Below are 56,681 nucleotides of genomic sequence, written 5' to 3' on the forward strand. Positions count from 1 at the left end.
CGGCCCCCTTGCACCGGACCGGCGGCGGCCTCGGCGGCGGCCGCGGCCGACTACGGTGCGGTCAGCGGGCCGTAGGCCTCCGGACGGCGGTCCCGGTAGAACTGCCAGCGGTCGCGGACCGCGCGCAGCTTCGCCATGTCGAGGTCGCGGACGACGAGTTCGGGCTCCTTGTCGCTGGCCACCTCCCCGACGAACTGGGCCTCCGGGTCCACGAAGTACGAGGTCCCGTAGAAGTCGTTCTCGCCGAGTTCCTCGACGCCGACCCGGTTGATCGCGCCGACGAAGTACTCGTTGGCGACGGCGGCCGCAGGCTGTTCCAGCTGCCACAGGTACGCGGACAGGCCGCGGGAGGTCGCCGACGGGTTGAAGACGATCTCGGCGCCCTCGAGTCCCAGTGCGCGCCAGCCCTCGGGGAAGTGGCGGTCGTAGCAGATGTAGACGCCGATCTTCCCGACGGCCGTCTCGAAGACCGGCCAGCCGACGTTCCCGGGGCGGAAGTAGAACTTCTCCCAGAAGCCCTTCACCTGCGGGATGTGGTGCTTGCGGTACTTGCCGAGGTAGGAACCGTCCGCGTCGATCACGGCGGCGGTGTTGTAGAGGACGCCGGGCTGCTCCTCCTCGTACATCGGCAGCACCAGGACGATGCCGTGCTCCCTGGCCAGCGCCTGGAAGCGCTGGACGATCGGGCCGTCGGGGATCTGCTCGGCGTACTCGTAGAACTGCGGGTCCTGGACCTGGCAGAAGTACGGTCCGTAGAACAGCTCCTGGAAACACAGGACCTGAGCACCCTGGGCGGCCGCGTCGCGGACCGCCTGCTCGTGCACCTGGATCATCGATTCCTTGTCGCCGGTCCAGGCCGTCTGGAAGACGGCGGCACGGATCACTCTGCTCATCGGGACCTCCGGTCGCTCGGTGTACGAGGAGCCTAGGAAGCCGGCCGGCCCGCTTTGAGTTGCACGGTGTCACGCCTGAGCGCGTCCGGCGTGTCACCGTGTCACGTCTTCCCGGACCCATGTTTCACCACCGTTTTCCCAGGTCGTTCCATGTTTCTCAGCTGTTTCCCGTGCACCGGCCGCGCGCGGTCAGCCCTGCTGCGCGTCGTGCGCGAGGAGCGCGATGTGCACCGAGGCGGCCTGTTCGAAGTCGTCGAGGTCCACGCCCAGCCGGCCCTCTATCGCCTCCAGGCGGCGGTACAGCGCCGGCCGGGAGACGTGGTGGAGCTGGGCGGTGCGGGACTTGTTGCGGCCGGTGGCCAGATACGTCCGCAGGACGGCGAGCAGGTCGTCCCCGGCCGCGCACAGCAGTCCGTCCAGCTCGCGCTCGGCGAACGACTGCACGTGCGGGTCGTCCCGCAGCAGGCGGATCAGTCCGCGCAGGTGGACGTCCTTGAGGCGGACGACGAGCGGCAGGTCGAGGACGGCGGCAGAGTCGGCCACGGCGTCCGCCACGTGCTGGGCCTCACGCAGCCCGGCGGGCACCTCGTCCCAGAGGGTCCGCGGGTCGGCCGCCGCGACGACCGTGCGGGCCTGGCCCGCCTCGGTGCGCAGCCTGGTCGCGAAGTGGGCGGCGAGCGCCTCGGCGTCCTGGTCGCGGGCGAGGCTGAGCAGCACCGCCGTCGCCCCGTCCGCGAGTTCCGCGACCAGTCCCGCGAGCCCCAGCAAGCGCAGTACCCGTTCGAGCCGGTCGAGGGCGACGTCCCGCACGACGAGCGGCACGAAGGTGCGCCGGTTGACCGGGAGGCCGGCCGCCCGGGCCCGGGGCAGCAGCTGGCGCGCCGGGACGACGCCGGAGACCAGATCCGTGAGCAGGCTCTGCGCGGACTGCTCCTCCCACGTGTGGGCGGAGGCGCCGCCGAGCATGCGGTGCAGCACGAGCGCCTCGGCGGCCCGGTCGGCGAGCAGCCGTCCGCCTGCGGTGTCGCCGCGGTGCCCGCAGAGCATGATCTGCCCCCAGCGTTCACCGCGGCCGCCGAGTTCGGCGCGGATCCAGCCGTCTCCCTCGGTGCCGCCGGCCTGGCGGGCGATGCGTTCCCAGTCCCGCAGCACGTCGTCGACCGCCGGCCGCTCCCCCGCCGTGGCCAGCACCCGGTGGGCGAGGTTGGTGACGACGACGGGACAGGCCGCGTGCTGGGCGATCTCGTCGAGCAGCAGCTGCAGGGGGGCTCCCGCGGTGATCAGCGCGGTGAGCGCGGTCCGCACGGCCTCCGAGAGGCTGACGGCGGCGAACTTGCGCCGTACCAGCCGGGACTGCACCTCCTCCGTCAACTCGGCGAAGGGGAAGGGGCGATGGAGCACGATCATCGGCAGCCCGCACCGCTCGGCGGCCCGCCGCATCGCGTCGGGCGTGGTCGGGAACGCCCGTCCGAGGCCCAGCACCACGGCCGCCGCCTCGGCACGGTGCAGGGAGTGGACGTACTCGGTCTGCGCGCTCTCGTCGCCGGCGAGCAGCACCCCGGTGGTGAGGACCATCTCGCCGCCGGTCAGCATCACGCCGACGTCGGCGGCCTCGGCGACGTGCACCCAGCGCACCGGCCGGTCGAGCCGGCCGGCGCCCGCCACCACTTCGGGTTCTCCGGCCAGGACCCTTTCCAGGGCCAGGACCTGACGGACCGACAGGGCGGGCTCCAGCGGCTCCACGGGCCCCCAGGGCTCCAGGGCAATGGTCATGCGATGTGTTCCCTTGGCTCAGACCTGCGCTATCGCGTGCTCCTCAGCGCGCTTTCGAGGATCGCGGCGCCCTCTTCGGCCTCCGCCACGGTCAGGGACAGCGGAGGAGCGACGCGCAGGGCGCTGGTGTCGTGGCCGCCGCCCTTGCCGATCAGCAGCCCGTCGGCGCGGGCCGCCTCCAGTACGGCGGACGCCCGGTCCGGGTCGGCCAGTCCGGTGCCGGGGCGGGTCAGCTCGACGCCGATCATGAGGCCGCGTCCGCGCACCTCCCGCACGCCCGGATCCTGGGCGGCGGCGGCCCGCAGCCGCTCGATGAGCAGGCCGCCGACCCGCCGGGCGTTGCCCTGGAGGTCGTGTTCCAGCAGGTAGGAGAGGTTGGCGAGTGCGGCAGCCATGGTGATCTGGGTGCCGCCGAAGGTGGAGATGCTGTTGGCGTCCAGGCAGTTCATGATCTCGGAGCGGGCGATGACACCGCCGACGGACATGCCGTTGCCGATGCCCTTGGCGAAGGTGACGATGTCCGGCGGACCGTTGCGGCCGTGTGCCTGCCAGCCCCAGAAGTGCTCGCCGGTACGGCCCCAGCCGGTCTGCACCTCGTCGGCGATCCACAGGATGCCGTGTTCGTCCAGCACCTCGCGGAAGGCCGCGTACAGGCCGTCGGGCGGCGAGGTGAACCCGCCGACGCCCTGGATGGGCTCGGCGATCAGGGCGGCGGGCGCACGGGTGTGCCCGAGCAGGTCCTTCAGGTCGGCGACGCAGGCGTCGACGAAGGCGGCGTCGTCGAGGCCGGCGAACGGTCCTCGGCCGCGGACCCCTCCGTGCACGTACAGGGTCTGCAGCGGTGACAGCGAGGTCGGGGACCAGCCGCGGTTGCCGGTGATGCCGACCGCGCTGAAGGAACGGCCGTGGTAACTGTTGCGCATCGCCAGCACGGTGTTGCTGCGCCGGTGGGTGGTGGCGAGCAGCAGCGCGGTGTCGTTGGCCTCGGTGCCCGAGGTGGTGAAGAAGACCCGGGCGTCGGGGATGCCGCTGATGTGGGCGATGCGCTCGGCGAGCTCGACCATGGGCCGGTTGAGGTAGAGCGTCGAGGAGTGGACGATCCGCCCGGCCTGCTCGGCGACCGCCTTCGTGACCTCGGGCAGCGCGTGCGCGGTCATGGTGGTGAGGATGCCGCCGAAGAAGTCGAGGTACTTGTTTCCCTCGGAGTCCCAGACGTGCCGGCCCTCGCCGTGGGTGATCTCCAGCGGCTCCTCGTAGTAGAGGGCGAGCCAGTCCGGCAGGACGCCCCGGTGCCGGGCGTAGAGGTCGCTCACGGCTGCACCAGCCCTTCATAGGCGTCGGGGCGGCGGTCGCGGTAGAAGGCCCACTGCTGCCGGACCTCCTCGACCAGGTCGAAGTCGAGGTCGCGGACGACGAGTTCCTCGTCCCGGTCACTCGCCACGTCGCCGACGAACTTGCCGCGCGGGTCGACGAAGTACGACGTCCCGTAGAAGTCGTTGTCCCCGTACTCCTCGACGCCGACCCGGTTGATCGCGGCGACGAAGTACTCGTTGGCGACGGCCGCCGCCGGCTGCTCCAGCTGCCACAGATGGGCGGAGAGGCCGCGGTGGGTGGCGGACGGGTTGTAGACCAGCTGGGCGCCCCCCAGGCCCAGCTGCCGCCAGCCCTCGGGGAAGTGGCGGTCGTAGCAGATGTACACGCCGACCCGGCCGACGGCCGTGTCGAACACCGGCCAGCCGATGTTTCCCGGCCGGAAGTAGTACTTCTCCCAGAACCCCTTCACCTGGGGGATGTGGTGCTTGCGGTACTTGCCGAGGTAGGAGCCGTCGGCGTCGATCACGGCGGCGGTGTTGTAGTAGAACCCGGACTGCTCGACCTCGAAGACCGGCACGACGATCACCATGCCCGTCTCGCGGGCGAGGTCCTGCATGCGGCGCACGGTCGGCCCGTCCGGGACCGGCTCCGCCCAGCGGTAGTGCTCCGGCTCCTGGACCTGACAGAAGTAGGGAGCGTTGAACACCTCCTGGAACCCGATGATCTTCGCGCCCCGGCGGGCCGCCTCCCGGGCGTGCTCCTCGTGTTTCGCCACCATGGACTCGGTGTCGCCGGTCCAGGTGGCCTGGACCAGTGCGGCACGTACGACGTTGGCCATGAGCTGCTCCTTCGACGGGACGTCAGAGCCTCTACGCCCGTAGACGAAGGTCGTAGAGGGACGAACGTAAGCCTCCTGGACGGGCTTGCCAAGACCATCGTCGTCAACCCGCGGAGTCGATCGCGTTTCACACCCCTGTGGGTGAGTCACGGTGCGTTCGGCGCACCGGGTGCGGCGCCGGTCAGGCGGTGAAACCGGCCACCCGCAGGGCGTGCACCAGGTCCCGGTGGCGTTCCTCCGAGGCGGCCTTGGCGGCCTCGAGCAGCAGCGGGACCAGGGTCTGCGGGTCCGGGGCGGCGCTGCGGGCGGCCTCCTCGGGGGTGCGGACCCGGACGTAGGCGTCGAGCAGCGCGCGGGCCTCGCGCCGCCGGCCCTCCCGGACCAGGCCGAGGACGCCCTGCCCGATCTCCTCGGCCGGCCGGGCCACCCCCTGCCGCAGGATCTGCTGCCCGTCGGCGGTGCGCCCCACCGCGACGAGCGCGTCGGCCGCGGCGACGAGCCGGTCGGCGGGGAGGGAGGCGGCCTCCCAGAGCAGGGTCGTCCAGTCCGCGGTGAGTCCGGCGCGCTGGAGCTCGGCGGCGAGCAGCGGAATGCGCGCGGCGGGCAGCGCGGCGAGCTCGGCGAGCAGGGCGTGCGCCTCGCCGCTGCGTCCCTCGGCACGCAGTCGCACCAGATGCCGGACCGCGTCGACGGTCTCCTGCCGGGCCGTCGCGTCCAGCGGCTCGCGCTGCGGCTCGGCCGACCGCGCGGCCGGCGTCTCGGCCGCTCCGGCGAAGCGGGCGCCTCGCAGGATGCGGCGGGCCGGCGCGGCGGCCGCGGGCGCGGCCGGCCCGGGGGCGGGGACGGAAGCGGGCGGAACGGCGAGGGGGGCGACGTCGGCCTCCTCGGCCAGGCCGGCGAACCGGGCGCTGCCGCGACGGCGCTTGCGCTGTTTGGGCACGGGGTCGGGATCGGGGGCAGGGGTGGACTCAGGCGCGGGCTCCGGGTCGGGGGCCGGGTCGGACGTGGCTCGCGCCTCGAACGCTCCGGCGGCGCGCGTCTCGTATGCCGTCCGCGTCTCGTATGCCGCTCGCGCGTCGTACGCCGTCCGCGCGTCGTATGCGATCCGGGCGTCGTCGGCGTGGCCCGCCTCGTGCCCGTGTCCCGCCTCGTGCCCGCGGCCCGCCCGGTGCGGGGGCTGGGTGTCGTGAGCGTCGGCCGTGGGACCGGCCCGGCGCGGGGGCGCTCCGGCTGCCGGGAGGCGGTCCGCCTCGGCCATCCGGTGACGGAGTTCGGCGCACCGGGCGGTGGCCCGTTCATGGTCGTCGCGGGCCCAGGCGAGGTCCAGCCGGACGGCGTCGGCCTGCTCCCGGGTGGCCGCCGAGGCGAGCCGACGTCCCAGGTCGGCCTGGCGTTCGGCGGCGTAGCGCTGTTCGCGGAGCATGACGTCGAGGCGGTCCCCGAGGGCGTCACGGCCGCCGGGACGGGCGTCGTGGGCGGCGAGCGCGGCGGCGTGCAGGGACCGGGCCCGCGACGTCTCCTGCCCGGCGGCCGCGGCGCCGTAGGCGGCGGCGAGATCCTGGAGCACCGCCTCCACGACGTCCCAGGGCGGCACCTCGTGGCCGTCGAGGCAGGCCCGCATGCCGTCGGGGTCGCGCTGCCAGAAAACCGCGCACCAGCCGGCGCCCTGGTCGAGGCGCGCCAGCAGCACACCCAGGTAGCTCGCGAACTCCCGCACCCTGCCCGGGAGTTGTTCCACAGCCATCGTTCGTCTCCCGCCCGACCGGAACACTCCGGTTCGTAGAAAACACCAGCCGTGTTACAGCGCGGCTACGGCCAGTTTTCAAAGCGGACGCGGCGGCGACATGGCGCAATCTTGACCCCGGGCCTCGGGTGCGGAACAGGCCGGGCCCCGCGACGGCCCCCGCGGATCACACGGGAGCCGGCGAGCACAGCCCGGCCAGCTCGTCCATGGACAGGCCGAGCACGCGGGCGAGCGCGGCGACGGTGAAGAACGCCGGGGTGGGCGCGCGACCGGTCTCGATCTTGCGGAGGGTCTCGGCGGAGATTCCGGCGCTCGCCGCGATCTCGGCCATGCTCCGGCCGCCACGCGCCTCGCGCAGCAGCAGGCCGAGCCGCTCGCCGCGCTCGCGCTCTTCCGGGGTGAGGGGGGTACGCACCATGCCGCCATTCTAATACCGGTATAGTAATTGGAATGGTGGAACTGAAGACGGACACATCGATCGACGCCATGTACGAGGCGGGCCAGGTGGTCGCCCGGGCCCTGACGACCGTGCGGGAGGCCGCCGACGTGGGCGTCTCCCTGCTGGAGCTGGACGAGCTGGCCCACGACGTGCTGCGGGCCGCGGGCGCCACGTCGCCGTTCCTCGGCTACCGCCCCGAGTTCGCGCCCACGCCCTTCCCGGCGGTGCTCTGCGCGTCGGTGAACGAGGCGATCGTGCACGGCATCCCCACCCGCTACCGGCTGCGCGACGGCGACCTGGTCTCGCTCGACTTCGGCGCCCAGCTGGGCGGCTGGGCGGGCGACTCGGCCGTCAGCTTCACCGTGGGCAGGGCGCGCCCTGAGGACGTCCGGCTGATCGAGACGGCCGAGCGGGCCCTGGCGGCGGGCATCGAGGCGGCGGTCGTCGGCAACCGCATCGGCGACATCGCGCACGCCATCGGCACGGTGTGCCGGGCGGCGGGCTACGGCATCCCGGACGGCTTCGGGGGCCACGGGATCGGCCGCCACATGCACGAGGACCCGGCGGTCCCCAACGAGGGCCGCCCCGGCCGCGGTCTGCCGCTCCGCCACGGCATGGTCATCGCCATCGAGCCGATGCTGATCGCGGGCGGCACGGACGGCTACCACGCGGCCCCCGACGGCTGGACCCTGCGCACGAACGACGGCTCGCGCGCGGCCCACGCGGAGCACACGGTGGCGATCACGGCCGGCGGACCGAGGGTGTTGACCGAACGCCGGTAGCCGCACGACGGGGTCACCGGCGCGGTCGGTCCACGGCTGGAAAGCAGAGTCACAGGCACGACCGGCCCGCGGCTCGGACACGGGGCGTGGGCGGGGGCGTGGACGGATTCGACCAGGCCGCTGCCGTGGGACTGCGTCGGCCCCGGTCCGGTGGGGGTTTCCTGCGCGTGCCCACGGTCGGCGAGCGTGCGAAGGTGGGGGGTAAGGCCCCAGCCGAGGGCACCCGGCACCGCATCGCACGTCGATCGAACGGAACGCCATGACCAGCGGCTTCAACGGCCCGGAGGGCTACGGCGACCCCTTCGGCGAGTTCCTGGCCCGCTTCTTCGGCGGGCCTCGCCCCGGCCCCCGCCAGATCAACATCGGCCAGCTCCTCAGCAAGCCCGCGCGCGAGCTCGTCCGCGGCGCCGCCCAGTACGCCGCCGAGCACGGCAGCCGCGACCTGGACACCGAGCACCTGCTGCGGGCGGCCCTTTCCGCGGAGCCCACGCGCTCGCTGCTCAGCCGGGCGGGCGCCGACCCCGACTCCCTCGCGACGCAGATCGACGAGCGGTCGGGACCGGTGCAGCATCCGCCGGGCGAGGTGCCGCCGCCCACCTCGCTGTCCCTGACGCCCGCGGCCAAGCGCGCCCTGCTGGACGCGCACGATCTGGCCCGCAGCCGCGGCGCGGGCCACATCGGCCCGGAGCACGTGCTCGGCGCCCTCGCCGCCAACCCGGACTCGGCGGCCGGGCACATCCTCAACGCGGCCCGCTTCGCCGCCGCCGGCCTGCCGTCCGACGCCACGGACGCCGCCGGGCCGGCCCACGCCGCGGACGGGCAGCGGCCCACGGCCACGCCCACCCTGGACAAGTACGGCCGCGACCTCACCGAGCTGGCCCGGCAGGGGCGCATCGACCCGGTGATCGGCCGGGACGACGAGATCGAGCAGACCATCGAGGTCCTCTCCCGGCGCGGCAAGAACAACCCGGTGCTGATCGGCGACGCAGGCGTCGGCAAGACCGCCGTCGTGGAGGGACTCGCCCAGCGGATCGCCGAGGGGGACGTGCCGGACGTGCTCGCCTCCCGGCGCGTGATCGCCCTCGACCTGAGCGGCGTGGTCGCGGGCACCCGCTACCGCGGCGACTTCGAGGAGCGGCTGAACACCATCGTCGACGAGATCCGCGCGCACTCCGAACGGCTGATCGTCTTCATCGACGAGCTGCACACCGTCGTCGGTGCGGGCGGGGGCGGCGAGAGCGGCGCGATGGACGCCGCCAACATCCTCAAGCCGCCCCTGGCCCGCGGCGAGCTGCACATCGTGGGCGCCACGACGCTGGAGGAGTTCCGGCGCGTCGAGAAGGACGCGGCGCTCGCCCGCCGCTTCCAGCCGATCCTCGTCCCGGAGCCGTCCTTCGCGGACGCGCTGGAGATCCTGCGCGGACTGCGCGACCGCTACGAGGCCCACCACCAGGTCCGTTACGCCGACGAGGCGCTGGTCGCGGCCGTGGAGCTGGCCGACCGCCACCTCACCGACCGCCGGCTCCCCGACAAGGCCATCGATCTCATCGACCAGGCCGGCGCCCGGGTGCGGCTCGGCTCCCGCACCAAGGGCACCGACGTGCGGGCGATGGAGCGCGAGATCGAGGATCTCGCCCGCGACAAGGAGCGGGCGGTCGCGGACGAACAGTACGAGGAGGCCACCCGGCTGCGGGACCGCATCGTCGAGCTGAGGCAGCGCGTCGCGGACACCGGCGGCGAGGACGCCTCCGACGACGGCCGGCATCTGGAGGTCACCGCGGAGGCCGTCGCCGAGGTCGTGTCCCGGCAGACGGGCATTCCCGTCTCCCGCCTCACCCAGGAGGAGAAGGACCGGCTGCTCGCCCTCGAGGAGCATCTGCACGAACGGGTGGTCGGCCAGGAGGAGGCCGTGCGGGTCGTCTCCGACGCGGTGCTGCGCTCCCGCGCCGGCCTCGCGAGCCCCGCCCGGCCGATCGGCAGCTTCCTGTTCCTCGGACCGACCGGCGTCGGCAAGACGGAGCTGGCCCGCGCGCTCGCCGAGGCGCTGTTCGGCAGCGAGGAGCGGATGGTCCGGCTCGACATGAGCGAGTACCAGGAACGGCACACCGTGAGTCGGCTGGTGGGCGCCCCGCCCGGCTACGTCGGCCATGAGGAGGCCGGGCAGCTCACCGAGGTGGTGCGCCGGCACCCGTACTCCCTGCTGCTGCTCGACGAGGTGGAGAAGGCCCACCCGGACGTCTTCAACGTCCTGTTGCAGGTCCTGGACGACGGCCGCCTCACCGACTCCCAGGGCCGCACGGTCGACTTCACCCACACCGTCATCGTGATGACCAGCAACCTGGGCTCGGAGGAGATCACCCGCCGGGGCGCCGGCATCGGCTTCGGGCCGGGCGGCGGCGAGGCGGACGAGGAGGCGCGGCGGGAGCGTGTTCTGCGGCCGCTGCGCGAGCACTTCCGGCCGGAGTTCCTGAACCGGATCGACGAGGTCGTCGTCTTCCGGCAGCTCACCGACGGGCAACTGCGGCAGATCACCGATCTGCTGCTGGAGGACACGCGCCGGCTGGCGCGGGCGCAGGGCGTCACGGTCGAGTTCGCCGCCGGGGCCGTCGACTGGCTGGCCGAGCGCGGCTACCAGCCCGAGTACGGCGCCCGCCCGCTGCGCCGCACCATCCAGCGCGAGGTCGACAACCGGCTCTCGCGGCTGCTGCTCGACGGCGGGGTCGGGCAGGGCGACCTGGTGCGGGTGGAGGTCGAGGACGGGCGGCTGGCGTTCCGCACCCCACCGCCCGTCCCGGCCGCCGAGTTGTGACCCCTACCGTGCGGGGTGCACCACCTGGGCCGACCCGCCGCCGCGCCGAACGGTCTCGGCGGCGGCCAGCCACCTGCCGTCGGGCAGCCGCTGCACGGCCGTCGCCGCCCCGATCTCGGGGTTGAGCTTGAACGAGTGGCCGATGGCCTCGAGCCGGGCCCGCAGGCCGCCCGGGGAGGTGTCGTCGTAGAGGGCGGGCTCCAGCTCCGTCTGGGGGGCGTTGCGCTGGCTGGCGCGCGGCGCCGCGATCGCGTCGACGAGCGGCAGCCGGCGGTCGAGGAACTCGGTCAGGGTCTGCAGCACGGTGGTGATGATGGTCGCGCCGCCGGGCGACCCCAGTGCCACGACCGGCCTGTCGTGCTTGTCCAGGACGATCGTCGGCGAGATCGACGAACGCGGCCGCTTGCCGGGGCCGGGCAGGTTCGGGTCGTGCACGGCCGGGTTGGCCGGGGCGAAGGAGAAGTCGGTCAGCTCGTTGTTGAGGAGGAAGCCGCGGCCGGGGACGGTGATGCCGCTGCCGCCGGTCTGCTCGATGGTGAGCGTGTAGGAGACGACGTTGCCCCACTTGTCGGCGACGGTGAGGTGGGTGGTGTTCTCGCCCTCGTACGTCGTCGGGGCCGCCGGGCCGCCGGTGGCGCAGGCGGCGGGGTTGCGCGGGTCGCCGGGCGCGAGGGGGCTGGTGAGGACGGCGTCGTCCTTGATGAGGCAGGCGCGCGAGTCGGCGTACCGCTGCGACAGCAGCTGCTTGGTCGGGACGTCCTCGAAGGCGGGGTCGCCGACCCAGCGCCCGCGGTCCGCGAACGCGATCCTGCCGGCCTCGATGTAGTGGTGCAGGTACTGCACCTCGCTCGCCTTCGACAGGTTCGTCCGCTCCAGGATGTTGAGGGCCTCGCCGACGGTCGTGCCGCCCGAGGAGGAGGGGGCGATGGAGTAGACGCCGAGGCCGCGGTACGAGGTCCTGGTGGGCGCCTGCAGCTTGGCCCGGTAGGCCGCGAGGTCCCTGACGGACAGGGCGCCCGGCCGTGCCTTCCAGCCGGAGGCCGGGTCCACGGGCGGGTGGTTCACCGTGGAGACGATGTCCTCGCCGAGATCGCCGCGGTAGATCGCGTCGACGCCCTTCCTGCCCAACTCCCGGTAGGTGCGCGCGAGATCGGGGTTCTTGAACGTCGAGCCGACGACCGGCAGCCGTCCGCCGGGCAGGAACAGCTCTGCGGTGTCCGGGAAGTAGCGGAAGCGCGCCTCGTTCGCCGCGGTCTGGGAGCGGAAGGTGTCGTCGACGGTGAAGCCGTCGCGGGCCAGGCGCTCGGCGGGCTTGAGGACCGTGCCGAGCCGTTCGCTGCCCCAGCGGGAGAGGGCGGTCGCCCAGGTGGCGGGCGTGCCCGGCGTGCCGACGCCGAGGCCGCTGGTGACGGCGTCGGCGAAGGCGAGCGGTTTGCCGTTCTCCAGGAAGAGGCCGGAGTCCGCGGTCAGCGGAGCCGTCTCGCGGCCGTCGATGGTGTGCACGGCACGGGACTTGGCGTCGTAGTAGACGAAGTAGCCTCCTCCGCCGACACCGGACGAGTAGGGCTCGGTGACGCCGAGGGCGGCGGCGGTGGCGACGGCCGCGTCGACGGCGTTGCCGCCCTTGCGCAGCACCTCGATACCGGCCGCCGAGGCGTCCACGTCCACGCTGGCGACGGCTCCGCCGTAGCCGACGGCGACCGGGACCTTGGCGACGGGGGTTCTCTGAGGGGCGGGTGGCGCGGCGGCCCCCACCGTGACCACGGCGGCCGAGACCGCCAGGACCGACAGTTTCCGCGCGACAGGGCGACGCATCCGTACCTCCAGTGCGGGACCGTCCGCGCAGCGTAACCACATTCGCGGTGCCCCGACAGGCACCTTCAGGGCACTGTCATACGACTGCCACACCTCGAACACGGGTACGTCTCGTACGTGTCGGCCCGCTAGCATGCGCGCCCATGAACGACGACGTGCGCAACATCGTCCTGGGCGTCATCGCGGCGGGCGTCAGCGCCGCGCTCGGCTGGGTCGCCCGAACCTATCTGTGGCGCCGCAGACTCCGCCGCAAGCAGGCGTTCTTCGGGCTGCCCGAGAACTCGGAGTGCCTGCTCGTCGTCAACCGCGACGCGGGCAGCGCCGACCTCGCGGTGCACCGGCACGACGTGTTCGCACTCCTGGAACTCGCCGCGCTCATCAAGGACTGCGGCGCGGGCGCCGAGGTGGTCACCCAGGACGCGGCCCGGCAGGGTTTCGGGGAGCGAACGGAGTTCTGCGTCGGCGGCCCGGGCTCCAACCGGCGTACCGCGGCCCATATCCAGGCCATGCTGCCGGGGGTGCGGATCAACACCGACCGGGAACCGGGCCCGGACCGGCTGGCGTTCCAGATCGGCGGGGAGCACTACCGGATGGAGTCGGGGGTCACCGAGTTCGTCCTGCTGGCGCGGCTCACCGCGGGGCGGCGGCGCGGGGCCCGGCCGGTGTTCCTGTTCTGCGGCCAACGGGCCATCAACAACCAGGCCGCCACCCGCTATCTCGTCCGACATCACGAGCGGCTGGCCCGTAAGTACGGGGACGGCTCCTTCGTCCTGCTGCTGAAGGTGGTCAGCTCCCATGCCTACGGGCCCGACGTGGTCGAGCTGGTGGACGACGTGACGCGCCTGGCCCAGGCTCCCCTGCCGGAGGCGACAATCGTTACTGCCACGTAACTTACCGGCGGGTTACCTCCGGTAGGAGATGCGGTTACCGTCGGGTCACTTTGCAATGCGGCAAGTTGAGGAGTGAACCGTGGGACAGCACCGCAGGGCCCTGCGCACGACCGCCGTGGGCGCCGTCTCCGTTTCGCTGATGGCCGGCACCGTCCTCGCCCTGGCCCCCTCGGCGCAGGCCGCCGGGACCGCCGTCCGGTACGTCGACATCGCAGGCAACGGCGGAACCGTCCTCAAGGCGAACGTCGTCACCCCCGCGGGTTCGGACGGCACGCGCCGCTACCCGCTGATCGTGCTCCCCACGAGCTGGGGTTTCCCGCAGGTCGAGTACCTGGCCCAGGCCCGGAGTCTCGCCGACTCCGGTTACGTCGTGGTCAGTTACAACGTGCGGGGCTTCTGGCAGTCCGGCGGGGAGATCGACGTGGCGGGCCCGCGCGACGTCGCCGACGCCTCCGCGGTCATCGACTGGGCGCTCGCCGCCACCCCGGCCGACGCAGCGCACATCGGCATGGCGGGCGTCTCCTACGGCGCCGGGATCAGCGTCCTGGCGGCCGCCCACGATCCCCGCGTCAAGGCCGTCGCCTCGCTCAGCGGCTGGGGCGACCTGATCGACTCGATCTACTCCGGCCGCACCCAGCACCTCCAGGCCGCGGCCGTGCTGGACACCGTGGGCACGGTCACCGGCCGGCAGAGCACCGAGTCACGCGAGGTCTTCTCCGCCTTCTACTCCGGCGACCTGTCGAAGGAGAAGGCCCTCGTCGCCTGGGGGAAGAAACGTTCCCCCTCGACCTACGCCGACCAGCTCAACCGCAACGGCGCCGCGGTGATGCTGGCCGGCTCCTGGGGAGACACCATCTTCCCGCCCAACCAGTCCGCCGCCCTCTACGAGCAGCTGACCGGCCCCAAGCGGATGGAGTTCCGCCCGGGCGACCACGCCACCGCCGAGCTGACCGGCCTGTTCGGGCTGCCCAACGACGTGTGGACGGACACCCGGCGCTGGTTCGACCACTACCTGCGGGGCGCGGACAACGGCGTCGACCGGGAACAGCCCGTGCGGCTCAAGTCCCGTACCGGGGGCGGCTACGAGGGCTACCCGGACTGGAAGTCGGTGAACGCGACGCGCAGAAAGCTGGCCCTGGCCGGCTCCACCACGATCCACACGAACGTGGACTCCGGCGCCGACGGCGGGATCGTCTTCCTCTCCAGCATCCTCGACCAGGTCGCACAGCTGCCCCCGGTCGCCTCGATCCCCCTGCTCCCCCGCCGCTGGGCCGCCGTGTGGCAGTCGGAGAAGTACGCCACGACTCAGCGGGTGCGCGGTACGGCCCTGCTGCACACCACGGTGACCCCGACCGCAGAGAGCGGCACCTTCGTCGCCTACCTCTACGACGTGGGACCGCTCGGCCTCGGCAAGCTGGTCGGCAACGCGCCGTACACCTTCCACGGGCGCACGCCCGGAAGGCCGTTCGCCCTCGACCTGGAGCTGGGCTCCACGGCCTACGACGTCCCGGCAGGACACCGGCTCGCCCTGGTCGTCGACACCGTCGACCCGCTCTACCTGGAGCACAACCCGTCCGGCGCACGGCTGACCTTCTCCTCACCGGCGGACGACCCGTCGTACGTGTCGGTCCCGCTGCGCGAGCAGTGATCTCCGGCCGCTGCCGGGGCGGGTGTGCTCGGTGGCTGCCGCCGTCCGGACTCAGTGCTTGAGGATCTTGGAGAGGAAGTCCTTGGCGCGGTCGCTGCGCGGGGCGGTGAAGAACTCCTCCGGAGTGCGGTCCTCCACGATGCGGCCGTCCGCCATGAAGACCACGCGGTTGGCGGCCGAGCGCGCGAACCCCATCTCGTGGGTGACGACGACCATGGTCATCCCCTCCTGCGCCAGCTGCCGCATCACCTCGAGGACCTCGTTGATCATCTCGGGGTCGAGGGCGGAGGTGGGCTCGTCGAAGAGGAGCGCCTTGGGGTCCATGGCCAGGGCGCGGGCGATGGCCACGCGCTGCTGCTGGCCCCCGGAGAGCTGCGCCGGGAACTTGTCGGCCTGGTCGGCGAGGCCCACGCGGTCGAGCAGTTCGCGCGAGCGCCGGTCGGCGTCGTCCTTCTTGCGGCGGCGGACCTTCACCTGACCCAGCGAGATGTTCTGCAGGACCGTCTTGTGGGCGAAGAGGTTGAACGACTGGAACACCATGCCGACCTCGGAACGCAGGCGGGCCAGCCCCTTGCCCTCCTCGGGCAGCGGCTGACCGTCGAGCGTGATCGAGCCCGACCGGATCGGCTCCAGCCGGTTGATCGCGCGGCACAGTGTCGACTTCCCCGACCCCGAAGGGCCGATCACCACGACCACCTCCCCCCTGCCGACCGTGAGGTTGACGTCCTGCAGGACATGCAGCTCCCCGAAGTACTTGTTGACGTCACGCAGCTCGATCAACGGATCGACGGCCATGCGCAGCCCTACTCACTTTCAGCTGTGTCGTGGTCGCCGCAAACTATCCACAGATGGGCGGGGGGAAGAAGCGACACGCACCTTCCGGGCATTAGCCGTATTTACATCGCCTGCCACCCGTACGCAGCTCGGCGGCGCGGTCAGTTCTCGGCCACCTCGCCGTACAGCTGGGACAGCTCGGGCGTCCCGCTCACCGCCCACTCCCGGCCGGCCGCGACCACGTCGACCTCCCGGCCCGACGACAGCCGGACGACCACCTCCCCGCCGGGCCGGATCGCCCAGGCCGCGCCCGGCACGGAGCGCACGACGACCGTCCCCAGGTAGAGCCCCGCGTCATGGCCGAACCAGGGCAGGTTCTCCTCGTCGTCGCGCCAGCGGGGCGGCAGCTGGTCGAGCGCCTCCAGCGAGCCCGGCGTGTCGTCCAGTCCGATCCCCTGCCGGGCCGCGTGCGAGCGCAACAGCTCGCACTCGGCGAGGAGTTCGGCGATCCCTTCGGGGTCCTCGGCCAGGACCGCCGCACGGTACTTCTTGCTCCTGTTGCCCAGGAAAGGGATGTTCATAGACCCAGCGTGACATTCGCACCGGCGTGCACACCACAGGGCGCGCTGGCCCGCGCGGCCCGGCGGCCGGACGGGCCCTACACCTCGAGGTCGACCACGACGGGCGCGTGGTCCGAGGCGCCCTTGCCCTTGCGCTCCTCGCGGTCGACGTAGGAGTCCTTGACCGCCTTGGCGAACGGCTCGTTGCCGTAGACCAGGTCGATGCGCATGCCGCGGTTCTTGGGGAAGGCGAGCTGACGGTAGTCCCAGTAGGTGAACGGGTGGTCGTACTTCAGGGGGCGCGGGACGACGTCCGACAGCCCGGCCTCGCGCAGGGACGCCAGGGCGGCCCGCTCGGCCGGGGTGACATGGGTGAGGCCCTCGAAGGCGGCCAGGTCGTACACGTCGTCGTCGGTCGGCGCCACGTTGTAGTCGCCCATCACCGCGAAGGGCCTGCCGCCCGCCGCGTCCCCGGCGACGGCCGCTTTGAGGGCCTCGAACCACTGGAGCTTGTAGGCGTAGTGCGGGTGGTCGACCTCGCGGCCGTTCGGCACGTACACCGACCACACGCGGACCGGACCGCAGGTCGCCGAGACCGCACGCGGCTCCGGCGCGCCGTCGTAGCCGGGGTCGCCCGGCAGGCCCTTGACGACGTCCTCCAGACCGACGCGGGAGACGACGGCCACGCCGTTCCACCGGCCGGTGGCGTGGACCGCCGCCTCGTAGCCCAGTTCGCGCAGCTGCTCGAACGGGAACTGCTCCTCGGCGACCTTGGCCTCCTGGAGGCACAGCACGTCGGTGCCGCTGCTCTCCAGCCACGCCAGGAGCCTCGGCAGGCGGGCGGTGATCGAGTTCACGTTCCAGGTCGCGATACGCATGTCCCACAACCTACCGGGCGCCACCGACACTCACAGCGCCGCGCTCTCCCCCGGCGCCAGCCTCAGGTGCTCCGCGCCCCCGAGGGCGCCGATCTGGCGGTCGTAGATCGGCCGGGCCAGGTCGGTCAGCAGGGCGTCGTGGACGTCGTAGGCACGCTGCGGGCTCACCTCGCGGACGTAGTCGACGACCTCGGAGAGCTTGCTCCAGGGCGCCATCACGGGGAGCATCAGCGTCTGCACGGGGTGGCCGGGGACGGTGAGCGCGTCGCCGGGGTGGAAGACCCGGCCGCCGTCGATCAGATAGCCGACGTTGGTGATGCGCGGGATGTCCGGGTGGATGACGGCGTGCAGCTCGCCGTGCACCTGGACGTCGAAGCCCGCCGCGGTGAACGTGTCGCCGTGGCCGACGGTGTGGACGCGGCCCGGGAAGGCCGCGGAGATCTTCTCGGCCACCGACCGCAGGGTCCAGACCTCGGCCGCCGGGTCGGCCTCCAGGGCGGTGCGCAGCCTTCCCTCGTCGAAGTGGTCGGGGTGCTCGTGGGTGACGAGGATCGCGTCCGCGCCGAGTGCGGCGTCCGCCTCGCTGAACCCGCCCGGGTCGACGACGAGCGTGCGCCCGTCCTTCTCCAGGCGCACGCACGCGTGCGACTTCTTCGTGAACTTCAGTGCCGTCATGGGTCCCATCCTGCCCCCGTGCCGGCCGCCGGGCTCACTCGGTGGGGGTGGTCTCCTCGAGGACGACCTGCTGCGCCACCTTGAACGCGGCGTTCGCCGCCGGCAGGCCGCAGTAGACGGCCGCCTGGAGCAGCACCTCCCTGATCTCGTCCGGGGTGAGGCCGTTGCGCAGCGCGGCCCGGGTGTGCACGGCGAGCTCCTCGAGGTGACCGCCGGCGACCAGCGCGGTGAGCGTGATGCAGGAGCGGGTGCGCCGGTCGAGGCCCGGACGGTCCCAGACCTCGCCCCAGGCGTAGCGGGTGACGAACTCCTGGAAGTGCCCCGCGAAGTCGTCGGCCTGCGACAGCGCGCGGTCCACGTGGGCGTCGCCGAGGACCTCCCGGCGCACCTTCAGTCCGGCGTCGTAGGGGTCGGGGCGGCCCATGACCTGCGGCGGCTGGAGAACCGGGGTGGGCGCGATCTCCGCGACGGCCACCGGCTGCAGGGGCTGCAGGGGCTGCGGCGGCATGGTCGGCATCGCCCGGACCGGGACGCCCGGGACGGCCGTCTGCCCGGTGACCGAGTCGTAGGCGGGCTGCCACGCGGTGGCGAAGTGGTGGACCAGCAGGTCGGTGACGGCGGCCGGCTGCTCCACCGGGACGAGGTGCGAGGCGCCCGGCACGACCGCGAGGCGGGAGTCCGGGATGCCGGCGACCAGGGTGCGGGCCTCGGCGGGGCCGGTGACCTGGTCGTCCGAGCCGGCGAGGACCAGCGTCGGGACGCCGACGAGGCCGATCTCGGCCCGCACGTCGAACGCCGCGAGCGCCTCACAGGCGGCTATGTAGCAGCCGGGGTCGGTGGTGCGCACCATCTGCACGGCCCACTCGGTGATCGCGGGCTGCGCGGCCGCGAATCCGCTGGTGAACCAGCGGTCGGGCGAGGTGCGGGCGATGGGGTCGAGGCCGTTCGTGCGCACGATCACGCCGCGCTGGCGGAACTCGTCGGCCGTGCCGAACCGGGGCGAGGCCGCGATCAGCGCGAGCGAGGCGACGCGCTCGGGGTGCCGCAGCGCCAGCTCCACGCCGATCGCGCCGCCGAAGGCGCAGCCCGCGTAGCCGAAGCGCTGCACCCCGAGCCCGTCCAGCGTGACGAGCAGCCGTTCGGCGAGGTCCGAGACCGAGCCCGCCGGGTGGGCCGGTGCGCCGCCGTGGCCCGGCAGGTCGAAGCGGAACACCCGCCACTGCTGGGCCAGCTCGGGAACCTGACGGTCCCACATGTGCCATGTGGTACCCAGTGAGGGACCCAAGATCAGGACCGGAGCGTCTTCTGGCCCGTCAAAGCGGTATTGCAGGGGGTTCGGTGGTGTCTCACTCACGCCCCAGACCCTCTCACGTCTCACGAAATCTCACACGGTCATGGGAACCCGGCGGCTCCTTACCCTCTCGGCGCAGCACGTCCGGCACTGCCGAAACCCTCGGGGATCCAGATACGAGTTCTCTGGCGTGTACGCGTGGCCGTGGGGACAGTGCGTCCTCCTGGCTCGCGCGCGCTCCCAGTCCCTGCGCCGCAGAGCTTCCTTCTTCGGCACGGCTTCCAGGTGGTCCCGGTTGCAGCAAAGCGTAAAGTGCCGTCCCCAAGGATCGGCATGACGCACCTGGAAGCCCTCCGGAATCTCACCGACCAACAACCTGAACACCACACGGTGGACAAGCTGTGTCTTTCCCTCGTAGGAGACTTGGCCGTAGCCTGACTGCCCCTTCCCGTTGCAGCTACCGGTCCACAGCCAGCAGCCGGTCTCCGGGTCCACCTCGATCTTGGCTGCCATACGGCTGGGCAGGTCGCTCGGTCGGTGGGCCGCCTGACTCAGGCTTGCCCCTCAGTCGCAGCACCGTGCAGGCCATCCCACGTGGTGGCGGCTTCGCGAAGATCCTCTACGTCGGGCTTCACGTACCACTTTTTGGTGGTCCTCACATTCGTGTGTCCAGCCCACCGCGCAAGGATGTGATCCGGCACGCCGTTGTTGGCCAGGTACGTGAGGCACGACGAACGAGCGTCATAAAGACGAACTCGGCGGAGACCAAGGATCACCATGAGCCGGTACGCGCGTCGGCGGAGCTGCTTGATGGTGAAGGCTTCTCCGGTCTCGTGCACCAGGACGTAGCCGGACTCTGCGTATGCCTCACCCAGAGCCAGCTTCTCCTTGGCTTGGAGGGCCTTGAACGACCTGAGCGCAGCCAGCACCGGAGCCGGCAACGGGAGTTCCCGTTCACCGGCCAGAGACTTGGTGTCCTTCTCCACGACGTAGCGATTGCCCATCATGGTCCGCGTATTGGCTATGATGATCGTGGCATTGTCCAGGTCGACGTCTTCCCACCGGAGCCCACAGACTTCAGCCGGACGTAGACCAATGAGGGACAGCAGGAGCGGAGCGTAGAGCCGTTCCCCCTTGATGCCCTGAACGAATCTCTGAACCTCCTGGACGTTCCAGGGCTTCACCTCCTCTTTCTTCTTCCGTTCTTCCTTTCGCGCCCTTCGCGGAATGGTCACGTGCTGGGCCACGTTCATGGTCACCAGCCGACGCGTCACGGCTCGGTTGAGAGCGTCCTTCAGCCGAGCAAGGCTCATGTCCACGCTCGTCACTCCGAGCGGAGTTCCGGCCCTTCCACCGCGTACACGCCCGTGCTTCAGAGCCCAGTGCATCCACCCTTCTACGTCCTCTTCAGTAAGCTCCTGAAGACGAATGTGGCCCAATTTCCCCCGTACCCGGTCCAGGGTGATGCGGTAGTTGTAAATAGTGGTTTCTTCCAAGTCGTCAGCCTTCATGGCCAGCCACTGGTCGAGCCATTCATTCAAGGTGACCTTATTCGGCGGTGCGAGCGTGCCTTCCTGGCGACGGTTGGTGATGCGGGCATACTCGGCCTTCGCTTCCTTCAGCGTGCCGAATGTACGAGTTATCTGCTTGCGCTTCCCGGTGGCGTGGTCGATGCCCACATCGACCACGAACCGGTACCGGATCTGCCCCTTCGCGTTCGGTGGCAACTTCTTGATCGGATCGGACAGGGTTACTCACTCTCCTTAGGCCATGAAAATTCCACATTGGCGGAGGGCCGCAACGCTTCAGGGAAGCGACGCCGCGGAGCCATCAAGGCACCAGCAGACGGTGCCGTTCTCTACGGGTTTGCGGCGCCACTTACTGCATCCGCTACTGCTCCACCGCCAAGCGCAGCCGCATGCGAACGCCCTCAATAGTCGTCAGGATCGCCGGTTTGGCTAACCGGCGATCGTGGTCTATGTTGCGGGCGCGCGCAGGGGTTCGTAGACGTAGCTCAGGAGACCAGCCAGTACGGCCGGAGAGCGGGCGTCGCGCCGTCCGTTACGAGCGCCGGGGGCTCGTAACGGTGAGCCGGCAGTTTCGCCTGCCACGAGGTGTTCAGGAGCACCTGCAACCCGGGCGACGTTTCGGATTGGCTCGGGTCGTGCCGCCATGTGCGCGAGGATTTCTCGGTCCCGGTGGTAGCCGCGTTGTTGCAATCCTCGCCGAACAGCCCGGCCGTACGGGCGCAGAGAGATAGCGCCGTGGAGATGGCGGCGTAGTCCTCTCGCTCCTGAGCGGGCCATGCGTTCCGGGCGCCAAGCGGTGAGGAGCGGTGATAAGGAGCGGCTCGGAGAGGGGCATTCCGCAGGTGGCACTCCTTGGATCGGGGCCTCGGCGAGGAGGCCGAGCAGTATGAGCTGAGGTACCGGCTGCCGCCATGGCCGACCTGTCTGTTGTCGGCCCGGAAGCCCGAAACTCCTTGCTGACCTGGTGTTTTCCCGGACCGTTGTACGTTGACATGGTCCCGGAGCAGGTTCCAGTCCCTTGGGGCTCTTTCTCGTCTGCCATGAGCTGAAGCCGTACCAGGCGTCCTCCGGCACGCCGAGTGGAACGCGCGCCAGACTTCCTGGGAAGTTGACTGATCACCACCCTGCCGCCAATGCTCAGTCGCTCGGAGGGATCTTGGGCAGGGATGTAGAACAGCTCCGGGCGGCAGCGATGCTGCACGACATCGGCTACACGCCCTCGCTGGCCACCACCGGGTTCCATCCGCTCGTTGGTGCCCGGTACCTCCGCGATCACATAGCTGCGGACGAGAGGTTGGGGGCAGCGGCGACGGCGGTCTGGATAGCGGACACGTGCATAGGCAGGTGCCTCCGGGTGGGGGGTGCTTCTATCTGTTCGGTCAAGCTCTGCGGGCTTGGTCAGGCTGCTTGTTCGTGCCCGGGCTGGTAGGAGGTGCGGTGTTTGAGCATGGCTTGCAGGACGTCGACGCGGCGGCGGGTGAGGCAGATGAGGGCGGCTTTGTGGCGCTTGTTCTCCGCCCGTTTCTTGACGTAGTAGGCCCGCGATTCGGGGCTGCTCAGCGAGGCGAACGAGGCCAGGAACAGGGCCCGTTTGAGTGTCTTGTTGCCGCTGCGGGGCGGTCCTTCGCCGCGGATGGAGGTTCCCGAACGACGTGTGGTGGGGGTCAGTCCCGCGTAGGAGGCCAGGTGGGCGGCGGTGGGGAACGCGCTAGCGTCGCCGACCTCGGCCAGGATGCGGGCGCCGGTCCTGACCGCGACCCCGGGCATGAGGTCAGGACCTTCGCGAGAGGGTGGGCCTGAAGCAGGGCCGTCATGCAGGTCTCCAGGATCTCGCGGCGCTTGAGGAGCACGGCGAGGGACTCGGCCAGACCGGAGATGATCTCGCCGGCCGAGCCGGTGCCGGGGACCTGGACGGTCTGCTCGGCCAGGGCGGCATGGATCTGTCCGGCCAGCTCCCGCGGGTTCCGCATCCGTGGGGCGGCGTCGGTCATGACCTCGATGAGCTCCTCGGTGCGGACTTGGGCGAGTTGGACTGGGGAGCCGAAGGTCTGCAGCAGGGCCAGGACCGCCGGGTGACGCAGCCGCGGTCCCAGGAAACGTTCCAGGGCCGGATGGATCGAGGTGAGCAGGCCGCGCAGCCGGTTGGAGGTGCGGGTGGCGTCCTGGGCGAGGTCGTCGTCGTAGCCCAGACCATGGTCAGTTCGGCCCGCACGCCCTCGGCGGGGTCGATGCTGTGCAGCAGGTGGGGCATGGTGCGGGCGGCATCGGCGATGACGTAGGCGTCGCGGGCGTCGGTCTTGCCGGTGCCGGGATGGCAGTCGGCCAGGCGGCGCATGGACAGGCCGGGCAGGTAGGCCACCTCGCATCCGCTGGCGCGCGCCACGGCCACCGCCAAGGTCCCCACGGACGCAGGCTGGTCGACCACGACCAGGACGTTCCCCCGCCGTCCCAGGCGGGCGAACAGCTCCCGCAGCTGGGGCCCGCCGTCGGGCAGCGGCTTGTCGAAGACGGTACGGCCGTCGGCCAGCAGGGCCGTGCCGTGATGGGCGGACTTGCCCACGTCCAGGGCTCAGAACACATCGATCGAGGTGAAGTCGTTGCTGGTCACCGGGCTTTCCCTCCCCGGAGTCACCATCTGGCCCGCCCGGGCACCGGAGATCGGCAGCCACATCACGCAGCCCTGCCTGTCGGCGGACACGCTTCCATCAGCGACCATCCGGCGCCGTCAGGACCGGCGACAGCACCCCCGGATCATCAAGGACAGGGGCAACGAGTCATACCGGCCCCGAAGGCCACGAGCCCGAACCGGGCTCTACAACGAAGGTAATGGGCAAAGTGATGAGGACGGCCCCGTGACCGGGCACCGGGGGTCAGCGCTCGGGCTTGGAGGGCCGCTGCATCAGCGCGGCGGCGGCCTCGTCGAGGGTGACCTTCTCGTGCAGCAGGGCAGAGATCACTTCCGTGATCGGCATCTCAACGCCGTGGGCATGAGCGAGGGCGAGAACCGCCTCGGCGGATTTGACGCCTTCGGTGGTCTGCCGGGTGGCGGCCGTCGCCTGTTCGACGCTTAGGCCATGGCCGAGGTGGGTGCCGAAGGTGCGGTTACGGGAAAGCGGAGACGAGCAGGTGGCCACTAGGTCGCCGAGGCCGGCCAGACCGGCGAGGGTGGCCGGGTGGGCGCCCATGGCCACAGCAAGCCGGGTGGTCTCTGCCAGCCCGCGCGTGATGAGCATCGCCGAGGCGTTGTCGCCCAGGCCCATGCCTGAGGCGATGCCGACCGCCAGGGCGATGACGTTCTTCACGGCGCCGCCCAGCTCGCAGCCGGTCACGTCGGTGCTGGTGTAGGGCCGGAAGTAGGTGGTGTGGCATACCTGCTGGAAGCGACGGGCGGCGTCCTCGTCGGGGCAGGCGACGGTGGCAGCGGCGGGCTGGCCGTCCATGATCTCGCGGGCGAGGTTCGGGCCTGACAGCACTGCGACCCGGTTCGCGTTCACGCCGGTCACCTCGGTGATGACCTGGCTCGCCCGTTCCCCGGTGCCCAGTTCGATGCCCTTCATCAGCGACACGATCACGGTGTCGGGCCCGATGTGCGGCGTCCACGCGGCGAGGTTGGTCCGCAGGGACTGCGCGGGGATGGACAGCACAAGGTAGTCCGCGCCGCGAAGCGCGGCGGCCGGATCGGTCGTAGCCGTCAGGGAGGCGGGCAGCTCTACGTCCGGGAAGTAGCCGGGGTTGCGGTGAACCGTGTTGATCGCGTCGGCGATCTCGTCTCTGCGGGCGTGCACGGTGACGTCGGTACCGGCGTCGGCCAGGATCTTGGCGACTGCGGTACCCCAAGACCCGGCCGAGAACACCGCCGCACGGGCGGAACGGTGCTGGCTCACTGCGGGGTCCTCTCACCGGACGCGGGCCCGTCACCGGGACGGCGGCTGGGCCCGGACACCCTATCGGCCGCGCCAGGCCCGGGCGGAACACGCGTGGGGCGCCGCACGGTCAGCCGGACGGCTCGACGGCCCTTCCCCACCTGACGTCCGCCCGGCGGGGGATCAGAACGGTAGACGTCCTGGGACGTCCGGCCGATCACCGCTCGGTCCCCGCGCCCTACGTCATAGTCTGCCGAGCATGGATCTCACCGTTTGGGCCCGCGACGTGGCCAGGTCCCTCCTCGCGGAGCCCCTGCCTCGGCGCTGGGCACACTCTCAGGGGGTTGCCGCAAGGGCGCAGTCCCTGGCGGGAATCCTGGGCGACGATGCGGAACTACTGTGGGCCGCGGCGATGCTGCACGACATTGGTTACGCGCCGTCGCTCGCCACGACGGGGTTCCATCCGCTGGACGGCGCCCGCTACCTGCGCGACCGTTCGGCCGCGGACGAGCGCCTGGTACGGCTGGTCGCCAATCATTCGTACGCGCTGTTGGAGGCGGAAGAGCGCGGGCTGCGCGAAGAGCTGGAGGCCGAGTTCCCGATCCTCGACCACGCCGAGCTGGTGGATGCTCTCGTGTACTGCGATATGACCACTACCCCGGATGGCACCGCCACCACCGTGGATGCCCGGCTGGCGGAGATCCTCACTCGGTATGATCGCGACAGCGTCGTCGGCCGATTCATCCGCCGAGCCGATGAGGATCTGCGAGCTGCTGTTCACAGAGTTGAGGCCCGGCTGATCTTGGCAGAGCGGTAAGGGAGGGCGCGGTGCTCAGTCGACGTGAGGGAACATCCCGTCCAGGTAGTGGGCGATCTGCTTCCGCATGGAGTGGTGGATGTCGTAGGAGTCCAGTTCGCTGGGCAGGATCCAGCGGACGCCATCGGCCTCGTCGTTGATTGTGGGCTGGCCTCCGACCGGCCGGCCGATCACGGTGACCTCGTACGCCTGCCGGATCTCCCCGTCCGTGTAGGCCACCACATGCTCAGGGACCGAATACACGCCGAGGAGCCCGGTGGGTTCGGCGTCGATTCCGGTCTCTTCCTTGCATTCCCGGACTGCGCACTGCGACGGGGATTCGCCTATGTCCATGGCTCCCCCGGGCAGAGCCCACTGCCCCGTGTCGCGGCGCCGCTGGAGGAGGATCGCCCCGTCCGCCTCCCGGACTACCAGCATGTTGCACGCTGGGATCAACGTGTTCGGCTTGGGTGCGTTCTCGTCGTACCAGTACTCCGTACGTCCCATCGCGGGCCGCGCTCCTCACATGGACTCGGGTGACCAGCGCTTTGCAGTCTCCCAGACCGCGTCGAAGCTGCCGGCGTAGTGGTCGAACCAGCCGTCTTCCTCCAAGCGCCGCAGCTCGAACAGGGGGTTTGCGCTGGCGGGCTGCCCCCAGACGTGCGGGTTGACCAGGAGCACGTCATCGAAGCGGAAGAGGCTGTTGTAGAGGGTCGTGTCGTGGAGGCGTACCTCACACCCGGGCGTGCCGATCAGCTTGCGGTAGTAGGTGAGGGACGCCCTGATCTTTGCTGAGAGGGTTCCGCCGATGCCTTCTTCCTCGTCCCTGACGGCGACCGCCCTGCCCGATGGGTCACCGAAACAGAGGCGGACCTGAACTCCGGCGTCGGCGCGCTCGGCAAGCATCGCCGCAACGCGCGGGTTGGTCTGCGCGAAGAACGTGCCGCTGAACACCAGTACGTCGATATGTTCCTGAGCGGTCTTCAGGAGGCGGACCCAGGACTTCTGCGGGAAGCTCGCGCGGTTCGGAAAGGCAGCGACCAGTTCGGTCTGCTCGGTCGGCTGCCCCTGCGCCTCGTCCTCCTCAGGCGGCCACAGGTACGACATGTCCACACCGAGATGCTTCGCAACCGCCCATTGGTGCCGACGGAGTGGCTGCCGGCCGATGCTGATCCAGCGCTCCACCGTCTTGACATCCACTTGGCACGACGCCGCGAGGTCCTCGGGGGTGATCTGCCGCTGGAGCATCACCGTACGCAACCGCTCGTTCACCATCGCATCCTCGCAGGACGTCCTGGGACGCGGCAAGATCTTGCGGGACGCCAAGACGTCCCACAAGGCCACTTTTAACAGGTAGTTCACGCTGCCTACCCTGGTCCCGTGCAGCGAATTGTGTTGTGGGACGTGGACCACACCCTTGTAGAAAACTCCGGTGTGAGCAAGGAGATCTACGCCAGCGCCTTCAAGGCACTAGCTGGGCAGGAGGCCGAGTTGCCTGCTCCCACGGAGGGGCGTACGGACCGGGCGATCATGCGCGAGATGTTCATCCGGCACGGTCTGCCGGATCCTGACTGGGAGCGGGCGCAGCAGGCACTGGAGGAAGCCGGCCGCTGCAGCGAGGAAGATCTGCGACGGCGGGGTCATGCCCTGCCCGGTGTCGAGGACGCGTTGAAGGCACTCGCGGCGGACCCAACTATCTGTTCCTCGGTCCTCACCGGCAACATTTCGGCGAATGCCCACGTCAAGCTGCGTGCGTTCGGGCTTGATCGCCTGCTCGACATGGCTGTTGGCGGGTACGGCGAGGACAGCGACGATCGAGCGCGTCTCGTCGACGCCGCCCGTGCCCGTATCCATGCCGCCTACGGCATCCCTCTCCTCGCGCCGACCGTCCTGATCGGGGACACGCCCCGCGATGTGCGCGCCGCGCATGACGCCAAAGCACACTGCATCGCCGTCGCCTCCGGGATCCACTCGGTGGCAGAACTCCGTGCCGCCGGGGCCGACGTTGTCGTCCCTGATCTGACCGACACGGAGGGCTTGTTGACCCTCCTGCGGGAAGTCCTGACCTGAGTGGACAGCAGAGCTCCGGGACCAGAGATCGGTGGCCGGGTCAGGGGCGCAACGCGTAGCAGCGCAGCATGTCCAGATCTTCGCTGTGGACCGAGGACCAGGACGCGGTCAGCAATTCGGCGTGCTGCGGGCTGATCCCGATGGACTTCCGTTCGTCCGGGAGGCGTTCAGCGAGCGGGGTGACGACCCAGAAAGTCCCGCCGGGTGGGAGAAGGTATCGGATGCGGGCGAGGAAGGCCGCCTTGTCCTTGATGAAGGCGAACACCAAGCGGCAGGTGACGGCGGCGTAACCCGCCTCCGGCAACGCTCGGATGTCCTCGGTCTCGACGTCCAGCCGCTGAAAATGTGGACCGTCGGACCTGTCCTGCTCGGCCTGGGCGATCTCCAGCGCGGCGGAGGAACAGTCGATCGCTGTGGTGCGGTATCCCAGGTCACCATGCAGATACCGGGCAAGGACACCGTCGCCGCAGCCAACGTCGAGCGCGGGCCGGCCGTGGCCGGCGCCGAGGAACTGGCCGGTCAGCTGCTGCTCGTCGAGACTGAGGCGGCGGTAGCGGCGCCCTGATGTCCACAGCGGATCCCAGTACGTGGCCGGGTTGTTGATCGTCACGGGTTCGCGGGCTCCTCGGTAACAGTCAGGGAAGCGGGGGCGACCGTGCTCAAGTCCCACACGGGTGAGTTCCAGAGCACAAGGAACGGGATGACCAAGGCCGCGGTGATGAGCGTGAGGGTGAGGCGGAGCCCTATCCACGTGCCGAGGCCGCCAGCGGCGAAGGGGCGAAGACTGAAGGCGAGCCACGCTCCGGTTGCCTGGGCCCGTCCTTGGAGTTCGTCGGGGGCGAGTTTCTGGCGGACCGCCCTCTGGAGTCCGCCGTGGCACACCGCAGCGCCGGTTTGGATGACCATGCCGATGCCGATGGCGACATGCCCGCCAAGTCCGGGTCCGACGAGAACCAGAGGGATTTGGGCGAGTGGGTTGAGGGTGAGCGCTCCGAGCATCACCGGGCCTGGGCCCCAGTGTCGTTCCAGGGGCTGCCAGACGAGGGCGCCGAGGATGCCGCCGGCACCGCCGGCGCCCATGACGATGCCGAGGGCGGTCGGGCTCCAGTCCAGCTCGCGCAGCAGGTTCGTTTCCGCAGAGACCGTGTCCCTCGCAGGTCGTGTCGCTTTGGGCCGGGGCTGAGTCTCTGGTGCGTGTCGCGCTGCGACGGGCCGCCGTGTCCGATTCCCCGCGGCAGGCGGGACGGACAAACAGCGGAGGAGCTGCGACTACAGATGGACTGACGCCTCCAAGATCAACTAGTCCTTGTACCGCCGGAGTGGATCACCAAACCGACCGCCGCCGAATACGAGTAACCCCGCACGCGACGCCCACCATCTACATGCGGAAGCCTCTCAGTACAAATCCACAACGGGTGGGGTATTCAGGAAGTCCCAATACCCGACCCCACCGTTTAATGCCCGTCAGAAATGCGCCGGACAGACATTCCTGCCCACCGCCGAGCTGCGGGTCGCTGGCACCCATGCCACTTCTCCCGCGACGACCTCCACCTGTTCAACCGCACAGCTTGGCATTGGTGTCGGTCGTTCAGCCGTCTCTCACACCGGCAAGAGGAGCACAGTTCAGAGCAATCGGGCGTGGATGAGATCTGGCAGGCAGCCCGCGTCGAGCGCGCTCTCCAGATCAGCGAGCACTTCTGGAGTGGGCGCGACCAGGTTCAGGTAGCCGGGATCATCGGGGGCGTGGCCGATGGCCCCCCATGAGCCCGTGGGGGCGGGGTCCTCGCCCAGATGGCCACTGAGTGCCGCTGCCGGCGTGGTGGGCAACTGCATAGGTCGACCGGTCAGGAAGCGCCAAATATCCTCCTGCACGGTTGTGAGATTCGGCAGGCGGCTGTGCTCCCCCTTCACGTATCGCGTCTCGCCAATCAAGTTGAGTCGTGCGGAGGCGAGCGGCACCCGGCCGTCGCCCTCGCGGTGGGGATCCCCCGCAGTGCGTTCGGTGACGCGCTCCATATGTTCCCAGCGGAACCCGAAGGGTTTGACGTATGCGAGTCGAAAGAGGGTGCGGTAGCCGGTCCCCGCGATGACCGCCATCCGATCGCGAAGGTCTTGGCCGAGGGATTGATGCCAGTTATGCAGGGCGCGATGGTGGTGGGCGGCGGCGTTCAGGGCGGTCTGTAGTCGCAGCTCCTCCGCTGTGGATAGACCGAGCCGCCATGCTGGCGCGCTGTACAGGTCGAAGTTCGCGCAGGGGTGCGGGTATTCGCCGACGTCCCGGGCGGTCCCGTCGGACGTTGAATCCTCCGGGTAGATGTCGGCAGGTGCGGGCAACAGACTCAGTACGCCCCACAGCGAACGGAAGGTGCTGCGGCTAAGGTATCGGCCGATCAGGACGAGGATGTCAAAGCCCCACAAGTGGTTCTTGAGATAGCCGCCGATGGCAGGTGAGCCGTAGTGCGGCGTGCCCAGAAAGACGATCTTGCCGATATGTCGCCACATCTCAGGGTGGCGCATCAGCGCGGTACGGACGACGAGCCCGCCCATGCTGTGGGCGACCAGATGGATCGGGTTGTGGCCGGGCCCCTGGTCGCGCTCGGCCAGCAGCTTCTCGTAGAGCCGGTCTGCGCTCGTCAGTAGCGGTTTGCGCCAGTCGTAAGGGAACGGCATGTGATGGATGCCGTCCCGCCGGAGAGCAGCGACGAGGAATCCCTCATATGAAATGTCGACAGCAACGGGCGTGATCCGGAATGAAGCATGGGTGTCGGCGAGCCCGTCGGGAGACAGACCCAGGTCGTCGATGCGCTTGCGAGACTGGCGAGAGCGAATGTCAAGCCACCAGATCCCGCCGATCCCCTCGCTTGCCAGGGCGCTCCCCATGACACCAGGGACGAACACCAGGTTCGTGGGGCCGTCAGCGGCCAGGTGCGGGCTGCCGGTAGTGGCCGCGAGTGCGCTCAGCTCGGAAAAGGCAGTTGGACCGAGCAGGCGCTGTAGCACCGGGGTGGCGTCCTGATCCCGTATCAGATCCAGACGTGCGCTGGTGTCCCCCGCCAGGAACCGTGTGGCGATGTCGATTTCGTACTGTGGGCCGGTCACGGGTGCATCCCTTGGTTGGCGATTGGCGGGAGCAGGGGGCGGGCTAGCGGAGCGCCGCCACCTCCTCAGAGCGAGCGACGTATATCCGATCGTCGTTCACATAGCTGTAGTACAGGCCGCCCAGACTGCGGTACTCGTCCCAGAAGAATTTCCGGGCTTGGGCAAAGGCTTCCCCCGCCGCCATCGTTCTGCCGCTTGAGTCGTGGAGATAGAGAAAGTGGAAGAAGGCGGTCGCGAACCGCGCGGCGAAGCCCGTCGGGACCTTGCACTCGGTGCCGATGTACGCCCGGCAGCCCCGCCGCAGGAACAGCGACTGCAACTGGTTGGTGAAGTTCGGGTCCGCTGCGGAGGTGGCACAGGCGTTGATGAACACCAGCGGCTGGTCCACTAGGTCCGCTCTTCCCATGTCCATGAGCTCCAGGACATCCTCGGTCCTGTTGGTGCTGCCGAACCGCAGGACCGGCGCGGCGCCTGAGCCGGTCGAGCACTGACAGAAGAGGTAGATCAGGGAAACCGGACGTGGTTCGGGTGAGCTTAGGAAGGCGGAGAGCTCCTCTTTGCGCTGGGCAACTCCCGTAGGCAAGAAAAAAGGCGACCAGGAGTCAAGCTCGGATCGGTGCTTACGAGCCTCGTCCTCCGTCTCATCGCCTCCCCAATACAGCAGGTGAGCTCGTATTGCCTCAGGTGTCAGAGAGCGGTCGGCTTCACAGGTCTTGACCAGATCCGCCGTCCGCAAGCGCATGCCGAGAAAGCTCTGCGGGTCAACGGCGGTACCTGCGGCCGGGATTTCGCCGCGGTACAGCAGCGGCCAGGGGACGTGAGGGAGGGAGGGCCCGGCCGGAGACCGGATGATCCGCAGGTTGTCGCCCGGTCCAAGAGCATCCACTTTCGCCCGCAGTGTGCTGCTCGGCGGGAAAAGGGCGTCGAAGAGCTCGCTGCCGCTAAAGGCGAGTGCGCGCATCTCGTGGGTCAAGGCGCTCTGCTCCCCGACGGCCAGGGCTTGTCCGGTGGGCGTGCCAGTAACGGCAGTCCAGTCCTGCGTGGGCTCGAAGCGTTCCAGGCGCGCGGAGAGGTCCGCTGGGTCGATGGTGTTCTCCCGGTCGGAGTTGAACTCTCGTACCCGGTCCAGGGCTTCCCGTGCGGTGAGGATGTTCGGCAGGACGTCGGAACTGTCGGGATTCCACTCCGTGTCCCCCCAGGTGTGCTGTGCGGTGTCGCCCCGGCCGCGTTCCAGATCCCACCTGGCGTGTGGCCCCAGGACCAGTGTCAGGGTGGCGCCGGGCTCCTGCCATCGGTGCAGGGGCCGGAGTTGCGTGTGCGCGGCGGGCAAGATGCGCCTGGCTGTGACCGTCGTTGCCCTCCAGGGCCGGGCCTGGGGCGCGCGAGGGCGGCGACAGTTCGATGGTGAGGGCGCACGTATCGACGCGTTGCTGGGGTTGCCACGCGGGGGCGGCGCTTGAGCGACGGCGCTCCGCATTGGGCCGCCCGGTGATGGGGCGGAGCCCGTTGATTCTTCGGGTGCCGATCCGCCTCTGACGGGGCTGTCGGGCAGGGGCCGGTTATCAACGTTCAGCAGTTCGATGACCAGTTCACGGTAGACGTCGTCACCGATCAGGACCATCACGTCAATCCGGGCTGCGCCGGCCACCAACGGGGCAACTGTGAGCAGCCGCGGCTCGGATTCACCAGTTGCGGGGATAAGCAGTTCGAACTGCGCCATCCATTGGGTACGGTCGATGGCCTGAGTGGCGGAGACCGTAACGCGGTTCCCCTCGCCCTCGGCCACGTCCAGTGCCACGGTCGTGGACCAAACCAGCCAGGTGGTGTTCAGTCCGGCGGCCGGGATGTCCTCTGCTGGCAGCTTACGATCTCCGCTGGCGAGGTTCTCCGGGCGGTCCGCGCCGACCTGGAAGCAGCCCGTGTAGGTGTGCGCAACGTGCAGTGGGCCGTCACCATCTGCAGGAGCGTCCGTGACCCAGAAGTTGATAAGCTGCGCGTCGATTTCGGCTAGCTCCGCATCGCTCGGGCCGCCAGCCGAGCCTGGGTCTCCGCCGTCGGACCGGCCCTCGCCCTCTTCATCGGGCGGCCCGACTGCCGGGGGGTGGCTGCCCGGATCACGAGGGCCACCACCCTTTCCTCCCGAAATGAGCACCGACACGTCGGAACGCGCCTCGCGAAGGTCGTCGTCCCGACGGGCCGACGTCTCATCAGTCACCGACTCAGCGTGGACATCGCCCTCAGCGGCGGCCGGAACCTCGGCGACGACCTCGACCTCGGCGGCCGGAGCCTCGTCAGCCTTCTTCTCGCCCTCGAGCAGGTCGCGCTCCCACTCGGCGAGCGGCTCGGCGGCGGCCTTCTCGCCCTTGTCACCGATGGCGAGGCGGGAACGGGAGATGAGGCCCTCGGCGACCGCGTCGGCGATCACACGGGTGAGCAGGGCGACGGAGCGGATCGCGTCGTCGTTGCCCGGGATCTTGTAGTCGACCTCGTCGGGGTCGCAGTTGGTGTCGAGGATGGCGACGACCGGGATGTTGAGCTTCCGGGCCTCACCGACCGCGATGTGCTCCTTCTTGGTGTCCACGATCCAGACAGCGCTGGGAACGCGAGTCATGTCGCGGATACCGCCGAGGATCTTCTCCAGCTTGTCGTGCTCGCGTTGGAGGATCAGGAGTTCCTTCTTGGTCAGGCCGGAGCCGGCCACGTCCGAGAAGTCCAGCTCACCGAGTTCCTTGAGGCGCTGCAGGCGCTTGTGGACCGTCGAGAAGTTGGTCAGCATGCCGCCGAGCCACCGCTGGTTCACGTAGGGCATGCCCACGCGGGTGGCCTGCTCGGCGATGGCCTCCTGGGCCTGCTTCTTCGTGCCGACGAAGAGGACGCTGCCGCCGTGGGCAATGGTTTCCTTGACGAACTCGAAGGCGCGGTCGATGTACGACAGCGACTGGATTAGGTCGATGATGTAGATGCCGTTGCGCTCGGCGAAGATGAAGCGCTTCATCTTCGGGTTCCAGCGACGGGTCTGGTGACCGAAGTGGACGCCGCTTTCCAGCAGCTCCCGCATGGTGACGACGGCCATGCTCATGTGCTCCTTGGACAGGTACTCAGACGCCGGAGTGACATGCACTCCAAGCAGCGATCCCAACACCCCAGGGCCCGAGAATTCCCCTGACGCTGCCTCGCGGGAAGGTGTTGTTCTCCATTCCCTATCGCGTACCCCGAGGCGGACTACTGGCCGTCCGTCTTGGACCCACAGGCATTGACGCGGCCTTCGTGCAAGGCGAATGACCGTCGCTGACTCCTAGCACAGCGCACCAATTCTAATTCGCACCCACACCGATGCACTTTTCTTCAGGACAGCACAGAACCTCAGACGATGCATCCGCGGCCACCTGCCGACGCTGCAGGACGGGGACAGGCGCACCCCGGCGCTTCGGCGTCAGCACAGCACCACTCGTTCACGCCCCAGTGCATCGCGCGCTGCGCCGGGCGGACCATACGCCGGACACCCAGTTCGCTACATAGAGTGAGTGCAGCGCGAACTCCTCTCATAGGTGTGGCTGTGACGAACCCCCCGTGCGGTGTCTCGTCCCGTGTTGGGCTCCCGCTGGCGACCGGGGCCGCACGGGTCAGCGCGGCAGGAACCGTTCGACGCCTTCACCGTGCAGCAGCTGGGTGATGTTCTCCACGAGGCCGCCGAGGTCATCGGCCGGTCCGGTGGCTGCGACGCGGATCGCATCGCCGTGGGAGGGGTGGAAGACGGCAGCGTCGACTTTGATCCGGTGGGGTTTGTCGGTGTAGTAGGCGTGGACTGAGCAGGCGGTCTGGCAGTTGCCTTTGAGCTGGGCGAGGACGCCACGCTCGACGGCCAGCAGCCGGGCGGGGGCGGGGTCGTTGATGGCGTCGACGAGGTGGGCGGCGATGGTGTCGCCGCTTCGCTGCTCGACGACGAGCATGCCCGCACCGGTGGCCGGGGCCAGCACCAAGGCCGGGATGAGCTGTGTGGCACGGTCCGCCTGGGACACCCGGCACAGTCCGGCATAGGAGACCACGAGGGCGTCGAGCGGCTTGTCGCCTTCGCCGGCATCGAGACGGGCGAGGCGGGGGATCAGGTTGCCGCGCACCGGCTGGATGGTGAGGTGGGGGTAGCGGGTGCGGAGTTGGGCGATGCGGCGGGGCGCGCTGGTGCCGAGGATGCTTCCGGCGGGGAGGTCGTCCAGGGTGGCGGCGGGTTGGCCTGCCGGGAGGACGAGGGCGTCCCGGGCGTCTTCGCGGGGCAGGACGGCGCCGATGGTGGTGTCGGTTCCGCGCTCGTGGGGGCCGGGGAGGTCTTTGGCGCACGAGACGGTGACATCGACGCGTGCGGTGGCCAGCGCCCGGTCGAGCTCGCGTACCCCGGCGGCCTTGCCGCCGATCTCCGCGAGAGGTCCCTGGTGCAGGTCGCCGGCGGCTTTCATCGGGGTCACGTGGACGGCGACTTGGGGGAAGGCGTGTTCAAGTAGTCCGGCGACGTGGGCTGCTTGGACCAGGGCCAGGTCGGAGTCGCGGGTTCCGATGACGAGCTTGGGCGGGAGGTGGGTCACGGACGGATCCTGTGGTCGGGGAAGTGGGAGGTGAGGAGGGTGACGATCGTGGTGATGGCGAGGCCGGCCGCGATCACGCCGAGGCAGCCCAGCAGGTCGCGCAGCGTGCTCCACAGCGGGTCGGCGGCCCATTTGCTAGGCCGCCGCGCACCGGGCCGGGCGGTGCGCGGCGGGTGGTGGGTGTCAGTCGGGGGTGCTGGCGGCATGTGATTCGCCGTTGGCCGAGGGAGTCGGTAGCACCAGTGGCGCGGCGGTGCCGTACTGGTTGGCCTGCATGAGGTACATGCGCCGGTACTGGGAATCAGGCCGCGCCATGAGCTCCTGGTGGGAACCGCTCTCCACGAGGTGTCCCTCGTCCAGGACATAGATGATGTCGGCGTGCTGGACGCCGGCCATGCGGTGGCTGACCAGCACGACGGTCTTGCCTTCGTCGGCCAGGCGGCGGATGCGTTCGAAGGACTCGATCTCGGCCTCGGGGTCGAGGGCGGAGGTGGGCTCATCGGCGATGACGAGGCTCGCCTGCCGGTGCCGCAGCCGGGCTTGCCCGACCGTCTGCCACTGTCCCCCGGACAGTTCCTGGCCTCCGCGGAACTGCCGGGCCAGCAGGGTGCCCAGACCGCGGGGAAGAGTGTCGGCGAGCTTGTCGGCGCCCGAGTAGGCGGCAGCGCGGGCGATGTCGTCGTCCGCGCTGCGTTCCGGCTGACCGATCTGGATGTTGGTTCGCAGGGTGAAGGGCCAGCGCTGGAAGCCCTGATCGAGAGCGGCCACGTGCCGGAAGATGTCCACCCGGTCGGCCTCGACGAGATCGGTTTGCCCCCACAGGACGCGGCCGGCCGTGGGCCGGTGCAATCCGGCGAGGAGCTTCACCGCGGTGGACTTGCCGCTGCCGTTCGCGCCGACCAGGGCGATGACGGCCCCGCGCGGGAAGGTCAGGGTCACCTCCTGCAGAGCGGGAGTGTCGCGGTCGGGGTAGGTGAACGACACGTTCTCGAAGGTGACCTGGTCGGGAAAGTCGTTCACGGGCTGGCCGCCTGTGGGGATAGCCCGGCGTTCGGCTTCGTCACGGAAGTGGTCGAGGTCGCGGACGTAGAGGGACTCCTCGTGCAGCCGCAGGATGTTGTCGACGAGGGCGCCGAGGCTTGCTGAGCCGGTGCGGATCGCGAGCGCGGCCGTGGCCACGGTGGCGGCGTTCATGTGGCCGGTCAGCCACAGAGCGCCCAGGCCGGCAAACGTGGCCGCCGATGCGAGGCCAGCCATGGCCGCGGCGATCAGTTCGGTGACCGCGCGGCCGTCGGCGAGGCGGGTCTGTTCGGCCTCGGCGGTCTGGCCCATCTCGTGGAAGTGATCGAGCAGGAAGGGGCCAACCTGGTGAACGCGGATCTCAGTGGCAGATTCCCGGGCGGTGATGAGGTTGTTGACCAGGCGCTTGGCCCGCTCGTGCTCGATCCACTGCATCCGGGAGGCGTAACGACGCCGGGCCACATGCATGGCGCCCCAGCCACGCGGCAGCGCGATGAGCAGCAGCAGAGGCAGCAGTACGGGGCTGAGGACCGTGACCACGCCAGCCGCGGCGACGAGGGAGAACAATCCGTTCACCACGGCCACGCAGACACCGATCATGGTGCGGGATGACTGGGCGCCGAAGTACGCCGAGTCCAGGAGCGTGCGGAACTCGCCGTCTTCGATGGCCTCAAGTTCCGCGCGGGCGGCGCCCTCCAGGAACTGTTCGGTGGCAAGCCTCTCGACTTTCGGTTCCAGCCGCCCGGTGCCCGCCGTCGAAAGGCAAGCCAGGACGGTGCCGACCACGGCGATGATGCAGCCGACGATCAAGACTGGCAGTGCGGTGCGCAGCCGGGAGACGTTGTCTCCGTCCTCGAGCAGGGCTTGGATCACCTGGTTGGTGACCAGCAGCCCGGCGGCTTGGGTGATGCTCTGGCCCACCTCGGCGATCCCGATGGTCAACAGGGCACGGCGGTCCGCCTGCCAGGCCAGGCGCAGGGTGCTGCCCACCAGCGCCGGCACCATCCGGGCGGCCTGCCCGAATTTGGTGTCCAATCGCGCGTACTCGTGGCGCACCCATCCGAAGTCGTAGCGCAGCGCCCCGCCGAAGAGCACGACCTCGGACTCGGAGACGGTCTGTTCCGTCTTCCAGACCCGTTTCAGGAGCCGTTTCATCGCGCCGCCGATACGGCCGAGCTGGACAGGACGTGGGACTTGCCGTCGATCAGAACGGCCGGCACACGGGCAAGGAGTGCGGCGTGCGCCGCCTGGATACGGCGGGCAAGTCGGTGCGGCAGCCGCGCGAGGGCCTCCTCGATGGGGAGGAACTCGGCGGCGCCGATCTCCCCGTCCGCGAAGCGCAGGGACTGTGTCTGCTGGTCGGTGAGGGGACCCACGTGGAACACCGTCACGACCATGGCCCGCCCATATCGGGCAGCGGGGACCTGGTCCAGGACGAGGAACTGGCCGATCGGCACTCCGGTGAGGTCGAGTTCCTCGGCCAGTTCACGTTCCAGGCCCTCGATCTGCGTTTCGTCTGCCTGGACCATGCCGCCGGGCATGTCGAAGCCGTCCTTGTAGGTCGGGTCGACCACGAGAATCCGGCCGTCGGCATCGGTGATCAGGGCAGTGCAGGAGGCCATGGGCGCCTCGACCTGGGCCCAGTACGCCCGTTGCTCGTCGGTGACCACACGGTCAGGGCTGCCAACAGTCTGTTCGGTGGTGTCAGGTTCGCCGGACATGAAAGTCCTCCTCCAGGGCCAGAAAGGCGGGTGCAGGGCATCGCACCGGCAGGACTCCGGCACGAAGGTGGCGCGTCACGTGCGGACGTCAGGGCAGGAGGGCCGCCATGCCCGTGTGGGGGATCTCGATCGCGGCCTGCGGCGGGCTCAGCGGAATTCCCCAGCGGGCTGCCGCCGTTCGGGCCGCGTACTCGGCCTGTTCGACTCCGGCGCGTCCGAGGCCGAGCAGCTCGCTCGCCTGCGCCGGGCTGACCAGCAGCCGACTGTAGGTGATGCCGGTCGCGACATCCGGTGCCGTCGGCCCCAGGGAGTCGATGCGTGCGATGTACCGTGCCCGGGCGTTCGCCCCGGTGCCTGGGCCGTAGACCGCACCGTCCGGATCGAGGAGGTAGCCGAGGTAGGTGGCATCGTGCAGGCGCAGAGCCGCCTCTTCGGCGGCTTCACGCAGTGCTGCCGCCTTCGGCCCGTCGTCGTCCGTTTCGACCGTTCCGCCTGGCAAGACGACATGGCCGTCGCGCGGATCCACGAGGACGACGACCCGGCCGAGCGGGTCGAAGGCCCACACCCACGCTTGTTTCACGGGAAGGCCGGCAGCGGGCTCCATGGCCGGGTGCCAGGCGATGTCCTGGTAGCCGATCGCAATGCGCGGGACGACGTCCAATCGCTGCAGTGCCTGTCCGAGCCCGATGGTCTCACCGTCCTCCAGCACGGAGGGTCCGGCACGGTCGATCCGGGCACGCAAGGCAGCGAGCATGCGTCGCCTCTCGATCGGGCGCATCCGGCGTGCGGCCTGCGTCGGCGGAAGGAAGTGGAACGAGGTGATCTCGTTCTCGGGCAAGCGAATCCGGGCGATGTCGCTCTCCTCCAGGACGTCACCGTCCCAAATGGAGACCGTTTCACCAGGAAAGCCATATACCGTTGCGTACTCCGGATTGGCTTTGCTGACCCAGTCGACTGCCAACAGTTGGTGTACGCGGACGGACAGCCCAAGCTCCTCGGTCACCTCTCGCACCGCCGCGTCCGAGGGCAGCTCCGGCTGGTCCACACCTCCGCCGGGCAACAGGAGCTTGCCCGGCCGGTACGCCGGATCGAGGACCAGGACTTTGCCCTCCGTATCGGTGAACAGCACCGCGGCGCCGCCCCAGAAGGCCGCGCGTGAGCGCGCATAGTCCTGCGGCGCCATCAGTCCTGCAGGTTCGCGCCCGTCGTCAGCAGGCATCGGGCCACCCCACCGTGCTCGCGCTCTGACCCCGCTGAATGCAGACCAGGGCTTGGCGTGTGTAACGCACCAGCTTCTCCGGCAGAGCCGAGAGCGACCACCATCGCAGCTCCGCACACTTGTCCGGTTCCGCGACGTACGGCCGCCCGGCGTACTGCGTGGCAGTGAAGAATATTTGGAGACGGCTCTCGCGAGTCTTGGGGTTGTGGTCATGGACGGTGTGCGCGAGCACCAGGTCTTCCTCGGCGAGGGCGATGCCCAGTTCCTCGCGAGCCTCACGGACCATGCCCGCGAGGAAGGATTCGCCCTCTTCGAGATGGCCCGCGGGGACGTGCCACCAGCCGTCGCACCAGGCGGTGCCAGCACGGAGGCCGAGCAGCACCCGGTCCTCCTGGACCAACACCAAGTGAAGCCCGATCACGGAGCGATACGGCAACGGATTCTCCGTGCCGGCATGTCGCAACGGGCGGAGGAGGGCTGACAGTGCCGGAAGCGAAGAGGCGGCTTCCCAGAGGCGGGACCGCTGAAGAGCATGCGCCTCCGTCGCGAGCCAGAGCGCCGGTTTGGTGGGCGCAGGAACGGAGAGGGTTCCGTCGCGCGGGCGAAGCGCAGAAGCGGACGCAAACGGCATTACAGAGCCTCCCGGGGCATGAAGAATCCACTCCACCTGCCGCCTGTGACCGCAGCGACCCGGGTGCCCGTTGCCGGACTCCGATGAGTCTATCTAGCCTGCGCAGTAAGGGCGTTGGGCGAGGCCGTGTTGTCGCAGCTTCCACTCGTTGTAGTAGTTCTTCGGAGTCTTCGGCGCGTCCTATCCAACCAGCAAGAGCTGCCACGGCTGCAGTTCTGGCCAGGCGTGCGTTCCCTGCTGTCCGAAACAAGCTGCTCCTCAACGCCGTCCAGCACACCAACGTCTTGGTCCCTTCCAGGTCTTGCCTGGCCCTCGCCTCCGGTACCGCAGCTCGCCGCGTTGCAGAGGCCCCTAGGTACGCCCAGTGATCGGGAGGGTGTGCTTCCGGAGAACCACCACCCACGACCGGTTGAGCAACGACGTCCGTGCGCGGTCCCGCTGTTCGGCAGCTGCGCCCCGGTCGTTGTCAGTGCCCGGGCGGAGAATCAGCGGATGGCCCTCGAACTGACGGCGGCCGGCGAGTCCGAGATCCTCGCCGCCGCCTTACGCGCGTACCTGTCCGAGACCCGATTCGCCTTCACCGGTCTGACGGGAAAGGAGGCAACCCTATGCATCACCCGCGCAGTGGCAGGGTGGGCAAAGGCGTCAGGCTGGCGGAGCAGATGGGAAGCGCCAATGCGCTACATCGACCCGCCTCGCCAGATGAACGGGGGCTGCCGCATCTACTGGTCGCCGCCCTGGTCCGCCTACCTGGATCTCCGCCTGGTTCGCAAGGAGGCCCCTCCGGTCGCCGTGGAGATCGACCGCGAGGACGACAGCACCGCCGTGGACAAGCTCCGCGACGAGGCCCTCCGGGGGCGCCCCGCACTGTGGATCCGCTGGCACGGTGCCCTGCGTGCCGAGCTCCCTGCCGGTGTCGCCCGCCTGCACCTACCGACGCGGTCCAGCCGCTCTCCCGTCCGGTACTCGCTGACTCCCGTCACCAGCGCAGCGGCGATCGCCCTCGGCGAGGCCGTCACCCCCGCGGACCGAGCGGACGCCCTGCACCGGGACCAGCAGCGGATAGCGGAGGAGAAGCATTCTGCCGCCCTCCCCCGGGACCTCGGTCCCATTCGGTGCTAGGGGGTTTCAGCACAATGATCCGAAAATTACGACCACAGTGCGCGTAGAGGAAAGCGCCGACGCGGGGCTCGACACGGCGACTTAATTGCACAGAACGTCGACCTGGTGGCGCCACAGCGTGCTCTGACCTTCCGCATACGCGACAGTTCCCCGAGCAACGCCTCCGGGCATGGCCAGCGCGGGAAGTCACAGGGTAGGGATCGGTTCTTCCAAAGTGACCAAGGAGATCAAGCGATGCAGGCGTATCCGTCCTAGTAGCGGGCCTGGTTCCAGTGCCGACAAAAGGCCGTACCCGGGTGGGGTTGCGGCAGTAGGTTGTGCCGATGGCCGAATCCCTGCCGCCCGGTGGCGCCGTGCTCGATGTGGACGAAGTGGAGGCCCGTTGGGCGGATGCCTGGCGTCCGGAACAAGTCGCTGAGCGGTTGGACGGGGTCGGCGCGCCCTGGTGCATCGCGGCAGGGTGGGCGCTGGATCTGTTTCGCGGAGAACAGTCTCGGCCGCACGGCGATCTGGAGATCGCGGTGCCCGCGGCCAGGTTCCCGGAGATTCGGCACCGCTTCCCCGAGTACGTGTTTGACCCGGTGGGTTCCGGGCGGGTCTGGTCAGGGGCGGGAGCCGAGGCGCTGGCGGCCACGCACCAGACCTGGCTGCGGGATCCAGCGAGCGGCCAGTTCCTGTTCGACGTCTTCCGCGAGCCGCACGAAGGCGAGACGTGGCTCTTCCGGCGGGACGAGAGGCTGCGGCTGCCGTACGACGCGATCATTGAGCGAACGGCGGACGGAGTCCCGTACCTGATACCGGAGTTGGTGCTGCTGTTCAAAGCCAAGGCGACACGCCCCAAGGATCAGGCGGACTTCGCCGGAGTGCTGCCGCTGCTGGGACGGGCGCGGCGGGATGTCCTCAGTGGGTGGCTGACGCTCGTACATCCCGGGCATCCGTGGCTGGAGGAACTGGCGCGGTGAGTGGCGCGGGCCGCACCAGTGGATGGCCAAGGACCATCCCGCCTGCGAGGACTGGCTGACAGAGCACGTCCTGAAAGGAGGTCGCCCGTGCTCACCACTCGCGCACGTTCTCCGAGCTCGGTGCCGCGGTGGCACGAGGCGCCTTCTCGCTAGCGGCCAGCGAGGAAGCAGCGAAGCACTTGGTAGAGAGTGTCGGAGGTCGTCGCTCGATGCACGCCCGGCGTCACATCGGGCAGCGGCTGGGAGCCGACGAGTGCGGTACGGGTTCCGACCCTGTGGCCGGCGTTGATGTCGCAGGAGGAGTCGCCAATCATCCAAGATGCGGAGAGGTCGAGATCGAGCTCGTGGGCGGCTTGGTGGAGCATGCCGGGGGCGGGCTTCCGGCATGAGCAGACCCTGCGGTATCGGGGCACCGTGCCGTCCGGATGGTGGGGGCAGGCGTAGATGCCGTCGAGCCGGACCCCGTGTCGGGCGAGGAGAGCGCGGAGTCGGTGGTGCATCGCGTCCAACGCTGCCGTGTCTAACAGCCCCCGCGCCAGCCCGCTCTGGTTCGTGACGACAACCAGGGCGAAGCCAGCGTGCTGGAGGGCGCGCAATGGCAAGCCGATATCCGGCTGTAGGACCAGCTCGTCGGGGTGGGAGGGATAGTGGCGCGGCTCGGTGAGGGTGCCGTCGCGGTCGAGGAACACCGCCCGTCGGCGCGGCCGACCAGCGCCTGTTGTCGGGGCGGACGGCGCCGGTTCATTCTGTCTCACTGCTGCGGAAGGTCTCGAATAACTCGGCGGCGCGGGCTTCGATGGATTCGATTGAGATGGTCGGCCGGTTGGGCAGGGCCTTGTCGAGAGCGGTCATGTCAGCGCAGGTGAAGTACTGGTAAGCGGCCGTGCCCGGGTTCGGTACCAGCTCGGCGAGCAGGGGTCGGCCGGTGGCCTCACGGTGCAAGCGGGCGCACCACTGCGCCACGTCTGCGAAGGACGTCGCGTAACCGCCACCGAAGTTGTAGGCCCCAGCCGGCACCGGCGGCTGCTCGGCGAGCTGGACGATTGTGGCGGTGACTGTCTCGACGGGGATGTAATCGCGGGCGGCGGTCAGGGAGTCGTCGAAGACGCGGATCTGTCCAGTGCGGGCGGCTTGGCGCAGGAGTTGGGACAGGATCGAGGCCATCGGGCCCTTATCGGCTTCATCGGGGCCGAAGACGTTGGTATAGCGCAGGCCCACCCAGTCGAGGCCGGTGACGTGGCGGGCGCGCATTTGCTGGTCGAGGGCGAGCTTGGAAGCGGCGTACGGGTTGAGCGGCCCGGAGCAGCGGGAGAGGTCAGAGTCCGCGTCCTCGGCGATCGGTGTGCGGTGGTGGAGGGTGCCGTAGACGGAGTGCGAGGAGGCGTAGATCAGGCGGGCGACGCCGGAGCGGCAAGCGTCGGCCAGCCGGAGCGGGCCGAGGGTGTTGGTCTCGTCCAGCTCAGGTCCGTGCGGAGCGCGGGTGTCGCTGATGCCGGCCTGGTGCACAACGGTGGCGTAGCGGCCCGCCGAGATCTCGCCGAGGAGAGCCGGGCAGGCGAAGTCGCCGCGCTGCCAGCGGGCCTTGCGGGCAAGGTGGTCGGGGGCTGGGCGCAAGTCGATGGCGGTGACCTGGTGTCCAGCGAGGTGGAAGGCGTCCACTGTGTGTCGGCCGATGAACCCGGCAGCCCCGGTGACCAATACGTTGCCTCCGGGGATCATCGGGCACCTGCCTGTTGGGTGAGCTGGTCGATGCGGTTGGTGGTGGAGTGACCGTCCAGGTAGGGCACCACGACGACCTCGCCGCCCCAGCTCTCCACGAGGTCGGCTTCGGTGATCCGCTGGCCCGCATAGTCGCCGCCCTTGACCCAAATGTCGGGGCGGAGCTCGGCCAGCACCTTCTCGGGGGTGTCCTCGCCGAAGACGAGCACGCCGTCCACGCAGTCCAGTGCCTCCAGCAGCGCGGCGCGCTCGCGTTCACCGACGACCGGGCGGTCATGCCCCTTGAGCCGGCGGACGGAGTCGTCGCTGTTGATACACACCACCAGGACGTCTCCCAGGCGGCGAGCCTGGTGCAGGAGGGAGAGGTGTCCGGCGTGCAGCAGGTCGAAACAGCCGCCTGCTCCCACGACTTTCCCGCCGCGCGCTCGTACCCGCGCGGCCAGCTCCAGGGGCGCCGACGGGCCATCGGACTGCGGGACGTACAGGCTGGCGGGGCCGCCTGCTTGGACGTAGCTGGTCGCAGCCTCGACGGCCGCGGCCACGGCGTGTGACGGCAGCCGTCCGGCACCGAGCATCACGGCTGCGGTGACCGCCAGCTGGTCACCGGCCCCACAGGTGTCCCCAGCGGCCGGGCGGCCCGGGACGACCAGGGGGTGGGAGTCGGGGCCTGCAATCAGGACCGCGCCGTTGCGCCCCTGAGTGACGGCGACCTGCTTGACCGGCCACGCGGCCAGAAGCCGCACGCCCCGCCCGACGTCGTCGCCGAGCTCCCGCGGCCCACTGTCCCCCGTCAGGGCCTGGGCTTCGTCCGCATTCGGGACGGCCAGGGCCGTCCCCAGGACCGGCTCGGCCCCCTTGGGGTGCGGGTCCCACACCAGCGGGCAGCGGCGGGCCGCGTCGGTGAGGGCCTGGCGGAGTTCGTCGTGTGCGCCGATGCCACGCCCGTAGTCACACACCAGCACGGCCGCAGCCTCGTCCAGCCGGGCGCGGGCGATGTCCGCAAGCGGGCCGAGCCGCAGCGGGGTGGTGGCCGTGTCGAAGCGGAGCAGGGTGCGATCGGCGACGCGGATACGGGTCTTGACCGGGGTGGTGCCAGCGGCGGCCAGGTCGACGACCTCAACGCCTGCTTGGTCGAGCAGAGTGCGAACCCGGGCCCCAGCGGTGTCTTGTCCAAGACCGCACACCAGGGTGACGCGCCAGCCCGGCTCCCGGGCGGCCAGGACGGCGGCCAGTCCGGCGCCGCCCGGACGGTCGATGGCCTGCGTGTCGGCGATGACCGGTACAGGGGCCTCTGGTGAGAGGCGGTCGGCCGTGCCGGTGATGTCGCGGTCCAGCAGCACGTCACCAACCACCACGAGCCGGCGCATGCCGCCCAGCTGTTCATCGTTGGACGCGGCTGGCCCGACGAGGTGAGCGTCGATGGCTGCGCAAAGAAGGTGCACGGCCACCAGGTGGCACTCCTGGACAGTGGCGGTCTGCTCGGCGTCCACGCACACCGCCTGGTCGCTGGCCTCGGCAAGCGGGTTCGGTGCGGGGCCGGTCAGCGCCCAGACGGTGAGGCCGAGTTCCCGGCCCGCCTGGGCTGCGGCGAGCACGTTGGGGCTGGCGCCGGAGGTGGAGATCAGGAGTAGGACGTCGCCGGGGCGACCGTGTGCGCGGACCTGCCGGGCGAAGACCTCCTGGGCGCCGTAGTCGTTGGCGATGGCGGTCACCGAAGAGGAATCTGCGTGCAGCGCGATGGCGGACATGGGCACCCGCTCGGCGCGGAAGCGGCCGACGAGTTCGGAGGTGAGGTGCTGGGCCTCGGCCGCCGAGCCGCCGTTGCCCGCGACGAGCAGTCGCCCGCCCGCGGGCAGTCGTCCGGCGAGGAGGCTGCCCCATGCCTGGAGGCGGGCGACATCAAGCAGGGGTAACGCAACGGCGAGCGCCTGTATGTGCGCGCGGCCCAGCTGGGGCACGATCAACTCCCTCGAAGGACAAAGTAGACAGCGTCGGGGCGGTTGCCGGGGTGCTGGCGCTCGCCGACCAGCGCCGGCACCCTGAGTGCTTAGGACGCGGCGGGCCGGTAGCGGGCAAACAGCGGGCCGTACGCGGTCAGTGCGCGGTCGCGCTCCAAGAGCGGATAGTCCAGGAGCTTGTCGACGATGCGATGTTCGGCGAGGAGGCGCTCGGCGTGCTGGAGCAGCACGGTGTCGCCGAGTTCGGTGAGGTGGACGCCGTCGCTCCACACGCCGCCTGCCTGATCGTCGGCGGGCAGGTGACGGGCGACAGCGGTGAACGGGGTCCACACGTCCAGGAACAGTGCGCCGTGAGCGGCGGCGGCCTTGCGGGCAGCCTCGTTGTAGCGGGCGAGTTCGGTGTTCATGGCGGCAACGGTCCCGGGGTCCTCGATCGGGCCGAAGGGGGTCTCGCTGATGACGACGATCTGCCGGGAGTAGCCGGTCAGCTGTTCCAGCATGGTGGTGATGTGCCGGGTGTACTCATCGAGGTCGACCGCCTCGGACAGCCGGTTCTGGAAACGACGCCAGACATCGTTGATGCCGCAGCCGAGGAACACGAGGTCGTAGTCGGTGCCGGTGGTCGCCCTGTCAGCTTCCACGAGGGAGGCGATGTCCCGGCTCGTGGCACCTCCCTCGCCGTGATTGCGGATGTCGAAGCCGATGTGGGCGTGGGCGGCGCGCAGGGAGAGCGTGAGGCGGTGCACCCAGCCGCGCTGATGCCAGCCCTCGACGGTGACCTTGGAGCCGACCTCGGGCAGGTTGGCCTGGGTGGTCATCTGCGCGTTGAACGCTTCGAGGTGTTCCATGATGCTCGTCCCGAAGAACCCCACGGTCAGGGTGCGCCGGTCCTCGCTCGCGACGGGGGCGCCGTCGAAGTGGCGGCGCACTGCGGCCGGGACGCCGGCGGCGACCGTGTCGGGGGCGATGCTGTGTGCGACGACCGCGTTGGCCCCGACCAGGACGTTCGCCCCGATGCGGACGCCGCCGGTGACTGTGACCTTGTTCGACAGGGTTGCGCCCGGCTCGATGATGATCGGCGCGGCCTCGAATCCGGACGCCCACGGCACGAGTTGCCCGGTGGGCACGTTCGCGGCGGTGCGTACGCGGTGGTTGTGGTCGTGGAGGTCGACCATGTTTGACAGGGCCGCGCCGTCGCCGAGGCTGATGCCGGCCATGGCGGAGATGAAGGTGTGCTCCCCGATGGCGACGTCGTTGCCGATGGTGACGGTGGCGCCGCGGTGGACCTGGATGGTGGACCCGCGCCGGATGCAGACCCGGTCGCCGATTGTCAGGTGGGCGCCGGTATCGAGCTCGATCACGAGGTCGTCGGGCAGGTCGCAGTCCTCGCCGAGGGTGAGCGCCGTGCCGTGCTGGGCGCGCAGCCGGTCGGCTGCCGGCAGTTCGGAAGGGGCAGGGGTGGTGCTGGTCATCGCGAATCGGTCCTGTTCGCTTGATGCGGATGATGGCCACGGGGCCGGCCCTCAACCTACCGGCCGTGAACGGGTGGTGTCGGACAGTCAGTTCGGCTGCTCCTTGAGTACGAGGAACGGGCCGATGGCGAGTGCGTCCAGGGGGCTGGCCGCGAAGGTGGCGACTGCGTCGCGGGGGGTGCACACGATCGGTTCGGCCTCGTGGTTGAACGAGGTGTTCAGCAGCGCGGGCGGCCGGCCGGTCTGCTCGGCGAACGAGGCGAGGAGGCGCGCGTACGGGGCGGCGTCATCCCGGGCGACCGTCTGCGGGCGCAGCGTTCCGTCGGTGTGGACGGCGGCCGGGATCACCTGGTGCGCGGCCCCGGTCGCCTGCCGGGCGACGATCATGAACGGGTGAGGGGCGCTCGTACCGATCAGGTCGGCCGCAGCCTCCTGAAGGAGGACCGGGGCAAGGGGCCGCCACCGCTCCCGGTGCTTGATGCGGTCGTTTATGTGGTCGCGGGTCCGGGTGTGGTGGGCATCGGCGAGGATACTGCGCCGGCCGAGCGCGCGGGGCCCGGCCTCCATGCGCCCCTGGAACCAGCCGATGGTGCGCCCGAGCGCCAGGTGCCCGGCCACCACGGTCGGCAGGTCGTCGCCGTGGTCGCGAAAGGCCAGGCCGTAGTCGTTGAGGGTCGCGCGGATAGTAGCTGGGTCGAAGGCGGGGCCGAGGGCGGCGGTGGTCATCGCCTCACCGGGCAGCGTCAGGTCGCCGCGCCGCACCGCGACCTCAAGGGCGGCGCCGAGGGCGCACCCGGCGTCCCCGGCGGCTGGCTGGACGAACAGCTCATCTACGCCGCGCAGGGCGGCAAGGCGGCCGTTGGCGGAGCAGTTCAGGCCGACCCCGCCCGCGACACACAGACGCCGGGACCCGGTGAGCGTGAGGACTTCGCGGGCCAGCTCGGCCAGGCACTGCTCCAGCAGGTGCTGCGCCGAGGCGGCAAGGTCGGCGTGCTCGGGCCCAAAGCCCGTGTCGGGCACGACGCGTCCCCCGCTGTAGGTGCGGGCGCGACGGTGGGGCGGGATGCCGAGGCCGGCGTACGCGGCGGCGTACGCGGCCTTCAGACGCCGGTAGTAGCGCAGGTCGGTGTACTGGTCCTCGACCGGTTCGTCGGGGCGGATCCCGTAGCGGGACAGGTCCAGGTGGTAGCCCCCGGCCTGGGGCGTGAGGAAGTCCAGCTGGTAGCGGTTCGGGTTGCCGTAGCCGGCCAGGCCCATGAGCTTGCCGGAGCTGGTCCAGTCCCCGAGCCCGAGGTGTTCGGCGACCGTCTCGTAGAACCAGCCCAGGGACTGGGAGAAGGGGAACTGGCGCAGGACCTTCAGCCCGCTGGTAGTGCCGTGGGCGAGGGTGGCGGAAATGCCGTCGCCGGAACCGTCGACCACCAGGACGGCGGCCTCGTCGAACCCGGCAGGGTGGAACGCCGAGGCAGCGTGCGCGAGATGGTGCTCGATCACGGTGACCTGCCGGGGCCGGTGATGGCCGAACAGGCTGGGGTCGAGGAGTTCGGCGATCAGCTCCATGTCCGTACACGTGTCGCTCGGCTCGGGCCAGGCGGGGTTGAACGCGATGGCGATCTCGTCGACCTGGTCGAGGGTGATGCCGACCTCGGACAGGCAGTACGCCGCGGCCACCGCGCAGGAGCGGGAGTCCTTGTGGTGCTTGCGGCGGGAGAACCGCTCTTCCTCGGCGAAGGCCACGATGCGGCCGTCGATGACCAGACAGGCGGAGGCATCGTGGTAGTACGGGCCGCCCAGTCCCAGCACGGTTCCCAACGTGTGCTCCTTCTCGCAGTCGCCCAACACCCCACGGCGCGGGGCGGGTTCAGACAGTGGTCAGGTCAGGTGGTCGAGGGTGGCCTTGAGGACGGCCGGAACGTCGATGGTGTCCATGCAGCCGCCGACCCCGCCGCAGGCAACCTGGTGGGCGCACGGCGAGCACGCCAGCATCGAGCGCAGCGCGGTCACGTTCGTCACGTGCTTGGGGATGACCTCGGCACCGTTGCTCGGCCCGAGCAGCAGCACGGCCGGCCTCTTGTGTGCGAGCGCGAGATGGAAGCCGAAGGAGTCCCCGGTCACCACCGCGTCGACCAGGCCCGGCAGCGCGGCGGCCTCCTCCAGGCTGAGCGGCGCGTACGCCACCCGGGACTCGTCGGCACCCCGCAGCCGCAGGTGCCGCACCAGGGCCTCGCACGCGTCGCGGTCGCTCGGGCCGCCGAGGACGGCTAGCTGCGCCCCGTGGTCGACGAGGGCGTCGCCGAGCTCGGCCCAGTGCCGCGCCGGCCACAGCTTCGTCGGCAGCGACCCACCCAGATTCAGGCACACCCTGGGACCGGTCCGCTCCCCGAGAAGCCCGGCCGCGCGCCGCCGGGCGGCCTCCGGCACTTCCAGGACGTACGGCTCGCCCGCATACGTGTAGCCGGCGACGGCGAAGTACAGCTCCGTCCACGTCTGCTGGTTGCCGATCGTGCGGTAGTCGTTCCAGGTGTTCTGCCGGAAGAACTGCATCGCCGCCGCGCCCATCGGATACAGGACGTGGTCGGGGCCGCCGAAGGCGAGCCCCGCCTTGTGCCCGGCGTCGATGCGGTCGACCAGCGCCGCCGCGGACGGAGTCCGCTCGAAGGAGTACACCGCGTCGAAACGGCGCGACGGCAGCTGGGCGGCGGCCTCCCAGTCGTGGACGAGGACTTCGTCCACGTACGGGTTCATCCGCAGGATCGGCGCGCACGCCTCGTCCACCAGCCAGGTGATGTGCGCGCCGGGCTTCTCGGCGCGAATCCGCGCGGGAAGGGGGGAGGCGATCAGCATGTCCCCCAGCAGGCCGAGCATCACGATCAGGACCCGGTGATCGACGGGGTCGTGATGCGGGCAGCCGTGGCACGGGCGCCAGTGGCGGCAGGGTCTCCCGCCGGCGAAGTGCCGGCAGTCCGAGTGGATCTCGAACGTGTCCACGGTGTGCACGGGGCCAAGGAAGGCGCCCCGGACAGGGAGTTGCTCCGGACTCACACAGCACCCCCGGCTCCGACGGCCGAAAGAGCAACGCGCAGGACCTGCTCGTCGGCCCCGTCGCCCTGGTGCGCCTCCACCAGGGCGCGCGTGCGCGCCGCCACGGCGGCCGGGTCGCGGCCGTCGCGCAGCACGGCGGTGAAGATGTCGGTGAGCTCGTCGATCCCCGCCGCGTCCATCCCGGCCCAGGACACCTCCTGCAGGCCCAGGCGCAGCCCCGCCGGGGCGGTGATGTGCGGCAACGGGATCGCGTTGACGACGATCCCCGCCTCGAACAGCCGACGGGAGGCTTCCTCGGCGGCCAGCAGCGAGGCGATGTCGATCCACAGCTGATGGCAGTCGGTGAACCCGCCCTTCTCCCCGCACACCGTGAACCCGCGCTCGGCCAACCCTGCTCCCATACGGCGGGCATTGGCGACGGTGGCCGCCGCGTACGCGGCGCCGCAGGCGTCCATCTCGGCGGCGGCTACGGCCAGGGCAACGACGTCGGCCGGATGGTGATGGGAGACGAAGTGCGAGGCGTGCTCATCTAGCCGGGCCGCGAGCTGGGCGTCGTTGGTGGCCAGCAGTCCCTTGTGCGGGCCCGGGTAGGTCTTGTGGGTGGAGCCGCCGAGGCTGTCCGCGCCCTCCGCGAGCGGGTTCTGCCACGCCCCGCCCGCGATCAAGCCCAGCGTGTGGGAGGCGTCGTAGTGGATCAACGTGTCGGGGCCGACCACCTCGCGCAGCCCGGACAAGTCCACGGGGAACAGGCACATGAACGCGTCCAGGTACACCAGTTCCGGACGCGGCTGGCCGCCCAGCAGACGGGCGAGGGCGTCTAGGTCGAGGGTGGACGTGGCCGGGTCGACCGGCAGATCTTCCATCTGCAGGCCCAGCCGGGTACCGATGAAGCGGGTCGAGCCGTGCCCGCCGTCGCGCTCCACCAGATTGAACGCCCTCGCCCCGGGGCAGGCCAGCGCGGAGAGCGCCACCGTCAGCGCCGAAACCCCCGACACCGGCTTGAGGTTCACGTGGCGTGCGCCCAGCTGCGCGCCGATCCGCACGGCCGCGGCACGCTCGATATCGACCAGATCCTGCCGTCCCGGCCACGCCCAGTTCTCGCCTCCGCCGTCGGGGCCGGGAAAGGCGTACCGCACGGCGGCCTCCGTCAGGTGCGGCACGCGGGCTGCCAGCGACAGCCCATTCTCGCTCGGCACAAGATGCAGCCGGTGCCGGGCAGCGTCGTGGTGGGCTGCCGCCTGCCGCAAGGCGGTAAGCGCGTCGGGCGGGGTGCGGGTCACGAAGCGATCTCCTGACGGTCGAGGACGAGCGGCACCGCCGTGAGTGGGGCCTTGGCCGGCCGGTAGCGGATCCGGCTGGGCGGCCCACCGGGCAGCCGCGGCACGCCCTGGTGAAGGACCGAGGCCATGACGGTGAGAGCCATCAACTCGGCGAGCGGCCGGCCCAGGCAGGCGTGCGCGCCGCCGCCGAACGCCCACAGCCGCGCCCCGCGGGCGTCGCCGTCCAGGAACCGCCGCGGTCGGAACGTATGCGGCTGCGGGAACACCTCGGGGTCGAAGTGCCCGGCCGACGTGGAGTACGCCACCCGGGTACCGGCCGGGATACGGTAGCCGCCCAGGTCCACCGGGCACACCGCCTCCCTCAACGAGAGCAGGTTCGGTGAGTGCAGACGCTGAGCCTCGGCGAGAACCGCCCGCAAAACGGGCACGGCATCCCGCCGCGCCAGCACCTCCGGCGTAGCCACGGCCACGTGCGCCTCCGTCTGCGCGAGCACCGCGTGCTGCTGGTTGCCGGCCAACTCGACCAGGCACCAGGTGATCAGGCTCGCCGTCGTCTCCCTCGCCGCGATCAGCAGCGCCAACAGGTGATCCGGCAGCGGGCCCACCGCCTGTGACGCATCCGCGAACGCGGCCACCAGACCTGCCAACGCCGAGTCCGTACCAGGCTCGGCGACAGCCGCAGCCGCCCGGCGGGTGAACAGGGCGTGCAACCGCCGACGGGCTGCACGCCCCGCCCAGTACCGGCCGGTCATGAACCGGTCCCGTCCTGGCGGAGCGCCGGACCCGGCGACGAACGGCTCGAACACGGCGGCGAACACGGCCGCGTCCGCCGTCTCGGGAGCGATGCCGAGCAGTACCCGAGCGCTCAAAGAGCCGGTGAGCGACCGCACCTCCGTGTACAGATCTCCCACGCCGTGCTGCGCCCACCGGGCTGCTATTGGATCCGTCACCTCCAGCAGGGCTGGCAAGTAGCCAGGCAGCGCCCGGCCCGACAGCGCCGGCCGCAGCCTGCGCCGGGCCTCTGCGTGCCCCTCACCAGTGAGGTTGAACAGGGCGCGGCCGAACAGGTCATGCACCAGCGGGGTGTTGAGCACCTCCAGACAACCGCGCTCGCCGGCGAACAGCTCAACCAGCCCCGCCCAGGTGCCCACCAGCACCGTCTCGTGCCCGTCGACCGCCATCCGAAAGACCGGCCCGTGCCGACGATGTCCTTCCTCCAGGGCCCCCAGCGGGTCCAGGTCGAAACTTCGCACCGTGTGGTGCGGGGGTAACCCGCAGGCCGCCGCGGCGGCCTGCTCAGACACCCGACCGCTCCAGAACGTCCAACTGCCGGGCCGCGCGGGCGGTGACGGCCGCGTGGTCGATCCCGGCCACCTCCAGTGGCGGCTTGCACGCGCAGTCCTCGGGCAGGTCGTCGGCCTCGCCCGTTTCTCCGAACCGCATCAGCGCGTCCACCACCTGGTCCGCGCAGACCGGGCAGGCGTCGGGGAACACCGACTCGAAGTCCGTCCCCCGCAGGTTCACGCACGCTACCCGCACCGCGAGCCGCTCATGGACCCGGCGGATCGCCTCCACCACGGTCCACAGGTTCGGCGGCGTGTACTGCCCGGCCTGCCACAGCTCCCACGCCACCGTGTTCCGCGACACCCGTGTCGGGCACAGCGTCATCCCCTGGACCCCGAGCCCGGTCAGGTAGTCGACCGACTGCACCACGTCGGTCACGGCCTCGCCGTCGGTCAGGAACGGCGGCTTGACCATCAGGTAGATCTTCGGATCCACTCCCAGGCCGGCCATCACCATCAGCGCTCGTTCGAAGGAGACCTGGGAGATCCGGGTGTTCACCAGCGTCTCGCGCACCAGCGCGTCTGCGGACTGCAAACCGATCCCGATCTCCAGCCGCACCTCGCCCAGGGCCTGGACGAACGGGGTCAGCGCTCGCTCGGTGACGAACTGCGGCAGCGACTCCACCACCAGCCGCTTCACCCCGGCCGCCGCGACCAGCCGGGCGATCTCCACCTGGACGTTCCGCGGGATCTCCCGTGGGGCGAAGAAGCTGCCGTCGTTGTAGAGGGAAAGCACCTCGTACGACGGCTCGCCCTCGGTCCGTTCCAGGGTGTGACGTACCTGATCCAGCAGACTCTCGCGCGAGGTCCCGCCGTGGATGCCGTAGTTGTTCAGATTGGTGAAAGGGCACATCGTGCAGGTCGGCACCGAGCAGCCGCCCGACATGACGATGACCTTCTTACGGCCGACAACGTCACCGTGCGGCAACCGGATCATGTCGTAGTCGACGAACCGAGGCTCCGCCGGCTTCTGCGTCCCCGAAGTGCGTAACTGTAAGGACAGATCACCGATCCGGCGACGCAGGTCCTTCACCGTCACCGGCGAGTCGAGCGCGTGCTCAGGCATGAGGAGCCCCCTTGATCCCCGGTCGATCAATCGGGCCTGCCCGCGGACCGGAAGCGCGGCGCAGCCGTCACGAATCCTCAGAAGAGCCGAAGATTCAATGCTTGGGAAGACGGCCTCGAACCGCCAGCCCATTGGGTGTGAACCGGACAGACGACAACACTGCGATACGCAACGCCCGCGCATCCGAATGTGGAGGACGCCGATGGCCTAGAAGTTGTAGCGATGGAGGAACACACGCTCGCCTTGAGGGTGAAGAAGGCACCGGCACACTCGACGAGTGAGCAGAGCGGATTCCACTGGGTAGCCGACGGTCCGCCGTGAGCGGCGTGGACAGCATGACGGGGCCTCCCAGGGGACGACGAATCAATCCACTTGCCGCCTATGACCGCGACGACCCGGGTGCCCGTTGCCGGACTCCGGCGAGTCTATCTGGCTTGTGCGGCAAGGGCCATGTGACGAAAACCGCCTGGCTCATCGGCGCACCGCTGCTGACCGCCGCCGTGGCCAGCGTCCGCGTCTGGCACATCGGCGGCACGAGCCGTACATCCTCAAGCACTACAGCGACCCTGCCCGTGCCGCCAACGAGGCCGCCGCTCTCGCCCTCCTCACGCACCACCGGGTCCCGAGCCCCCGCCTGCTGCATGCTGACATCGAAATGCAGCCGGCCTGGACCGCCCAGAGCGTCGTCCAGGCCGAGCCCGTCCCCGCCGACCGGTTCCTGGATGAACTCGCCGGTCCCCTCGCCGCAGTCCATGCCATCCCCGGAACGCACTTCGGGCGCCTCGCCGGAGCCACCCGCCACCACACCTGGCGCGACTACCTCCACGACCGCCTGAACCTGTACACAGCCACGGCACCCGATCTCGTTACCGTCGCAGCAGCCCTCCGCCAAGACCTCGACCGAGTGAATCTCGACATCGAGCACCGGCTGCTCCACCACGACCTTCAGCTCGGACACCTCGTCCGCGTCCCAGAGGGCCCACGTGTACTGCTGGACTGGGAACTCGCCGCTTTCGGCGACCCGACGTCCGACCTTGCCCGCCTCGCCGTACGTCTACGCCTGCTCTCACCTCAGCCCGTGCTCACCCATGGGCCCGCTCCAGCCGACCAGCGACGCCTGGAGCTGTACTGGCGTCTCCACCTCCTCGCCGATGCAGCTCTGGCCACCAACCCCGAAGTCCAGGCACACGCCCTGGCCCTCACCACCGGCACCATCACATGATGTGAAACCGCGGGCCCGTCATCGGCCGTCGAGGCCGAAACGAGCCGCCTCGTAGCACACCACGGGGCAGAATCCCGATGACCGTCCACGAAGGGGGATGATCCGAGTGCGACCCAGCCAACAGATGCGCGACCTCGGCATCGTCCAGTACGGCGCCCCCATCCTGGCCGAGCCCGGCCGCTCCTTTGGACTCCCGGACGAGCGGAAGCAGGCCGACGCCGTCGTCGGTCAACTCCTCGACGCCATGGAACGCATCCGCCGCGCACACGACTTCTCCGGCAAGGGCCTGGGCCTGGCCGCCCCGCAAATCGGCATCGACCGGGCCGCAGCCATCGTCACGCCGCCCGGCGCCGATCCGATCATGCTCCTCAACCCTCGTATCACTTCCGCATCCGACGAGATGGACGAGAAGTTCGAAGGCTGCCTGTCGTTCTTCGACGTACGGGCCCTGGTTCCCAGGCCCCTGCGGATCACCGTCGAGGCGGTGACGCTGGACGGCAGCACCACGACCACGGTCTACGAACGGGGCGAAGCCCGGCTCATCGCGCACGAGATCGATCACCTTGACGGTCTTCTGCTGCTGACTCGGATACGGCCCGGAATGACCCCGATCCCCGTCGAGGAGTACCGCAAGACGGCCGAAGCCACCGGCCGGGCCTGGTCATATGAGTAGAAGAGGCAGGGCATCACCGTGGGCAGGCACGCCCGTCCCGGACTGCCGGACCAGCCGTCCCGCGCGGCCCCTAGCATCGACCCCGACGACCCACTCGCTCCCTACCACCGGCGCAGGTGTGCACCGATGGACGTCTACCGCCGACACCGGCCCGTCTGCGGCGGGGCCACCCACGTGCGGCCGGAGGAACCGCGGGTCCTGGAGCCCTGGGACGGCTTCGCATACGTGCCCGAAGGCACCGCGCCGAACCTCGCGGCCTCTCAAGCCTGGGCGGCCGGCGGACCGGCGCCGGGCGGGTAGGTCACCGGCTCGATCGGCCCAGGCAGAGCTGGGATCTCGGCGACGATCGCCTCGCTTCAGACACAAATCCGGACCATGGAAACGTTGAGGATTGGCCCGGCTGCAACAACCCGGCCGAACTGCGCATTCGGCTCGATGTGGCGCTCGAGGAGAACGTGGAACTACTCGCAAAGCTCGCCGAGCCCCTAGCCGAGAACGAAGCCAGGATCCACGCCACATGCACCGAGTAGCTCGTCCGTAAGGAGTGCCTGTGCTACGAATCATGAGGCGTGGAGGATTGGAAGATGGGCTGGATAGTGTCGAGGTACGCCGACGAGGAAGGCAGGCCAGTTGCATGGCGGACGAGATCGTTGTCGCACAGACGACCATCGACGACGAGGACAAAGCGATGGTCCTGGCGCGAGGCGCAGTCGAGAACCATCTAGCCGCCGGCGCCCACATTGACCCGCCGTTGACCGCGGTCTACTGGTGGAAGGGAAGGATCGAAACCACCCGCGAATGGCGGATCTCATATAAGACGTCCTCCGATCGTCTGCCGGAGCTTGAGACTTGGGTGGCCCAGGAACACACCTATGAGGTTCCGGAGTGGGTCGTCCTGCCAATTGTTGGCGGGTCCGACGCCTACCTGTCGTGGGTGGTCGACGAATCGACCGCAAAGTAAGCCGGAGGATGAGCGTCCGGTTGCTTTTGACGACGCCGGGTTGTTCGCCGACCGGCCGACGTCCGCGTCTGAGCCACGGCATCGGGCGGCAATGCGGCTCCCCTTTTTGCTAACCCCAGGGTTCGGAAGGAGTCCTACACCGGCGTGGTGGACTGCCACTCTCGATCGAGGATCGCGTGCACTACGGAGTCCCGCCATCTGCCAGCTTTCAAA

Annotated in this window: 50 protein-coding genes and 4 pseudogenes (1 of these 54 running past the window's edge); 13 read left to right on the forward strand and 41 right to left on the reverse strand. The window is 69.9% G+C overall.

Annotation, left to right across the window (positions count from 1 at the left end):
• Positions 1 to 50: 50 nt before the first annotated feature.
• The 6 genes from ACN6LD_RS08505 to ACN6LD_RS08530 form a co-directional block, all read right to left on the reverse strand.
• Positions 51 to 893 (reverse strand): nitrilase-related carbon-nitrogen hydrolase, encoded by an 843-nt coding sequence (locus ACN6LD_RS08505; protein WP_319197000.1) that lies wholly within the window; start codon positions 891 to 893, stop codon positions 51 to 53.
• Between the two features lie 189 nt (positions 894 to 1,082).
• Positions 1,083 to 2,666 (reverse strand): PucR family transcriptional regulator, encoded by a 1,584-nt coding sequence (locus tag ACN6LD_RS08510; RefSeq protein ID WP_445042821.1) that lies wholly within the window; start codon positions 2,664 to 2,666, stop codon positions 1,083 to 1,085.
• Between the two features lie 29 nt (positions 2,667 to 2,695).
• Positions 2,696 to 3,979, reverse strand: a complete 1,284-nt coding sequence (locus ACN6LD_RS08515) for an aspartate aminotransferase family protein (protein WP_445042822.1) — start codon at positions 3,977 to 3,979, stop codon at positions 2,696 to 2,698.
• Complete coding sequence (locus ACN6LD_RS08520; RefSeq protein WP_319197005.1) at positions 3,976 to 4,818, reverse strand: nitrilase-related carbon-nitrogen hydrolase; 843 nt, start codon at positions 4,816 to 4,818, stop codon at positions 3,976 to 3,978. The genes ACN6LD_RS08515 and ACN6LD_RS08520 overlap by 4 nt, the downstream gene beginning before the upstream one ends.
• 181 nt (positions 4,819 to 4,999) lie before the next feature.
• Positions 5,000 to 6,562, reverse strand: coding sequence for a hypothetical protein (locus ACN6LD_RS08525; protein ID WP_445042823.1), 1,563 nt, complete (start codon positions 6,560 to 6,562; stop codon positions 5,000 to 5,002).
• Positions 6,563 to 6,728: 166 nt separating this feature from the next.
• On the reverse strand, positions 6,729 to 6,980 hold the full coding sequence (locus ACN6LD_RS08530) for a helix-turn-helix domain-containing protein (RefSeq protein ID WP_319193656.1): 252 nt from the start codon (positions 6,978 to 6,980) through the stop codon (positions 6,729 to 6,731).
• A gap of 32 nt (positions 6,981 to 7,012) precedes the next feature.
• Between ACN6LD_RS08530 and map the strand changes: the two genes are divergently transcribed.
• Both map and ACN6LD_RS08540 read left to right on the forward strand, forming a co-directional pair.
• Positions 7,013 to 7,783 carry a type I methionyl aminopeptidase gene (gene map / locus ACN6LD_RS08535; RefSeq protein ID WP_319193654.1) on the forward strand — a complete coding sequence of 257 codons (771 nt, stop codon included), beginning with the start codon at positions 7,013 to 7,015 and terminating at the stop codon, positions 7,781 to 7,783.
• Between the two features lie 259 nt (positions 7,784 to 8,042).
• Entirely contained in the window at positions 8,043 to 10,592 is a 2,550-nt protein-coding gene (locus ACN6LD_RS08540; RefSeq protein WP_445042824.1) for an ATP-dependent Clp protease ATP-binding subunit, read from the forward strand.
• A 3-nt stretch (positions 10,593 to 10,595) separates the two neighbouring features.
• Here the strand turns inward: ACN6LD_RS08540 and ggt are convergent, their stop codons facing one another.
• The gene (gene ggt, locus ACN6LD_RS08545; RefSeq protein WP_445042825.1) at positions 10,596 to 12,407 is read right to left on the reverse strand and encodes a gamma-glutamyltransferase; all 1,812 of its coding nucleotides are present in this window, start codon (positions 12,405 to 12,407) and stop codon (positions 10,596 to 10,598) included.
• A gap of 143 nt (positions 12,408 to 12,550) precedes the next feature.
• On the opposite strand from ggt, the gene ACN6LD_RS08550 reads away from it, so the two are divergent.
• Positions 12,551 to 13,297, forward strand: coding sequence for a hypothetical protein (locus ACN6LD_RS08550; RefSeq protein ID WP_319193649.1), 747 nt, complete (start codon positions 12,551 to 12,553; stop codon positions 13,295 to 13,297).
• 79 nt (positions 13,298 to 13,376) lie between these two features.
• On the forward strand, positions 13,377 to 14,945 hold the full coding sequence (locus ACN6LD_RS08555; RefSeq protein WP_445042826.1) for an alpha/beta fold hydrolase: 1,569 nt from the start codon (positions 13,377 to 13,379) through the stop codon (positions 14,943 to 14,945).
• A 51-nt stretch (positions 14,946 to 14,996) separates the two neighbouring features.
• On the opposite strand, the gene ACN6LD_RS08560 is transcribed toward ACN6LD_RS08555, so the two are convergent.
• The 7 genes from ACN6LD_RS08560 to ACN6LD_RS08590 form a co-directional block, all read right to left on the reverse strand.
• A complete protein-coding gene (locus tag ACN6LD_RS08560; RefSeq protein ID WP_319193645.1) occupies positions 14,997 to 15,740 on the reverse strand; it encodes an amino acid ABC transporter ATP-binding protein in 744 nt (247 codons plus the stop codon).
• A 140-nt stretch (positions 15,741 to 15,880) separates the two neighbouring features.
• Positions 15,881 to 16,300: a DUF6278 family protein gene (locus ACN6LD_RS08565; RefSeq protein WP_319193644.1), complete on the reverse strand. Its 420-nt coding sequence runs from the start codon at positions 16,298 to 16,300 to the stop codon at positions 15,881 to 15,883.
• 77 nt (positions 16,301 to 16,377) lie between these two features.
• Entirely contained in the window at positions 16,378 to 17,157 is a 780-nt protein-coding gene (locus ACN6LD_RS08570) for an exodeoxyribonuclease III (RefSeq protein WP_319193642.1), read from the reverse strand.
• A gap of 30 nt (positions 17,158 to 17,187) precedes the next feature.
• Positions 17,188 to 17,823: an MBL fold metallo-hydrolase gene (locus ACN6LD_RS08575; protein WP_319193657.1), complete on the reverse strand. Its 636-nt coding sequence runs from the start codon at positions 17,821 to 17,823 to the stop codon at positions 17,188 to 17,190.
• Positions 17,824 to 17,866: 43 nt separating this feature from the next.
• A complete protein-coding gene (pcaDC, locus tag ACN6LD_RS08580) occupies positions 17,867 to 19,186 on the reverse strand; it encodes a bifunctional 3-oxoadipate enol-lactonase/4-carboxymuconolactone decarboxylase PcaDC (protein WP_445042827.1) in 1,320 nt (439 codons plus the stop codon).
• Between the two features lie 30 nt (positions 19,187 to 19,216).
• Entirely contained in the window at positions 19,217 to 19,636 is a 420-nt protein-coding gene (locus ACN6LD_RS08585; RefSeq protein WP_107446672.1) for an HNH endonuclease signature motif containing protein, read from the reverse strand.
• A gap of 38 nt (positions 19,637 to 19,674) precedes the next feature.
• Positions 19,675 to 20,850: a tyrosine-type recombinase/integrase gene (locus ACN6LD_RS08590; protein WP_445034278.1), complete on the reverse strand. Its 1,176-nt coding sequence runs from the start codon at positions 20,848 to 20,850 to the stop codon at positions 19,675 to 19,677.
• Between the two features lie 928 nt (positions 20,851 to 21,778).
• On the opposite strand from ACN6LD_RS08590, the pseudogene ACN6LD_RS08595 reads away from it, so the two are divergent.
• Positions 21,779 to 21,949, forward strand: a pseudogene (locus ACN6LD_RS08595) (HD domain-containing protein); the annotation flags it as partial.
• Between the two features lie 101 nt (positions 21,950 to 22,050).
• Here ACN6LD_RS08595 and ACN6LD_RS08600 read toward each other — a convergent pair.
• From ACN6LD_RS08600 to ACN6LD_RS08610, 3 genes and pseudogenes are all read right to left on the reverse strand, one after another.
• Positions 22,051 to 23,218, reverse strand: a pseudogene (locus ACN6LD_RS08600) (IS110 family RNA-guided transposase).
• A 3-nt stretch (positions 23,219 to 23,221) separates the two neighbouring features.
• Positions 23,222 to 23,350, reverse strand: coding sequence for a hypothetical protein (locus ACN6LD_RS08605; RefSeq protein ID WP_307047397.1), 129 nt, complete (start codon positions 23,348 to 23,350; stop codon positions 23,222 to 23,224).
• A gap of 172 nt (positions 23,351 to 23,522) precedes the next feature.
• A complete protein-coding gene (locus ACN6LD_RS08610) occupies positions 23,523 to 24,536 on the reverse strand; it encodes an NAD(P)H-dependent glycerol-3-phosphate dehydrogenase (RefSeq protein WP_445042828.1) in 1,014 nt (337 codons plus the stop codon).
• Positions 24,537 to 24,774: 238 nt separating this feature from the next.
• Here ACN6LD_RS08610 and ACN6LD_RS08615 point away from each other — a divergent pair, with 238 nt between their 5' ends.
• On the forward strand, positions 24,775 to 25,332 hold the full coding sequence (locus ACN6LD_RS08615; RefSeq protein ID WP_445034276.1) for an HD domain-containing protein: 558 nt from the start codon (positions 24,775 to 24,777) through the stop codon (positions 25,330 to 25,332).
• Between the two features lie 15 nt (positions 25,333 to 25,347).
• Here the strand turns inward: ACN6LD_RS08615 and ACN6LD_RS08620 are convergent, their stop codons facing one another.
• Both ACN6LD_RS08620 and ACN6LD_RS08625 read right to left on the reverse strand, forming a co-directional pair.
• A complete protein-coding gene (locus tag ACN6LD_RS08620; protein ID WP_445034275.1) occupies positions 25,348 to 25,818 on the reverse strand; it encodes an NUDIX hydrolase in 471 nt (156 codons plus the stop codon).
• Between the two features lie 15 nt (positions 25,819 to 25,833).
• The gene (locus ACN6LD_RS08625) at positions 25,834 to 26,583 is read right to left on the reverse strand and encodes an XRE family transcriptional regulator (protein WP_445034293.1); all 750 of its coding nucleotides are present in this window, start codon (positions 26,581 to 26,583) and stop codon (positions 25,834 to 25,836) included.
• A gap of 108 nt (positions 26,584 to 26,691) precedes the next feature.
• On the opposite strand from ACN6LD_RS08625, the gene ACN6LD_RS08630 reads away from it, so the two are divergent.
• The gene (locus ACN6LD_RS08630) at positions 26,692 to 27,381 is read left to right on the forward strand and encodes an HAD family hydrolase (RefSeq protein ID WP_445034274.1); all 690 of its coding nucleotides are present in this window, start codon (positions 26,692 to 26,694) and stop codon (positions 27,379 to 27,381) included.
• A 40-nt stretch (positions 27,382 to 27,421) separates the two neighbouring features.
• On the opposite strand, the gene ACN6LD_RS08635 is transcribed toward ACN6LD_RS08630, so the two are convergent.
• From ACN6LD_RS08635 to ACN6LD_RS08685, 11 genes and pseudogenes are all read right to left on the reverse strand, one after another.
• Positions 27,422 to 27,991, reverse strand: a complete 570-nt coding sequence (locus ACN6LD_RS08635; RefSeq protein WP_405745150.1) for a class I SAM-dependent methyltransferase — start codon at positions 27,989 to 27,991, stop codon at positions 27,422 to 27,424.
• Positions 27,988 to 28,461 carry an MFS transporter gene (locus ACN6LD_RS08640; RefSeq protein ID WP_445042829.1) on the reverse strand — a complete coding sequence of 158 codons (474 nt, stop codon included), beginning with the start codon at positions 28,459 to 28,461 and terminating at the stop codon, positions 27,988 to 27,990. Before ACN6LD_RS08640 ends, ACN6LD_RS08635 begins: the two co-directional genes overlap by 4 nt.
• A 543-nt stretch (positions 28,462 to 29,004) precedes the next feature.
• Positions 29,005 to 30,480: an esterase/lipase family protein gene (locus ACN6LD_RS08645; RefSeq protein ID WP_445034272.1), complete on the reverse strand. Its 1,476-nt coding sequence runs from the start codon at positions 30,478 to 30,480 to the stop codon at positions 29,005 to 29,007.
• A 43-nt stretch (positions 30,481 to 30,523) separates the two neighbouring features.
• Entirely contained in the window at positions 30,524 to 32,200 is a 1,677-nt protein-coding gene (locus tag ACN6LD_RS08650; RefSeq protein WP_445042845.1) for a CHAT domain-containing protein, read from the reverse strand.
• A 506-nt stretch (positions 32,201 to 32,706) separates the two neighbouring features.
• A pseudogene (gene rpsB, locus ACN6LD_RS08655) lies at positions 32,707 to 33,553 on the reverse strand (30S ribosomal protein S2); the annotation flags it as partial.
• Positions 33,554 to 34,103: 550 nt separating this feature from the next.
• Positions 34,104 to 35,057: a hydroxymethylbilane synthase gene (gene hemC / locus ACN6LD_RS08660; protein WP_445042830.1), complete on the reverse strand. Its 954-nt coding sequence runs from the start codon at positions 35,055 to 35,057 to the stop codon at positions 34,104 to 34,106.
• The gene (locus ACN6LD_RS08665; RefSeq protein ID WP_164784874.1) at positions 35,054 to 35,263 is read right to left on the reverse strand and encodes a hypothetical protein; all 210 of its coding nucleotides are present in this window, start codon (positions 35,261 to 35,263) and stop codon (positions 35,054 to 35,056) included. Before ACN6LD_RS08665 ends, hemC begins: the two co-directional genes overlap by 4 nt.
• Positions 35,241 to 37,232, reverse strand: coding sequence for an ATP-binding cassette domain-containing protein (locus ACN6LD_RS08670; protein WP_445042831.1), 1,992 nt, complete (start codon positions 37,230 to 37,232; stop codon positions 35,241 to 35,243). The genes ACN6LD_RS08665 and ACN6LD_RS08670 overlap by 23 nt, the downstream gene beginning before the upstream one ends.
• Positions 37,229 to 37,798, reverse strand: a complete 570-nt coding sequence (locus ACN6LD_RS08675; protein ID WP_445034270.1) for an NUDIX domain-containing protein — start codon at positions 37,796 to 37,798, stop codon at positions 37,229 to 37,231. Before ACN6LD_RS08675 ends, ACN6LD_RS08670 begins: the two co-directional genes overlap by 4 nt.
• An 88-nt stretch (positions 37,799 to 37,886) precedes the next feature.
• Complete coding sequence (locus ACN6LD_RS08680; RefSeq protein WP_445034269.1) at positions 37,887 to 39,017, reverse strand: NUDIX domain-containing protein; 1,131 nt, start codon at positions 39,015 to 39,017, stop codon at positions 37,887 to 37,889.
• Complete coding sequence (locus ACN6LD_RS08685; protein WP_445034268.1) at positions 39,007 to 39,438, reverse strand: NUDIX hydrolase; 432 nt, start codon at positions 39,436 to 39,438, stop codon at positions 39,007 to 39,009. Before ACN6LD_RS08685 ends, ACN6LD_RS08680 begins: the two co-directional genes overlap by 11 nt.
• Positions 39,439 to 40,323: 885 nt before the next feature.
• Here ACN6LD_RS08685 and ACN6LD_RS08690 point away from each other — a divergent pair.
• Complete coding sequence (locus tag ACN6LD_RS08690) at positions 40,324 to 40,770, forward strand: hypothetical protein (protein WP_445034267.1); 447 nt, start codon at positions 40,324 to 40,326, stop codon at positions 40,768 to 40,770.
• Positions 40,771 to 41,093: 323 nt separating this feature from the next.
• A complete protein-coding gene (locus tag ACN6LD_RS08695) occupies positions 41,094 to 41,732 on the forward strand; it encodes a nucleotidyltransferase domain-containing protein (RefSeq protein WP_445034266.1) in 639 nt (212 codons plus the stop codon).
• Between the two features lie 149 nt (positions 41,733 to 41,881).
• Here ACN6LD_RS08695 and ACN6LD_RS08700 read toward each other — a convergent pair whose 3' ends face one another.
• The 10 genes and pseudogenes from ACN6LD_RS08700 to ACN6LD_RS08745 form a co-directional block, all read right to left on the reverse strand.
• On the reverse strand, positions 41,882 to 42,421 hold the full coding sequence (locus ACN6LD_RS08700; RefSeq protein ID WP_445034265.1) for a D-glycero-alpha-D-manno-heptose-1,7-bisphosphate 7-phosphatase: 540 nt from the start codon (positions 42,419 to 42,421) through the stop codon (positions 41,882 to 41,884).
• Positions 42,422 to 42,473: 52 nt separating this feature from the next.
• Complete coding sequence (locus ACN6LD_RS08705; RefSeq protein ID WP_445034264.1) at positions 42,474 to 43,451, reverse strand: NAD-dependent epimerase/dehydratase family protein; 978 nt, start codon at positions 43,449 to 43,451, stop codon at positions 42,474 to 42,476.
• The gene (gene rfaE2, locus ACN6LD_RS08710; protein ID WP_445042846.1) at positions 43,448 to 43,936 is read right to left on the reverse strand and encodes a D-glycero-beta-D-manno-heptose 1-phosphate adenylyltransferase; all 489 of its coding nucleotides are present in this window, start codon (positions 43,934 to 43,936) and stop codon (positions 43,448 to 43,450) included. The genes ACN6LD_RS08705 and rfaE2 overlap by 4 nt, the downstream gene beginning before the upstream one ends.
• A gap of 12 nt (positions 43,937 to 43,948) precedes the next feature.
• Positions 43,949 to 45,415: pseudogene (locus ACN6LD_RS08715) on the reverse strand (PfkB family carbohydrate kinase); the annotation flags it as partial.
• 83 nt (positions 45,416 to 45,498) lie between these two features.
• Entirely contained in the window at positions 45,499 to 46,881 is a 1,383-nt protein-coding gene (locus tag ACN6LD_RS08720) for a GDSL-type esterase/lipase family protein (protein WP_445034263.1), read from the reverse strand.
• Between the two features lie 87 nt (positions 46,882 to 46,968).
• Positions 46,969 to 48,684, reverse strand: coding sequence for a carbamoyltransferase family protein (locus tag ACN6LD_RS08725; RefSeq protein ID WP_445042847.1), 1,716 nt, complete (start codon positions 48,682 to 48,684; stop codon positions 46,969 to 46,971).
• A 69-nt stretch (positions 48,685 to 48,753) separates the two neighbouring features.
• Positions 48,754 to 49,878 (reverse strand): glycosyltransferase family 9 protein, encoded by a 1,125-nt coding sequence (locus ACN6LD_RS08730; RefSeq protein WP_269649355.1) that lies wholly within the window; start codon positions 49,876 to 49,878, stop codon positions 48,754 to 48,756.
• Positions 49,879 to 49,919: 41 nt separating this feature from the next.
• Positions 49,920 to 51,203: a hypothetical protein gene (locus tag ACN6LD_RS08735; protein WP_445034262.1), complete on the reverse strand. Its 1,284-nt coding sequence runs from the start codon at positions 51,201 to 51,203 to the stop codon at positions 49,920 to 49,922.
• Positions 51,200 to 52,507 (reverse strand): cytochrome P450, encoded by a 1,308-nt coding sequence (locus tag ACN6LD_RS08740; protein ID WP_445034261.1) that lies wholly within the window; start codon positions 52,505 to 52,507, stop codon positions 51,200 to 51,202. The genes ACN6LD_RS08735 and ACN6LD_RS08740 overlap by 4 nt, the downstream gene beginning before the upstream one ends.
• Positions 52,500 to 53,612, reverse strand: a complete 1,113-nt coding sequence (locus ACN6LD_RS08745; RefSeq protein WP_445034260.1) for a radical SAM protein — start codon at positions 53,610 to 53,612, stop codon at positions 52,500 to 52,502. The genes ACN6LD_RS08740 and ACN6LD_RS08745 overlap by 8 nt, the downstream gene beginning before the upstream one ends.
• 655 nt (positions 53,613 to 54,267) lie before the next feature.
• Between ACN6LD_RS08745 and ACN6LD_RS08750 the strand changes: the two genes are divergently transcribed.
• The 4 genes from ACN6LD_RS08750 to cutA all read left to right on the forward strand — a co-directional run bounded on the left by ACN6LD_RS08750 (position 54,268) and on the right by cutA (position 56,468).
• Positions 54,268 to 54,834: a phosphotransferase family protein gene (locus tag ACN6LD_RS08750; RefSeq protein ID WP_332112914.1), complete on the forward strand. Its 567-nt coding sequence runs from the start codon at positions 54,268 to 54,270 to the stop codon at positions 54,832 to 54,834.
• A 97-nt stretch (positions 54,835 to 54,931) separates the two neighbouring features.
• Positions 54,932 to 55,507, forward strand: a complete 576-nt coding sequence (locus ACN6LD_RS08755; protein ID WP_445034259.1) for a peptide deformylase — start codon at positions 54,932 to 54,934, stop codon at positions 55,505 to 55,507.
• A gap of 126 nt (positions 55,508 to 55,633) precedes the next feature.
• A complete protein-coding gene (locus ACN6LD_RS08760; protein ID WP_445034258.1) occupies positions 55,634 to 55,807 on the forward strand; it encodes a DUF6087 family protein in 174 nt (57 codons plus the stop codon).
• 334 nt (positions 55,808 to 56,141) lie between these two features.
• Positions 56,142 to 56,468, forward strand: coding sequence for a divalent-cation tolerance protein CutA (cutA, locus tag ACN6LD_RS08765; protein WP_119581078.1), 327 nt, complete (start codon positions 56,142 to 56,144; stop codon positions 56,466 to 56,468).
• Positions 56,469 to 56,602: 134 nt separating this feature from the next.
• On the opposite strand, the gene ACN6LD_RS08770 is transcribed toward cutA, so the two are convergent.
• Positions 56,603 to 56,681, reverse strand: partial view of a GNAT family N-acetyltransferase gene (locus ACN6LD_RS08770; RefSeq protein WP_445034289.1) — the end only. The gene runs 479 nt beyond the window's last position; 79 of the gene's 558 nt are visible here — the last part of the coding sequence; its start codon lies beyond the right edge, outside the window; the stop codon is at positions 56,603 to 56,605.

It is taken from the genome of Streptomyces sp. SAS_272 (assembly GCF_052543235.1).

What these genes read in the sequence shown, in the direction of transcription:
- ACN6LD_RS08505 (WP_319197000.1), bottom strand. Translation starts at nt 893, where the DNA reads ATGAGCAGAGTGATCCGTGCCGCCGTCTTCCAGACGGCCTGGACCGGC.
- ACN6LD_RS08510 (WP_445042821.1), bottom strand. Translation starts at nt 2,666, where the DNA reads ATGACCATTGCCCTGGAGCCCTGGGGGCCCGTGGAGCCGCTGGAGCCC.
- ACN6LD_RS08520 (WP_319197005.1), bottom strand. Translation starts at nt 4,818, where the DNA reads ATGGCCAACGTCGTACGTGCCGCACTGGTCCAGGCCACCTGGACCGGC.
- ACN6LD_RS08525 (WP_445042823.1), bottom strand. Translation starts at nt 6,562, where the DNA reads ATGGCTGTGGAACAACTCCCGGGCAGGGTGCGGGAGTTCGCGAGCTAC.
- ACN6LD_RS08530 (WP_319193656.1), bottom strand. Translation starts at nt 6,980, where the DNA reads ATGGTGCGTACCCCCCTCACCCCGGAAGAGCGCGAGCGCGGCGAGCGG.
- map (WP_319193654.1), top strand. Translation starts at nt 7,013, where the DNA reads ATGGTGGAACTGAAGACGGACACATCGATCGACGCCATGTACGAGGCG.
- ACN6LD_RS08540 (WP_445042824.1), top strand. Translation starts at nt 8,043, where the DNA reads ATGACCAGCGGCTTCAACGGCCCGGAGGGCTACGGCGACCCCTTCGGC.
- ggt (WP_445042825.1), bottom strand. Translation starts at nt 12,407, where the DNA reads ATGCGTCGCCCTGTCGCGCGGAAACTGTCGGTCCTGGCGGTCTCGGCC.
- ACN6LD_RS08550 (WP_319193649.1), top strand. Translation starts at nt 12,551, where the DNA reads ATGAACGACGACGTGCGCAACATCGTCCTGGGCGTCATCGCGGCGGGC.
- ACN6LD_RS08560 (WP_319193645.1), bottom strand. Translation starts at nt 15,740, where the DNA reads ATGGCCGTCGATCCGTTGATCGAGCTGCGTGACGTCAACAAGTACTTC.
- ACN6LD_RS08565 (WP_319193644.1), bottom strand. Translation starts at nt 16,300, where the DNA reads ATGAACATCCCTTTCCTGGGCAACAGGAGCAAGAAGTACCGTGCGGCG.
- ACN6LD_RS08570 (WP_319193642.1), bottom strand. Translation starts at nt 17,157, where the DNA reads ATGCGTATCGCGACCTGGAACGTGAACTCGATCACCGCCCGCCTGCCG.
- ACN6LD_RS08585 (WP_107446672.1), bottom strand. Translation starts at nt 19,636, where the DNA reads ATGGCAGCCAAGATCGAGGTGGACCCGGAGACCGGCTGCTGGCTGTGG.
- ACN6LD_RS08615 (WP_445034276.1), top strand. Translation starts at nt 24,775, where the DNA reads ATGGATCTCACCGTTTGGGCCCGCGACGTGGCCAGGTCCCTCCTCGCG.
- ACN6LD_RS08620 (WP_445034275.1), bottom strand. Translation starts at nt 25,818, where the DNA reads ATGGGACGTACGGAGTACTGGTACGACGAGAACGCACCCAAGCCGAAC.
- ACN6LD_RS08640 (WP_445042829.1), bottom strand. Translation starts at nt 28,461, where the DNA reads ATGGGCGCCGGCGGTGCCGGCGGCATCCTCGGCGCCCTCGTCTGGCAG.
- ACN6LD_RS08650 (WP_445042845.1), bottom strand. Translation starts at nt 32,200, where the DNA reads ATGGCGCAGTTCGAACTGCTTATCCCCGCAACTGGTGAATCCGAGCCG.
- ACN6LD_RS08665 (WP_164784874.1), bottom strand. Translation starts at nt 35,263, where the DNA reads ATGCCGCCAGCACCCCCGACTGACACCCACCACCCGCCGCGCACCGCC.
- ACN6LD_RS08670 (WP_445042831.1), bottom strand. Translation starts at nt 37,232, where the DNA reads ATGAAACGGCTCCTGAAACGGGTCTGGAAGACGGAACAGACCGTCTCC.
- ACN6LD_RS08675 (WP_445034270.1), bottom strand. Translation starts at nt 37,798, where the DNA reads ATGTCCGGCGAACCTGACACCACCGAACAGACTGTTGGCAGCCCTGAC.
- ACN6LD_RS08680 (WP_445034269.1), bottom strand. Translation starts at nt 39,017, where the DNA reads ATGCCTGCTGACGACGGGCGCGAACCTGCAGGACTGATGGCGCCGCAG.
- ACN6LD_RS08690 (WP_445034267.1), top strand. Translation starts at nt 40,324, where the DNA reads ATGCGCTACATCGACCCGCCTCGCCAGATGAACGGGGGCTGCCGCATC.
- ACN6LD_RS08695 (WP_445034266.1), top strand. Translation starts at nt 41,094, where the DNA reads ATGGCCGAATCCCTGCCGCCCGGTGGCGCCGTGCTCGATGTGGACGAA.
- ACN6LD_RS08705 (WP_445034264.1), bottom strand. Translation starts at nt 43,451, where the DNA reads ATGATCCCCGGAGGCAACGTATTGGTCACCGGGGCTGCCGGGTTCATC.
- ACN6LD_RS08720 (WP_445034263.1), bottom strand. Translation starts at nt 46,881, where the DNA reads ATGACCAGCACCACCCCTGCCCCTTCCGAACTGCCGGCAGCCGACCGG.
- ACN6LD_RS08745 (WP_445034260.1), bottom strand. Translation starts at nt 53,612, where the DNA reads ATGCCTGAGCACGCGCTCGACTCGCCGGTGACGGTGAAGGACCTGCGT.
- ACN6LD_RS08750 (WP_332112914.1), top strand. Translation starts at nt 54,268, where the DNA reads ATGCAGCCGGCCTGGACCGCCCAGAGCGTCGTCCAGGCCGAGCCCGTC.
- ACN6LD_RS08755 (WP_445034259.1), top strand. Translation starts at nt 54,932, where the DNA reads ATGATCCGAGTGCGACCCAGCCAACAGATGCGCGACCTCGGCATCGTC.
- ACN6LD_RS08760 (WP_445034258.1), top strand. Translation starts at nt 55,634, where the DNA reads ATGGACGTCTACCGCCGACACCGGCCCGTCTGCGGCGGGGCCACCCAC.
- cutA (WP_119581078.1), top strand. Translation starts at nt 56,142, where the DNA reads ATGGCGGACGAGATCGTTGTCGCACAGACGACCATCGACGACGAGGAC.